At 55.8% G+C, this 56,725-nt stretch carries 54 protein-coding genes and 1 other RNA gene (1 of these 55 running past the window's edge); 30 read left to right on the plus strand and 25 right to left on the minus strand.

Translation table 11 applies throughout. The annotated features are described in order from the left end of the window. Nucleotides 1–62: 62 nt before the first annotated feature. Nucleotides 63–917, plus strand: coding sequence for a nickel/cobalt efflux protein RcnA (locus ABLV30_RS16805; RefSeq protein WP_224322419.1), 855 nt, complete (start codon nt 63–65; stop codon nt 915–917). 46 nt (nt 918–963) lie between these two features. Here the strand turns inward: ABLV30_RS16805 and ABLV30_RS16810 are convergent, their stop codons facing one another. Together ABLV30_RS16810 and ABLV30_RS16815 are read right to left on the minus strand one after the other, a co-directional pair. Then, the gene (locus tag ABLV30_RS16810) at nt 964–1,317 is read right to left on the minus strand and encodes a DUF1428 family protein (RefSeq protein WP_004848301.1); all 354 of its coding nucleotides are present in this window, start codon (nt 1,315–1,317) and stop codon (nt 964–966) included. 92 nt (nt 1,318–1,409) lie between these two features. Continuing rightward, the gene (locus ABLV30_RS16815; RefSeq protein ID WP_014228193.1) at nt 1,410–2,024 is read right to left on the minus strand and encodes a membrane protein; all 615 of its coding nucleotides are present in this window, start codon (nt 2,022–2,024) and stop codon (nt 1,410–1,412) included. Nucleotides 2,025–2,111: 87 nt separating this feature from the next. Here ABLV30_RS16815 and ABLV30_RS16820 point away from each other — a divergent pair, with 87 nt between their 5' ends. Beyond that, nucleotides 2,112–3,539 carry a PLP-dependent aminotransferase family protein gene (locus ABLV30_RS16820; RefSeq protein ID WP_265800618.1) on the plus strand — a complete coding sequence of 476 codons (1,428 nt, stop codon included), beginning with the start codon at nt 2,112–2,114 and terminating at the stop codon, nt 3,537–3,539. A gap of 133 nt (nt 3,540–3,672) precedes the next feature. Here the strand turns inward: ABLV30_RS16820 and ABLV30_RS16825 are convergent, their stop codons facing one another. The 3 genes from ABLV30_RS16825 to ffs all read right to left on the minus strand — a co-directional run bounded on the left by ABLV30_RS16825 (nt 3,673) and on the right by ffs (nt 4,553). Further along, on the minus strand, nt 3,673–3,888 hold the full coding sequence (locus ABLV30_RS16825; RefSeq protein ID WP_004129860.1) for a hypothetical protein: 216 nt from the start codon (nt 3,886–3,888) through the stop codon (nt 3,673–3,675). Continuing rightward, nucleotides 3,885–4,142 (minus strand): hypothetical protein, encoded by a 258-nt coding sequence (locus ABLV30_RS16830; protein WP_139541344.1) that lies wholly within the window; start codon nt 4,140–4,142, stop codon nt 3,885–3,887. The genes ABLV30_RS16825 and ABLV30_RS16830 overlap by 4 nt, the downstream gene beginning before the upstream one ends. Before the next feature lie 314 nt (nt 4,143–4,456). Further along, nucleotides 4,457–4,553: signal recognition particle sRNA small type (gene ffs, locus ABLV30_RS16835), an RNA gene on the minus strand. A gap of 254 nt (nt 4,554–4,807) precedes the next feature. On the opposite strand from ffs, the gene ABLV30_RS16840 reads away from it, so the two are divergent. Continuing rightward, the gene (locus tag ABLV30_RS16840) at nt 4,808–5,215 is read left to right on the plus strand and encodes a hypothetical protein (RefSeq protein WP_025107156.1); all 408 of its coding nucleotides are present in this window, start codon (nt 4,808–4,810) and stop codon (nt 5,213–5,215) included. Nucleotides 5,216–5,280: 65 nt separating this feature from the next. Next, nucleotides 5,281–5,592: an MGMT family protein gene (locus ABLV30_RS16845; protein ID WP_025107157.1), complete on the plus strand. Its 312-nt coding sequence runs from the start codon at nt 5,281–5,283 to the stop codon at nt 5,590–5,592. 39 nt (nt 5,593–5,631) lie between these two features. Here ABLV30_RS16845 and ABLV30_RS16850 read toward each other — a convergent pair whose 3' ends face one another. After that, entirely contained in the window at nt 5,632–6,141 is a 510-nt protein-coding gene (locus ABLV30_RS16850; protein ID WP_004848288.1) for a YbaY family lipoprotein, read from the minus strand. A 220-nt stretch (nt 6,142–6,361) separates the two neighbouring features. Between ABLV30_RS16850 and tesB the strand changes: the two genes are divergently transcribed. After that, entirely contained in the window at nt 6,362–7,225 is an 864-nt protein-coding gene (gene tesB / locus ABLV30_RS16855; RefSeq protein ID WP_004848287.1) for an acyl-CoA thioesterase II, read from the plus strand. 56 nt (nt 7,226–7,281) lie between these two features. Here tesB and amtB read toward each other — a convergent pair whose 3' ends face one another. The 6 genes from amtB to ABLV30_RS16885 are packed head-to-tail and all read right to left on the minus strand — an operon-like array spanning nt 7,282 to nt 13,228. Then, nucleotides 7,282–8,568 carry an ammonium transporter AmtB gene (gene amtB / locus ABLV30_RS16860; protein ID WP_004848284.1) on the minus strand — a complete coding sequence of 429 codons (1,287 nt, stop codon included), beginning with the start codon at nt 8,566–8,568 and terminating at the stop codon, nt 7,282–7,284. 33 nt (nt 8,569–8,601) lie between these two features. Continuing rightward, nucleotides 8,602–8,940, minus strand: coding sequence for a P-II family nitrogen regulator (gene glnK / locus ABLV30_RS16865; protein WP_004099573.1), 339 nt, complete (start codon nt 8,938–8,940; stop codon nt 8,602–8,604). Between the two features lie 13 nt (nt 8,941–8,953). Beyond that, the gene (locus ABLV30_RS16870; RefSeq protein WP_025107158.1) at nt 8,954–9,184 is read right to left on the minus strand and encodes a hypothetical protein; all 231 of its coding nucleotides are present in this window, start codon (nt 9,182–9,184) and stop codon (nt 8,954–8,956) included. Then, nucleotides 9,184–10,962, minus strand: coding sequence for a SmdB family multidrug efflux ABC transporter permease/ATP-binding protein (locus ABLV30_RS16875; protein WP_025107159.1), 1,779 nt, complete (start codon nt 10,960–10,962; stop codon nt 9,184–9,186). Before ABLV30_RS16875 ends, ABLV30_RS16870 begins: the two co-directional genes overlap by 1 nt. Next, the gene (locus tag ABLV30_RS16880) at nt 10,955–12,727 is read right to left on the minus strand and encodes a SmdA family multidrug ABC transporter permease/ATP-binding protein (protein ID WP_265800623.1); all 1,773 of its coding nucleotides are present in this window, start codon (nt 12,725–12,727) and stop codon (nt 10,955–10,957) included. The genes ABLV30_RS16875 and ABLV30_RS16880 overlap by 8 nt, the downstream gene beginning before the upstream one ends. Nucleotides 12,728–12,769: 42 nt before the next feature. After that, the gene (locus ABLV30_RS16885) at nt 12,770–13,228 is read right to left on the minus strand and encodes an Lrp/AsnC family transcriptional regulator (RefSeq protein ID WP_004135994.1); all 459 of its coding nucleotides are present in this window, start codon (nt 13,226–13,228) and stop codon (nt 12,770–12,772) included. A 115-nt stretch (nt 13,229–13,343) separates the two neighbouring features. On the opposite strand from ABLV30_RS16885, the gene ABLV30_RS16890 reads away from it, so the two are divergent. Continuing rightward, nucleotides 13,344–14,396 (plus strand): PLP-dependent cysteine synthase family protein, encoded by a 1,053-nt coding sequence (locus ABLV30_RS16890; RefSeq protein WP_025107161.1) that lies wholly within the window; start codon nt 13,344–13,346, stop codon nt 14,394–14,396. A 46-nt stretch (nt 14,397–14,442) separates the two neighbouring features. On the opposite strand, the gene cof is transcribed toward ABLV30_RS16890, so the two are convergent. Continuing rightward, nucleotides 14,443–15,261: an HMP-PP phosphatase gene (gene cof, locus ABLV30_RS16895; RefSeq protein ID WP_014228185.1), complete on the minus strand. Its 819-nt coding sequence runs from the start codon at nt 15,259–15,261 to the stop codon at nt 14,443–14,445. A 126-nt stretch (nt 15,262–15,387) separates the two neighbouring features. Between cof and ABLV30_RS16900 the strand changes: the two genes are divergently transcribed. Together ABLV30_RS16900 and queC are read left to right on the plus strand one after the other, a co-directional pair. Further along, nucleotides 15,388–17,088: an SgrR family transcriptional regulator gene (locus ABLV30_RS16900; RefSeq protein ID WP_032748262.1), complete on the plus strand. Its 1,701-nt coding sequence runs from the start codon at nt 15,388–15,390 to the stop codon at nt 17,086–17,088. Between the two features lie 66 nt (nt 17,089–17,154). Next, nucleotides 17,155–17,850, plus strand: a complete 696-nt coding sequence (gene queC / locus ABLV30_RS16905; protein WP_014228183.1) for a 7-cyano-7-deazaguanine synthase QueC — start codon at nt 17,155–17,157, stop codon at nt 17,848–17,850. 237 nt (nt 17,851–18,087) lie between these two features. Here the strand turns inward: queC and ABLV30_RS16910 are convergent, their stop codons facing one another. The 9 genes from ABLV30_RS16910 to bolA all read right to left on the minus strand — a co-directional run bounded on the left by ABLV30_RS16910 (nt 18,088) and on the right by bolA (nt 28,530). Further along, on the minus strand, nt 18,088–18,489 hold the full coding sequence (locus ABLV30_RS16910; protein WP_004848264.1) for a YbgC/FadM family acyl-CoA thioesterase: 402 nt from the start codon (nt 18,487–18,489) through the stop codon (nt 18,088–18,090). A 110-nt stretch (nt 18,490–18,599) separates the two neighbouring features. Beyond that, the gene (locus tag ABLV30_RS16915; protein WP_025107165.1) at nt 18,600–18,965 is read right to left on the minus strand and encodes a helix-hairpin-helix domain-containing protein; all 366 of its coding nucleotides are present in this window, start codon (nt 18,963–18,965) and stop codon (nt 18,600–18,602) included. Between the two features lie 148 nt (nt 18,966–19,113). Beyond that, nucleotides 19,114–20,988, minus strand: coding sequence for a peptidylprolyl isomerase (ppiD, locus tag ABLV30_RS16920; protein WP_348865631.1), 1,875 nt, complete (start codon nt 20,986–20,988; stop codon nt 19,114–19,116). Between the two features lie 213 nt (nt 20,989–21,201). After that, nucleotides 21,202–21,474 (minus strand): nucleoid-associated protein HU-beta, encoded by a 273-nt coding sequence (hupB, locus tag ABLV30_RS16925; RefSeq protein ID WP_002444653.1) that lies wholly within the window; start codon nt 21,472–21,474, stop codon nt 21,202–21,204. Between the two features lie 208 nt (nt 21,475–21,682). Then, the gene (lon, locus tag ABLV30_RS16930) at nt 21,683–24,037 is read right to left on the minus strand and encodes an endopeptidase La (protein WP_004099539.1); all 2,355 of its coding nucleotides are present in this window, start codon (nt 24,035–24,037) and stop codon (nt 21,683–21,685) included. A 183-nt stretch (nt 24,038–24,220) separates the two neighbouring features. Further along, the gene (clpX, locus tag ABLV30_RS16935; RefSeq protein ID WP_004099538.1) at nt 24,221–25,495 is read right to left on the minus strand and encodes an ATP-dependent protease ATP-binding subunit ClpX; all 1,275 of its coding nucleotides are present in this window, start codon (nt 25,493–25,495) and stop codon (nt 24,221–24,223) included. Between the two features lie 132 nt (nt 25,496–25,627). Then, nucleotides 25,628–26,251, minus strand: coding sequence for an ATP-dependent Clp endopeptidase proteolytic subunit ClpP (clpP, locus tag ABLV30_RS16940; RefSeq protein ID WP_003021624.1), 624 nt, complete (start codon nt 26,249–26,251; stop codon nt 25,628–25,630). 315 nt (nt 26,252–26,566) lie between these two features. Next, on the minus strand, nt 26,567–27,865 hold the full coding sequence (gene tig, locus ABLV30_RS16945; protein ID WP_004848255.1) for a trigger factor: 1,299 nt from the start codon (nt 27,863–27,865) through the stop codon (nt 26,567–26,569). 347 nt (nt 27,866–28,212) lie between these two features. Then, nucleotides 28,213–28,530 (minus strand): transcriptional regulator BolA, encoded by a 318-nt coding sequence (gene bolA / locus ABLV30_RS16950; protein WP_004133447.1) that lies wholly within the window; start codon nt 28,528–28,530, stop codon nt 28,213–28,215. A 305-nt stretch (nt 28,531–28,835) separates the two neighbouring features. On the opposite strand from bolA, the gene ABLV30_RS16955 reads away from it, so the two are divergent. The 8 genes from ABLV30_RS16955 (at nt 28,836) to ABLV30_RS16990 (ending at nt 37,623) form a co-directional block, all read left to right on the plus strand. After that, nucleotides 28,836–29,414: a lipoprotein gene (locus ABLV30_RS16955; RefSeq protein ID WP_004848253.1), complete on the plus strand. Its 579-nt coding sequence runs from the start codon at nt 28,836–28,838 to the stop codon at nt 29,412–29,414. Nucleotides 29,415–29,459: 45 nt separating this feature from the next. Beyond that, a complete protein-coding gene (gene ampG, locus ABLV30_RS16960; RefSeq protein ID WP_025107167.1) occupies nt 29,460–30,935 on the plus strand; it encodes a muropeptide MFS transporter AmpG in 1,476 nt (491 codons plus the stop codon). Between the two features lie 480 nt (nt 30,936–31,415). Further along, complete coding sequence (gene cyoA / locus ABLV30_RS16965; RefSeq protein ID WP_004848249.1) at nt 31,416–32,363, plus strand: cytochrome o ubiquinol oxidase subunit II; 948 nt, start codon at nt 31,416–31,418, stop codon at nt 32,361–32,363. A 19-nt stretch (nt 32,364–32,382) separates the two neighbouring features. After that, nucleotides 32,383–34,374 (plus strand): cytochrome o ubiquinol oxidase subunit I, encoded by a 1,992-nt coding sequence (gene cyoB, locus ABLV30_RS16970; protein ID WP_004848247.1) that lies wholly within the window; start codon nt 32,383–32,385, stop codon nt 34,372–34,374. Further along, complete coding sequence (locus tag ABLV30_RS16975; RefSeq protein ID WP_004099525.1) at nt 34,364–34,975, plus strand: cytochrome o ubiquinol oxidase subunit III; 612 nt, start codon at nt 34,364–34,366, stop codon at nt 34,973–34,975. The genes cyoB and ABLV30_RS16975 overlap by 11 nt, the downstream gene beginning before the upstream one ends. Next, nucleotides 34,975–35,304, plus strand: a complete 330-nt coding sequence (locus ABLV30_RS16980) for a cytochrome o ubiquinol oxidase subunit IV (protein WP_004099523.1) — start codon at nt 34,975–34,977, stop codon at nt 35,302–35,304. The genes ABLV30_RS16975 and ABLV30_RS16980 overlap by 1 nt, the downstream gene beginning before the upstream one ends. Before the next feature lie 11 nt (nt 35,305–35,315). Next, nucleotides 35,316–36,203 (plus strand): heme o synthase, encoded by an 888-nt coding sequence (gene cyoE, locus ABLV30_RS16985; RefSeq protein WP_004129778.1) that lies wholly within the window; start codon nt 35,316–35,318, stop codon nt 36,201–36,203. 1,117 nt (nt 36,204–37,320) lie between these two features. Further along, nucleotides 37,321–37,623 (plus strand): hypothetical protein, encoded by a 303-nt coding sequence (locus ABLV30_RS16990; protein WP_025107169.1) that lies wholly within the window; start codon nt 37,321–37,323, stop codon nt 37,621–37,623. Nucleotides 37,624–37,725: 102 nt separating this feature from the next. Here the strand turns inward: ABLV30_RS16990 and ABLV30_RS16995 are convergent, their stop codons facing one another. Next, the gene (locus tag ABLV30_RS16995) at nt 37,726–38,484 is read right to left on the minus strand and encodes an IclR family transcriptional regulator C-terminal domain-containing protein (RefSeq protein ID WP_032748248.1); all 759 of its coding nucleotides are present in this window, start codon (nt 38,482–38,484) and stop codon (nt 37,726–37,728) included. A 153-nt stretch (nt 38,485–38,637) separates the two neighbouring features. On the opposite strand from ABLV30_RS16995, the gene ABLV30_RS17000 reads away from it, so the two are divergent. From ABLV30_RS17000 to ABLV30_RS17040, 9 genes are all read left to right on the plus strand, one after another. Further along, a complete protein-coding gene (locus ABLV30_RS17000; protein ID WP_032748247.1) occupies nt 38,638–39,459 on the plus strand; it encodes a hypothetical protein in 822 nt (273 codons plus the stop codon). Continuing rightward, complete coding sequence (locus ABLV30_RS17005; protein ID WP_057173901.1) at nt 39,456–41,132, plus strand: FAD-dependent oxidoreductase; 1,677 nt, start codon at nt 39,456–39,458, stop codon at nt 41,130–41,132. The genes ABLV30_RS17000 and ABLV30_RS17005 overlap by 4 nt, the downstream gene beginning before the upstream one ends. Before the next feature lie 13 nt (nt 41,133–41,145). Beyond that, entirely contained in the window at nt 41,146–41,466 is a 321-nt protein-coding gene (locus tag ABLV30_RS17010; RefSeq protein WP_064374538.1) for an NIPSNAP family protein, read from the plus strand. Between the two features lie 10 nt (nt 41,467–41,476). Then, nucleotides 41,477–43,180: an FAD-dependent oxidoreductase gene (locus ABLV30_RS17015; protein WP_025107173.1), complete on the plus strand. Its 1,704-nt coding sequence runs from the start codon at nt 41,477–41,479 to the stop codon at nt 43,178–43,180. 65 nt (nt 43,181–43,245) lie between these two features. Continuing rightward, nucleotides 43,246–44,064 carry a TIM barrel protein gene (locus ABLV30_RS17020; protein WP_025107174.1) on the plus strand — a complete coding sequence of 273 codons (819 nt, stop codon included), beginning with the start codon at nt 43,246–43,248 and terminating at the stop codon, nt 44,062–44,064. 10 nt (nt 44,065–44,074) lie between these two features. After that, entirely contained in the window at nt 44,075–45,439 is a 1,365-nt protein-coding gene (locus ABLV30_RS17025; protein ID WP_009653612.1) for an aromatic acid/H+ symport family MFS transporter, read from the plus strand. Nucleotides 45,440–45,845: 406 nt separating this feature from the next. Next, nucleotides 45,846–47,246 (plus strand): MFS transporter, encoded by a 1,401-nt coding sequence (locus ABLV30_RS17030; RefSeq protein ID WP_004129763.1) that lies wholly within the window; start codon nt 45,846–45,848, stop codon nt 47,244–47,246. Nucleotides 47,247–47,338: 92 nt separating this feature from the next. After that, nucleotides 47,339–48,517 (plus strand): Gfo/Idh/MocA family oxidoreductase, encoded by a 1,179-nt coding sequence (locus tag ABLV30_RS17035; RefSeq protein ID WP_122117570.1) that lies wholly within the window; start codon nt 47,339–47,341, stop codon nt 48,515–48,517. Between the two features lie 155 nt (nt 48,518–48,672). Then, entirely contained in the window at nt 48,673–50,037 is a 1,365-nt protein-coding gene (locus ABLV30_RS17040; RefSeq protein ID WP_004848226.1) for an MFS transporter, read from the plus strand. Nucleotides 50,038–50,140: 103 nt separating this feature from the next. Here ABLV30_RS17040 and ABLV30_RS17045 read toward each other — a convergent pair whose 3' ends face one another. Continuing rightward, the gene (locus ABLV30_RS17045) at nt 50,141–50,632 is read right to left on the minus strand and encodes a YajQ family cyclic di-GMP-binding protein (protein ID WP_004129715.1); all 492 of its coding nucleotides are present in this window, start codon (nt 50,630–50,632) and stop codon (nt 50,141–50,143) included. A gap of 142 nt (nt 50,633–50,774) precedes the next feature. Here ABLV30_RS17045 and panE point away from each other — a divergent pair, with 142 nt between their 5' ends. Next, the gene (gene panE, locus ABLV30_RS17050; protein WP_004848223.1) at nt 50,775–51,686 is read left to right on the plus strand and encodes a 2-dehydropantoate 2-reductase; all 912 of its coding nucleotides are present in this window, start codon (nt 50,775–50,777) and stop codon (nt 51,684–51,686) included. Continuing rightward, nucleotides 51,649–52,239: a protein deglycase YajL gene (gene yajL, locus ABLV30_RS17055; RefSeq protein WP_154970914.1), complete on the plus strand. Its 591-nt coding sequence runs from the start codon at nt 51,649–51,651 to the stop codon at nt 52,237–52,239. Before panE ends, yajL begins: the two co-directional genes overlap by 38 nt. Before the next feature lie 57 nt (nt 52,240–52,296). On the opposite strand, the gene thiI is transcribed toward yajL, so the two are convergent. Beyond that, on the minus strand, nt 52,297–53,745 hold the full coding sequence (gene thiI, locus ABLV30_RS17060) for a tRNA uracil 4-sulfurtransferase ThiI (RefSeq protein ID WP_014228166.1): 1,449 nt from the start codon (nt 53,743–53,745) through the stop codon (nt 52,297–52,299). Between the two features lie 198 nt (nt 53,746–53,943). Between thiI and xseB the strand changes: the two genes are divergently transcribed. The 3 genes in view from xseB to dxs are tightly spaced (at most 18 nt apart) and all read left to right on the plus strand, a layout consistent with a single transcriptional unit that may run on beyond the window. Beyond that, nucleotides 53,944–54,186 (plus strand): exodeoxyribonuclease VII small subunit, encoded by a 243-nt coding sequence (gene xseB, locus ABLV30_RS17065; protein WP_048261409.1) that lies wholly within the window; start codon nt 53,944–53,946, stop codon nt 54,184–54,186. Next, on the plus strand, nt 54,187–55,086 hold the full coding sequence (gene ispA, locus ABLV30_RS17070; protein WP_004848218.1) for a (2E,6E)-farnesyl diphosphate synthase: 900 nt from the start codon (nt 54,187–54,189) through the stop codon (nt 55,084–55,086). An 18-nt stretch (nt 55,087–55,104) separates the two neighbouring features. Then, nucleotides 55,105–56,725 carry the 5' portion of a 1-deoxy-D-xylulose-5-phosphate synthase gene (dxs, locus tag ABLV30_RS17075; RefSeq protein WP_025107179.1) on the plus strand. The gene runs 242 nt beyond the window's last position, so 1,621 of the gene's 1,863 nt are visible here — the first part of the coding sequence; its start codon is at nt 55,105–55,107; its stop codon lies beyond the right edge, outside the window.

Consider the following 56,725-nt stretch of genomic DNA (forward strand, 5'->3'; position numbering starts at 1 on the left):
GGGTAGTATTAATGTACTGGGGGGGAGTAGCATACAAGCACTTTTTAGTTAGGGATCACGTTATGAACGATTTCGCTTCACTCCTGCAGCAGGGCAACGCCTGGCTATTTATTCCCAGCGCGATTCTGCTGGGCGCGCTGCACGGCCTTGAGCCCGGGCACTCAAAAACCATGATGGCGGCATTTATCGTGGCGGTGCGGGGAACATTAAAGCAGGCGGTGCTGCTGGGGCTGGCGGCGACGGTATCGCATACCGCGGTGGTCTGGCTGGTGGCCATGGCAGGCCTGTGGTTCGGCCGCGGCTGGAATGCACAAACGTCGGAACCCTTGTTTCAGCTAATCTCAGGGGGCCTTATCGTACTGATTGCCTGCTGGATGCTGGCGCGTACCTGGCGCGAATCGCGTTCACATACCCATACCCATGACCATGAACATGAACATGAACATGAACATGAACATAAACATGAACATCATCACGATCGCCACCTTGCGTATCAACATCATCCTCACGCTCACCAACCTTCGCGGGTTGCCGCCGATGACTGGCAGGACGCCCATCAGCGCGCGCATGCGCAAGCGATCAATCGCCGCTTTAACGGCCAGCGGGTCACCACCGGGCAGATCGTCTTGTTCGGACTGACCGGGGGACTCATTCCCTGCCCGGCATCCATTACCGTGCTGCTCATTTGCCTGCAGTTGAAAAAGTTCTCGCTGGGGGCAACCCTGGTACTGGGGTTTAGCGTTGGGCTGGCGATCACCCTGGTGGCTTCCGGCGCAATTGCCGCCCTCAGCCTGAAGCACGTGGCAAACCGCTGGCCCGGGCTGAACGATCTCTCGCGCAAAGCGCCGTGGATTTCCGGCACCCTGATTATGGTGGTGGGTTTTTATATGCTGCTGCATGGCTGGAGTCATCTGTAGCGCGTCTATCGCCATCCCCAAAAGCTATGGGGATGGCAAAGATGAATTACTCATCCAGAAGCGGGGCAAAGCCGCCGTATATCATTCGTTTTCCATCAAAGGGCATCGATTCGCCAAACTCTTTCATCCGCGGGTCGGCCATCATTTTGGCATTCGCGGCATCGCGAACCTCTTTAGAGGGATACTCAATCCAGCTGAACACCACCTCTTCACTCTCTTCCGCTTTCACCGCCAGGCGAAAATCGGTCAGCTTGCCATCCGGGACATCATCCGCCCAGCACTCGACCACACGGAGTGCGCCAAACTCTTTAAATAATGGCGCGGCCTTTGCTGCCATCTCGCGGTATGCCTCCTTATTTTCCGCCGGTACGGCAACGACAAAACCATCAACGTACTTCATGAGTCTGCTCTCCGAAGTGAACAGTACGGCCGGAGAATCCGGCCGTATCTGAATTGATAAGTTTAGTCTCCAGGTCTGATGGCAGCGTAAAATCAGGAGATAGCCTCACCGGGTTTCGCCAGAGCCTTCCGCGCGGCTGGCTGATGAAACCACGGCAGACACAGCTGGATTAGCGGGCCGATAGTTAACGCATAGAGTACGGTTCCCACGCCAAACTTGCCGCCCATCATCCAGCCAATCAGCAGGACCGAAACTTCAATCGCGGTGCGGATACCGCGCAGCGACCACCCCGTACGAGCATGCAGACCGGTCATCAGCCCATCGCGCGGCCCGGGACCAAAGCCCGCGCCAATATACATCCCCGTCGCCAGCGCGTTCAGTACGATAGCGCCCGCCAGCAGCAGGCTACGCGCCACCAGCGAATCCAACGGCGGCAGCACGGCTAAGGTCGCGTTTGCCGCCAGCCCCAGCACAATCACGTTGCTCACCGTACCTAGCCCCGGCATTTGCCGTAGCGGGATCCACAGCAGCAGCACTGCCGCTCCCGTCAGGATCATGACCGTACCAAAATCCAGATTAAACTGCTTACCGATCCCCAGATGAAAAACATCCCACGGATCGGCCCCCAGATTGGCATGCACAAATAACGCGGTCGACACGCCGTACAGGACCAGACCAATGTAAAGTTGCAGCAAGCGACGTACCATTTTTCACCTCAGGACAATTGCGATTTCCCTTATCATCAGTAAAAATGGATTGATAATTAATGGCCAGTTTTTAAAAAGTGGATTGCTATGTTATCTCGTCGCTTTGGTGCACAATCTCTGGTACGGCTGCTCGGTCACTGGCAGGAGTCCACTTCTCGCACGCCTATCTGGCGTCAGCTTGCAGAAGCGCTGCGCCTGCTCATTCTCGATGGCCGCCTGGCGCTGGAAACGCGACTGCCCGGGGAACGTGAACTGGCGGCTGCCCTGAATATCAGCCGCACCACGGTTGCCAGCGCGCTGGGTCAGCTTCGGGAAGAAGGCTATCTCTACAGCCGTCAGGGAAGCGGTTCGCGGATCGCCTTGCCGGAGCGTCCGGTAGAGGCGGCGGCCAAACAAACGGACCCGCTATCGGTGAATCTGGCCGTTGCCGCCCTTAGCGCCGGCCCCGAGATCCATCAGGCCTACAGCCAGGCCTTAAAGATCATGCCTGAACATTTATCCAACACCGGTTACGATCAACAAGGGCTCCCGCTTCTGCGCGAAGCCATCGCCCGCCGCTATAGCGAACGCGGGCTGCCAACCCGCAGCGATGAAGTAATGATCGTCAACGGGGCCCTGAGCGGCTTTGGGCTGGTACTGCGTTTATTCACCGGGCCCGGCGATCGGGTGGTGGTGGATGCGCCAACTTACCCCATGGCGCTTAGCGCGATACAGGGCGCATCATGTCGTCCGGTTAGCGTGGCGTTACCGCAACAGGGATGGGATTGCGATGGTCTGGCGGCAACGATTGCCCAAACGGCTCCGCGTCTGGCCTGGCTGATGCCGGATTTTCATAATCCCACCGGCCGCTGTATGGATAGCGCAACGCGCCAGCGGGTAGCGGACATCGCCGCACAAACCCGCACCACGCTGGTGGCAGACGAAACGATGGTGGATTTATGGTATGACGCCCCGCCGCCGCCGCCTCTAGCGGCATTTAATCCTGATGCCCCGGTAATAACCATCGGTTCAGCGGGAAAAAGCTTCTGGGGCGGCCTGCGCATAGGTTGGATCCGCGCCTCTTCGCGAACCATTGCTTCGCTGGTTCAGGCGCGCGACTCTCTCGATCTCGGCTCCCCGCTGCTGGAACAGCTGGCCTGCTGCTGGTTGCTTGAGAATGAGCACAGGCTGCTACCGTCACGGCGCGCCATGCTGGCGACTCGCCGGGATATGTGCGGCGCGCTGATGGCGGAATATTTTCCCCACTGGCGCTTCACGCCGCCGGAGGGAGGACTCTCTTTTTGGGTGGAATTACCGGGAATGCTGGCGACGCTCTTTTCCGTTCGCGCTGAAAGCCGGGGAATTCACATCGGGACGGGAACTCGCTTTGGCCTGGCCGGCGCGTTTGATCGCTATTTGCGTTTACCCTTTACCCTTTCGGATGACGAACTGCGCAGCGCGTTTACGACATTGCAGCCGTTGTGGCATAGTCTGACTGAGCAGAAAGAGAGTTTCCGCCTGAGGAAAATCATTTAAGAAAATATCGACGGGCTGGAGCCAGCCCGTCAAAAACCATCATCCATGACGCATATGAGATGTTTTTATAAAATTGCGCTTCAATTTTGTCTTTCTGACGTGTCAGCCCGATGACAAAATTGCAATAGTTTCATTAATGCTGACGCGGGATCGGAAACCCTTTCAGAGAAATAATAAAGCCGTCTTCATCTTTTTTTATTTTTGCCCCTGTGTCACACCAGTCGGAGGCAATGCGAAAGAACTCATCGCTACCGATATTCCAGTTCAGGCGTACGTGCTTAACGTATCCGGAACGCAGCATATCGCAGGCTTCGCTATAGTTGCTGGCTGTAGAGAGTTGTTGTTTCATTTTTTCTTCTTCAGAATTTTACGTAATGCTTTGATTTCTTTAGGGGTTAATGGAGACGTTTCCTCTTCGGTATGCTGGCTATCGATATCTTCTTCCGAAACCCCCGCCTCGTCTGCTGATTCCGCTACCTGAAAGGCCAGCAGCAGCAGTTTCTCCGTAGCTGTTCCTAAATTTTCGTTATTTTCTTCCGCATACTGACGCAGCTTTTCTTTTAACTCGCCATCAATTTTTACGTTCAGAACCACAGTGGTCATAGTCACGCTTCCCGTGAAATAAAATCATCATATAATTAATACACGAAGTTAACATGCTGATCCAGAGATATATTTTTAGCTTATATCAAACAACATTTTCCCATGAATAATCTGCACGTTATATATGACATAAAGATGACAATAATATTTCAGTTAAATTTCAAATTTATGACGTAGTAAATTTTTGGCATAAGAAATAGAGGGTTTAGAAACCAAAAATACACACAATCTATTTGTGGATATTAAATATGAAGGCTGAGAGAAACGATGGAATGAATGCGTATAGCGAGAGGGCACCCTGAAATGGGTGGGGGCCCTGCCAGCTACATCCCGGCACACACGTCGTCTGCTCTGGCTGCTTCCTTCCGGACCTGACCTGGTAAACAGAGTAGCGTTGCGGGAGAACCAACAGAGCCCCCATTGAGAGCGCTAGTTACCTAACGCGCTGGCGCATTATCCCTGCTGAACCCCTGAATTGCAAGCCGCCGGCGATTGGGTGCTGGTTTATTGCGCAAAGTCTCGTCTGCAGCGGCTTTTCACCGTAAAATGGCCCCGATCCCCTTATGAGATTGCGAGCACACTCTCAGCGGAAATCCTCGCCAGCGGCCATAATGAGGCTTATCTACCGTCTTTTTTAATCAACGCACTATCTCAATGGTATATGCATGAGCGAATCACCGCGTTTAATCACTACCCTGGCGATGCCGGCCATCGCCGAAGTGACCGTTTCCTTCCGCGGTTTAAACTTTCTGCGTCCGGAGGTCATCCTCGATTTTGTGACGATTAGCAATAATCAGCTGCTCGCCGTCACCCCGGTCGCGCTGCTCTACTCTACCGTCGGCGTCCTTCAGCACATTGAATTACGTAAACTCCCTATCGACGTCAGCGGTCGCGTGGTGTATCCGATATCAACGCTTAAGCTTCCGGCAATGCGCGCAAAGCTGGTGATTAACGCCCAGTCAAAACGCCTGAAGTTTCTTGAAACACTGCTGAGCAATACGGCGAATGAAAATGTTCATGGCATGCAGGTGCTGGGTCTGGCGCTGGAATTTACCATCGTTAAATCGGCCTGACCCGCTATCTGTACAGCCCGTCATACAACGCTTATCCTGAGCCTTTTCCGGCAACAGGACGTACTATGGATTCTCACGATACTTTTCCGCAGCGGGTCTGGCAGATAGTCGCCTCGATTCCAGAGGGATACGTTGCCACCTACGGCGACATTGCTCATCTGGCGGGTTCACCGCGAGCGGCTCGCCAGGTGGGCGGAGTATTAAAGCGCCTGCCGGAAGGATCGACTCTCCCCTGGCATCGGGTCGTCAACCGCCACGGCGATATCTCCCTTACCGGACCAGATCTGCAGCGCCAACGCCAGGCGCTACTGGCGGAGGGCGTCCAGGTTTCAGGCAGCGGACATATTGATCTCCAGCACTACCGCTGGATTTATTGAAGGCAAAAAAATGCCCCTGTAAAGGGGCATGGTGGGGAGTTACTGGGCAGCAGGAGCGCTGTTGTTCGCCACCGGCACCGCCGTTTGCTGAACCGGCACCAGCACCAGATCGGCCCGGTTACCGCCCTGGTTAATCACCGTCTGCACGGTATCGGTAATAAACATCAGCTGACCGTTAACGGTAATCGCCGCGCTGAGAAGAATGCGGGCATTAGGCTGAATTTGCGCCTGGTTATAGGGCAGGACAAAGTTAAACGGCGCCTGCTTCCCTTCGGTCCTTACCGCTTTTTGCGACAGCACGTGCGCTGGCGCATCGGCCAGAGACGCATCCGACAGGGTTACGGTCAATACCGCGTCCGGCGGTAACGCCACGCGCTGTCGAATATTGATGGTCCCGGATACGTTAGGCTGCTGCTGCGAGGAGCTTAGTGAGGCAATGCCATAAGGATCGGGCGCCGCCTGGTTCGCTGCATTGCTGTTGTGGTTGTTCGCACAGGCAGACAGCGTAGCCGCTACGGCTAAAGCACTTAACATATAGGCAAATTTCATTCTTTTCTCCTTTTCATCCCTTCTTTAACAGGAGTACATCCAGCCACAATCGGGGACAGGACATTAGTATCGTGAATAAGTGTGGCACAGATCTCAGATCTCTTCCTGGAAAAGAGCCCATATTCAGATTATTGAACCCATCGGACCACTTGCGATTCCAGGTTATACTTTGCCTCAATAACGCGCTGCGCCAGGCAGTCATCATTGATTGAGGATAACTATGAGTCAGGCACTAACCCATTTGCTGGCATTGTTAAATCTGGAAAAAATTGAAGAGGGATTGTTCCGCGGACAGAGCGAAGATCTGGGATTGCGACAGGTCTTTGGCGGCCAGGTAGTGGGTCAGGCGCTGTATGCGGCAAAAGAGACGGTGCCCTCAGAACGCCTGATTCACTCGTTTCACAGCTACTTCCTGCGTCCCGGCGATAGCCTGAAACCTATCATCTATGATGTTGAAGTCCTGCGCGATGGCAATAGCTTCAGCGCCCGCCGGGTGGCGGCGATTCAAAACGGGAAGCCCATTTTCTATATGACCGCCTCTTTCCAGGCGCCAGAACCCGGCTATGAACATCAGAAAACTATGCCAGCGGCACCCGCTCCGGACGCGCTTCCCTCCGAAACGGATATTGCCCGCAAGCTGGCCCACCTGCTGCCGCCGCAGGTCAAAGAGAAATTTCTCTGCGATAAACCGCTGGAGATTCGCCCGGTCGAATTCCATAACCCTCTGAAAGGACACGTTGCAGAACCAACGCGTCAGGTCTGGATCCGCGCCAACGGCGCAGTGCCGGAAGATCTCCGCACCCATCAGTCTCTGTTGGGCTACGCTTCGGATTTTAACTTCCTGCCCGTTGCCCTGCAGCCTCACGGCGTCGGTTTTCTGGAGCCGGGCATGCAGGTTGCCACCATCGATCACTCAATGTGGTTCCACCGCCCGTTCAACATCAACGACTGGCTGCTGTACAGCGTTGAGAGCACCTCCGCCTCCAGCGCGCGCGGTTTTGTCCGCGGCGAGTTCTACACTCAGGACGGTACGCTGGTGGCTTCCACGGTGCAGGAAGGCGTCATGCGTAATCGCAACGCATAAAAAAGCAGAGCCTCCCCGAGGGGAGGCTCTGCAGCTTCAGGAGATAACTCGTTTTATCAGGCGTTGTAGGCGTTTTCGCCGTGGCTGTTTACGTCCAGCCCTTCACGCTCTTGATCTTCCGGTACGCGCAGGCCAACGGTCATATCGGCAACCTTGTAACCGATAAAGGCGACGACGCCTGACCAGACGATGGTGATACCGATGCTTTCCAGCTGTACCAGAACCTGATGGCCCATGGTGACGCCTTCCGCGTAGCCCACACCGCCCAGAGAAGTCGCGGCGAAGATACCGGTCAGGATGCAACCTACGATACCGCAGACGCCGTGGACGCCAAACACATCGCACGGGTCATCAACGCGCAGCCAGCGTTTCAGAACGGTGACGCCCCACAGACCCGCAAGGCCCGCAGCGATACCCACAATCAGCGAGCCGCCGACGCCAATGTAGCCACAGGCCGGAGTGATGCCGACCAGACCGGCAATCGCCCCTGAACAGGCGCCCAGCAGTGACGGCTTGCCGCGGGTTGCCCACTCGCCGAAGGTCCATGCCAGGATAGCCGCCGCCGTTGCAACCACGGTGTTAACGAACGCCAGACCGGCAATTTCGTTCGCCGCGCTTGCTGAACCGGCGTTAAAGCCGAACCAGCCAACGTAGAGGATGGCGGTGCCGGTGAAAACCATCGGCAGGTTATGCGGTTTGAACGCTTCTTTACCAAAGCCGACGCGTTTGCCCATCATGTAGGCGCCCACCAGCCCCGCGACCGCGGCGTTGATGTGAACAACCGTACCGCCGGCGAAATCAAGCGCGCCGTGCGTAGCCAACAGACCGCCGCCCCATACCATGTGCGCAATCGGCACATAAGAGAGCGTCATCCATACCACAACGAATATCAGTACCGCCGAGAAGCGAATACGTTCCGCCAGCGCACCGACGATCAGGCCAACGGTAATACAGGCAAAGGAGCCCTGGAAAGCAACGTGGATGTACTGATAGAAGCTCCCCATCAGCGCTTTCAGTTCAATATTTTTCAGCAGTACCCAGTCGAAGTTGCCGAAGAAGCTGCCGCCAGCGCCGAAGGCCAGCGTGTAGCCATAAACCACCCACAGTACGCAGACCAGCGCAAACGTCACGATGACCTGCGTCAGCATGGAGAGAACGTTTTTACCGCGGATCAGCCCGCCGTAGAACAGCGCGATGCCCGGAATCGTCATAAACAGCACCAGCGCGGTGCAAATCATCATAAAAGCGTTGTCGGCTTTGTCCGCGACCGCCGGTGCGGCCATCGCCAGCCCCGGAAGAAGAGCCAACGCTCCCAGACCTGTTTTCATTGTTGCTATCTTCATTGTTTCGTTCCCCATCACTGTGTGGTCTGAAAGTTACAGTGCCGCTTCGTCTGATTCGCCGGTACGGATGCGAATCACGCGCTGCAGCTCGGCGACAAAGATTTTGCCGTCGCCAATCTTTCCGGTGTAAGCCGCTTTACTGATGACATCGACGACTTCGTCCAGCTGATCGTCGGCAATCGCGACGTCAATCTTCACTTTCGGCAGAAAATTGACGCTATATTCCGCGCCGCGATAGAGCTCCGCGTGGCCTTTCTGACGGCCGAACCCTTTAACTTCAGTGACCGTCAGGCCCTGAATACCCATTGAAGATAATGCTTCACGCACGTCTTCCAGTTTGAATGGTTTGATTACCACGGTAACCAGCTTCATAAGTCCCCTCCAGTCAGAATTCGGTAATGGCCGCAGCTAACACGTTTCTAATAAAGCAAGGGCTATGCCAGAAATGAAAAAGGACCGCCAGGCGGCCCTTTTTGAGGAGGAAGGAGAATAATTCGGCGGAAACGAAGCGGCAAAATGCCTCTTTTGCCTGAAACTGCACCATTTCAGTGCGCAGCTTGTGACGATTTTGCACCACCTCAGGCCGCGGCGGCGCCGCTGCCTGTTTATGGTGCATCAGGCGATAAGCGACTCTTCCTGCGCGCTGGCCGCCAGCTCTTCGCCAGCCAGCTGCAGCTGATACATCTGCCAGTAGCGGCCTCTGGCCGCCAGCAGCTGCTGGTGACTTCCGCGCTCAACGGCCTGACCGCGGTGCAGTACCAGGATCGTATCGGCCTCGACGATGGTCGATAAGCGGTGCGCAATCACCACCAGCGTGGTGTGCTCGCGGACCCGAGCCAGAGCCTGCTGAATCGCCTGCTCGGTACCGGAATCGATATTGGCCGTCGCCTCATCAAGAATCAGCACCTGCGGCGTATCGACCAGCACCCGCGCCAGCGCCAGCAGCTGTTTCTGGCCAACGGAGAGATTATTCCCCTGCTCGCCCAGCAGCGTATAAATACCGTTTTCCATTTCACGGGCCAGCGCCGCCAGCTGTACCGCTTCCAGCGCTTCCCACACCTGCTCTTCGCTGATGTCGCGACCGAGGGTGACGTTGGCATAGAAGGTGTCAGCCAGCACCACCGGATCCTGCTGCACCATTGCAATCCCCTGCCGCAGCGCGCTGTGGCTTAAGGAAGAAAGCGGACGACCGTCGATGCGAATCTCTCCCTGGGTTAACGGGTAGTAGCCCATCATCAGGCTGGCCAGGGTGCTTTTACCGCTCCCGGTATGACCAACCAGCGCCACAAAGCTGCGGGACGGGATATCGAGATTAATATCCTGCAACACCAGGCTATCGTCGCGGTAGGCAAAAGAGACATGATCGATACTCATCGCCCCGCTGCGCAGCGGCTCGCTATCTTCACCCCACGCCTGACGCGGTTTGTCCATGAGCTCGAAGACGCGCTCGCCCGCCACGACCGCCTGCTGCAGCATTGACTGCTGGGTGGTCAGCTCGATCAGCGGCTCGTTCAGTCGCCCAAGATAGCTAATAAAGGCGTATAGCACCCCGACTTCGATCGTTCCGCTGCTGCTGAAACCAAACAGCATCAGCAGGCCGCAGAGAATTAATGAAGAGAAGAGGCTCAGCAGTGGGCGCAGCAGGAAGCCATCAAGACGCAGGGTTTGCATACGCGCCAGATAGTGGGCGTAGCTGGCCTCGCGCATCCGCTCGCCGAACCGCGCCTGCTGGCGGAACTGCTGGATGACGCCCATGCCGTTAATCACTTCATTAAAACCGTCGTTGATGTCCGCCAGCCAGGCGCGCACCCGCCTGACGATGGGCGTGCTGTAGCGCTGATAAATCATCATCACGATCAGCACCGCCGGGAAAATAGCGATAGCTACCAGCGCCATCCGCCAGTCAAGGCTGAACATCGCCACCAGCATCGCGCCAATCAAAGCGGCGCTACGTAGCACGGTCGCCACCACGGTCACATAGAGATCGCGAATCACTTCGGTATCGTTGGTAACCCGCGAGATGAGCTGCCCGACCGGCTGCGTATCAAACTCGCTGAGCGGCTGACGCAGCGCGGCGTCCATCACATCGCTGCGCAGCTGCTGCACCACGCCGACCGCCGCGCGATTAAACAGCAGCGCCTGGCAGTAATGCAGGCCAGCGGCAAGAAGTTGCAGGCCGATATAGGCCACAGCGAGACCGCAGACCAGCTTCAACGGCAGCGAGTGCTTCGCCACCATATTGTCGATAAAGTAGCTGATCAGCAGCGGGCCGCTGACTTCCGCCACCGCCGCAACCCACATCATGGCAACCGCTATCATCAGCGGTTTACGCCACGGGGAGCCGTAGGCCAGCAGGCGCTTTAAGGTCGGCCAGAGTTCAGTGAAACTACGCACCGGCGACCTCCTTATCTTCCTGCGGGACATCATCCAGCGCCGCTTCCAGCTGCTGATAACGGTACATATCCCGATACCAGCCCGGCTGCGCCGCCAGCGCCTCATGGCGACCGCGCTGGGAAATATGCCCGTGCTGCATCACCAGAATTTCGCTGGCCTCGGTCAACGCCGACAGGCGATGGGCGCTAATGATCACCGTCCGCCCCTCTCCCCACTGCCGCAGGTTATGCAAAATCTGGTGCTCCGTTCTGCCATCCACCGCCGACAGCGCATCATCAAGGATCAGGATCTCCGCCTCCAGCAGCAGCGCGCGGGCGATGGAAATACGCTGTTTTTGCCCACCGGAAAGCATCACGCCGCGCTCGCCGACTTCGGTGTTATACCCCTGCGGCAGGCGCAGGATATCCTCATGCACGCTGGCAAGCCGCGCAACGTGCTCGATTTGCTCCTGCGTGGCGTCCGGTTTACCGAGTGCGATGTTGCTGGCGACGGTATCGGAAAACAGGAACGGTGTCTGATTAACCACCGCCAGCCGGGCGCGCCAGCTATCCAGCTGTAGCCGGGTCAGGGGAACGTCGTGGAAGCGGATATCGCCCTCGGTGACGTCAAAATGACGCTGAATCAGCGCCAGAATGGTGCTCTTGCCGGACCCGGTCGGCCCGCAAATCCCCAGCATCTGCCCGGGCTGGAGCGTAAAGTTGACCTTTTCCAGCGAGGCCTTGTTCGCCTGCGGGTAGATAAACTCGCGCACGGCGACGCTAAGCGTACCGCGCCCTTCCGGCGTCGGCTCGCTGCCGTCGTTCACCACCGGCGCCTCCTCCAGCATAGTGCGAATGCGCGCATAGGCCGCGCTACCGCGCTCAACGATGTTAAACATCCACGCCAGCGCCAGCATTGGCCAGATCATCAAGCCGAGGTACATCACAAAGCTGGTGAGCTGACCCAGGGTCAGGCTGCCCTGAATCACCATCCAGCTGCCGCCGCCGATGGCCAGCAGGTTAGCGGTCCCGATAGCGATATAAATCGTCGGGTCAAAGCGGGCGTCGATACGCGCCACGCGCATGTTTTTCGACCCGGTATCCGCGGCGTCGGCGGCAAACAGCGCCGACTGTCGGTCTTCGAGGCCAAAGGCTTTGATCATGCGGATGCTGGTCAGGCTCTCCTGGGTGCGGTCGTTGAGGCTGGAGAAGGCCGCCTGCGCGACGCGAAAGCGTTCGTGTAATGCATCGCCGTTACGCTTAATCGTCAGCGCCATCAGCGGCATGGGCAGCAGCGCCAGCAGAGTTAACTGCCAGCTGATTTGCGTCGACATGACAATCAGCACCGCGCAGCCCATGACCAGCGAGTCAACCAGGGTTAATACCCCCTCGCCGGCGGCGAACACCACCCGATCCACATCGTTGGTGGCGCGAGCGATCAGATCGCCGGTACGATGGCGCAGGTAAAAGGCCGGATGCTGGCGGCTGAGCTGGCGATAGAAATCCTCGCGCAGTTCGACGGCCAGCTGATAAGAGGCGCCGAAAAGCAATACGCGCCAGACGTAGCGCAGCAGATAGACCATCACCGCAATAACGACCAGCAGGCCGATCCACATCCACACCTTTTCCGCGGTGTAATGTTGTTTTGTTACGCCGTCAACCACGATACCCACCACCTTTGGCGGCACCAGTTGCAGAATGGCAATCACGATCAGCAGAGCAATAGCGCCGAGGTAACGACGCCACTCCCGGCGGAAATACCAGCTAAGTTGGGCAAATAATCGCAAGCAGTTAAATCCTGAGTGTGTAATTCGTAGCGGCTGATGCCGTTAATCAATCGGCAAGGCAGTGGTGTATTTTATCTGTTCCATGGCAAAACTCGAAGTGACATCCGAGAGCCCCGGCACGCTGTTAACCAGGCGTTTATAAAAATCATCGTAGTTCTTCATATCCGCCACCTGGACCCGCAGCAGATAATCATACTCCCCCGCCATACGCCAGAAACCGAGAACCTCCGCCATCTGCGTGACTTCGCTGACGAAGCGGCAATACCAGTCGCTACTGTGGTGCTGAGTCTTAATCAGCACAAACGCCGTCAGCCCAAGCCCGACCTTTTCCGCATCCAGCAGCGCGACGCGCCCACGCAGAATACCTTCGTCTTCCAGCCGCTTCAGGCGCTTCCAGCAGGGCGTGGTGGTCAGATTAACGGCATCGGCCAGCGCCTGCAAAGAGAGGGTGCAGTCGGTTTGCAGTAAAGAAAGCAGCTTACGGTCAATTTTATCTAACATAGGGCACCTTGGGAGAAAAATTTACTCCATTCATTGTAATTGAAAGGCTAAATGGCAACAATTTTTCCTTCGATTTCCGCTAAGCTGGGCACAAAATGACAAACAGGAATTTAAGATGAACAGCGCCTGGGTTAAACACGCGATTAGTGAAATTAATGCCGATTATCAGCGTTCCGCCGACACGCACCTTATTCGTCTGGCGCTTCCGGGGTTCCCGGGGATCCAGCTCTACCTGAAGGATGAAAGCACCCATCCAACCGGTAGCCTGAAGCACCGCCTGGCCCGCTCGCTGTTTCTCTATGGTCTGTGCAACGGCTGGATTAAAGAAGGGACAACGATTATCGAATCCTCTTCCGGTTCGACCGCCGTCTCTGAAGCCTACTTCGCCCGTCTCTTAGGCCTGCCGTTTATCGCCGTGATGCCTTCCTGTACGGCAAAACGTAAAATTGAACAAATTGAGTTCTACGGCGGCCGCTGCCACTTCGTCGATAGCGCCTGCGAAATCTATGCCGCCTCCGAAACCCTGGCCCGCGAGCTGAACGGCCATTATATGGATCAGTTTACCTATGCCGAACGGGCGACCGACTGGCGGGGAAACAATAATATCGCCGACAGTATCTTCCGTCAGATGAACCACGAGCCGCATCCGCAGCCGTCGTATATCGTGATGAGCGCGGGCACCGGAGGCACCTCTGCCACCATCGGACGCTACATTCGTAGTCAGGGCTACGATACGCAGCTGCTGGTGGTTGACCCACAAAACTCGGTGTTTATGGACTACTGGCAGAGCCGCGACGCCAGCCTGCGCAGCCCGGTCGGCAGTAAAATTGAGGGCATCGGCCGCCCGCGCGTCGAACCGTCGTTTATTCCCGACGTGGTCGATGAGATGCTGCGGGTACCGGATGCCGCCAGCGTCGCCACCGCGCTATGGCTGGAAACGCTGCTCGGACGTAAGGTCGGCGCCTCCACCGGCACCAACATGTGGGGCGTACTGCAGCTGGCCGTGCGGATGCGCGAAGAGGGGCGCACCGGCTCTCTCGTCACGCTGCTGTGCGACAGCGGTGAACGTTATCTGGAAACCTACTACAACCCGCAGTGGGTAGCGGCCAATATTGGCGATATCTCCTCATGGCAGGCACAAATCGCCGACATGCTGCAGGCAAAATAAAAGAAGCCAGATATCACAGGATATCTGGCTTGCTGGCAGGGTCTCTTTATTCGGGGGAATAAGGAAGATCGGGATTATCCAGCCAATGAGTCAAAAAGTGGGAGACGGCCTGATGACGGCAGTCGCCAATAACCGGTAGATGTGGGAGTTCCGCTTTCAGCTGATTCATCGCATTGCCCATAATCACGCCGCGCCCGACGCTGCCGAGCATTTCCAGGTCGTTCATGGCGTCACCGAACGCCATACAATCCTGCATCGTCAGCCCCAGATGCTGGCTTAATACCGCCAGCGCCGCGCCTTTGTTACAGCCGCCAGGCAACACTTCAAGGCAATCCATCGCCGAAAAACAGAGATCCGCTCTGCCGCCCAGCGCTTCACTCAGTTGAAGCCTTAGCCGCCGCAAATCGTCATGATCGCCGCAGAAGCAGATTTTAGTGACCTGATGCGCCGGCATTCGCTTTGGATCGTACAGCTGATAACGAAAACCGCTAAAGACGTGCGCTTTCAGTAATTCCGGGATCGCCTGCCCGGTGTACCAGCCGCCGTCGTTAAAGAAATGCATACTGGCCGTGGTTTCCCAGGCGCTGTGCAGCACCTCTTCCGCCACATCGGGAGCCAGATCGCGGCGATACAGCTCCTCACCTTCCAGAGAGTGAATGCGCGTCCCGTTGCCGGTGATTAAAAACGCATCCAGAGAGAACTCGCCGATAACGTGGCGCATTTCCAGAGCATGACGACCGGTGGCGAAAGTCAGGGTGATATCGCGATCACGCAGACGTTTGAGCGTCGAAAGCGTTTTTTCTCCCAGACGATGGTCCGGCATCAGTAGCGTACCGTCCATATCGAATGCAGCCAGTCTTGCCATCTTCTGCTCCCCAAATCGTGGTGGATTTTGCTTGTGTTGCAGTATTGCCTGAGATATACGGAAGTAATAGTGAATAGATAAATTTTATTGTTCCGGGTTTACCAATCTACGCAGGATTACACAGCGATGAGGCTATTAAACCGTCTGCATCAGTACCAGCGACTCTGGCAGCCCTCCGCCGGAGAGCCGCAGCAGGTAACCGTCGGCGAGCTGGCCGAACGCTGCTTTTGCAGCGAACGCCACATTCGAACCCTGCTACGTCAGGCGCAAGAGTCCGGCTGGCTAAGCTGGCAGGCCAGCTCCGGTCGCGGAAAGCGCGGGCTACTCCAGTTTTATAAAGCGCCGGAAGCGCTGCGCAATGAGATGATGGAGCAGGCGCTGAATAAAGGGCAGCAGCAAAATGCCCTCGAACTGGCCCAGCTGGCGCCGGTGGAGCTTAAAGCGCTGCTTTCCCCCTTTCTCGGCGGCCAATGGCAGAACAATACGCCGACCCTGCGTATTCCTTACTACCGTCCGCTGGAGCCGCTGCGCCCGGGTTTTATGCCGGGACGCGCGGAGCAGCACCTGGCCGGGGAGATATTTTCCGGTCTGACCCGATTTGATGCGCAGAGTACCTGTCCGATAGGCGATTTAGCCCATCACTGGGAGGTGTCGCCTGACGGCCTGCGCTGGCACTTTTATATTCGTTCTACCCTGTTCTGGCACAACGGCGATCCGATTAAAACCTCACAGCTGCAGCAGCGGCTCCTGATGCTGCTGCAGCTGCCTGCGCTGCGCACGCTGTTCGCCAGTATCAGCGAAATTAGCGTCACCCACTCCCAGTGTCTGACTATCACCCTGCATCGCGCCGATTACTGGCTGCCGTTCCGCCTTGCCAGCTACTGCAGCGTGCTGGCGCATCCTGACGATCCGGCGATCGGCAGTGGACCGTTTCGCCTGAAGCGATTTACTCCGGACCTGGTGCGGCTGGAAAACCATCAGCGCTATCATCTCACTCACCCGCTGCTGCAGGCCGTGGAATACTGGATCACGCCGCAGCTGTTCGAGCAGGATCTGGGCACCAGCTGTCGTCATCCGGTACAGATAACCATTGGCGATCCTGACGAGCTGACCAGACTACGTCAGGTCAGCAACAGTATTAGCCTCGGCTTTTGCTATCTGACGCTGCGCCAGAGCCCTCGTCTTAACAAAGCGCAGGCGCAAAGGCTGGTCTCGCTGATTCATCGCTCCACCCTGTTAGAAACCCTGCCGCTGGATGAGGATCTGATCGCGCCCAGCAACGAAGTATTGCCGGGTTGGTCTATTCCGCAGTGGCCTGAAAATCATAGTACCCCTCTGCCCGAACGGCTTACGCTGCTCTATCACCTCCCCGTAGAGCTACACGCTATGGCGGATCGGCTTCGTCAACGGCTGGCGGAACTGGGCTGTGAGCTGACGATTATTTTCCATGATGCGAAAAACTGGGATGGCTGCCAGCAGTTTGCACAGGCGGACCTGATGATGGGCGACCGCCTGATTGGCGAAGCGCCGGTCTATGCGCTGGAGCAGTGGCTACGCTGCGACGTGCTGTGGCCTAATTTGCTGACCGGGGCGCAATATGCGCATCTCCAGGCGACGCTGGATGCCGTTCAGGCCTTACCGGACGAACGCAGCCGTAGCGAAGCGTTGCGCAACGTCTTTAACAGTCTGATGGACGATGCCATCATGACGCCGCTGTTCAATTATAATTATCGCATCAGCGCGCCGCCGGGGGTCAACGGACTACGGCTAAACGCGCGCGGCTGGTTTGATTTCGCCAGCGCCTGGCTACCGGCCTCTGCGCCGTGACGGGGCTGGTGGTCACGTTCATCAGGCGCTACCATATGCGCCTCACTTCGATTGTCAGGAATTACCATGAAACGCGCCGTAGTTGTCTTCAGCGGAGGACAAGATTCGACGACCTGCCTGGTGCAGGCTCTGCAACAATATGATGAAGTGCATTGCGTCACTTTTGATTATGGCCAACGTCATCGCGCGGAGATTGACGTTGCTCGCGAACTGGCGCTAAAGCTGGGGGCCGTGGCCCATAAAGTCCTTGATGTCACCCTGCTTAACGAACTGGCGGTCAGCAGCCTGACCCGCGATAGCATTCCGGTTCCGGATTATGAACCGGACGCCAGCGGCATTCCGAATACCTTCGTACCCGGGCGCAACATTCTGTTTTTAACCCTGACGGCCATTTACGCGTATCAGGTGAAGGCGGAAGCTATTATCACCGGCGTTTGCGAGACCGACTTTTCGGGCTACCCGGACTGCCGCGACGAGTTCGTGAAAGCGCTGCACCATGCCGTCAGCCTCGGTATGGCGAAAGATATTCGCTTTGAGACGCCGCTAATGTGGCTTAATAAAGCCGAAACATGGGCCCTGGCCGATTACTGGGGCCAGCTTGACCTGGTGCGCCATGAAACCCTTACCTGCTATAACGGCATTAAAGGCGACGGCTGCGGGCAGTGCGCCGCCTGTAATCTTCGCGCCAACGGGCTGAGCCAGTATCTGGGCGATAAAGTTGGGGTGATGACGGTGATGAAGCAGAAAACCGGGCTCCAGTAACCGGTTACTTCCCGACGGCGTGGCGGGATCGCAGGCGGCTCACGATGCATAGCCCGGTCAGATACGCAGAAGCGCTTTCGGGGAAGTTCTGCCACTTTCTGTGCGCCTGCCCGGGCTACCGGATCGCAGGCTGCTGAGAACGCGTAGCCCGCGCTACCGGATCGCAGACAGCTGAGGAAAAGTAGCCCGGACAGGTGCGCAGCACCGCCTCCGGGACATCCCCCTCCGGCTGGCCTGTTAGCGAGGCTCAAGCTGCTCCAGCTTCTCCCGCAGTTCGCCCTCAAGCGGCAGCGCTTTCTGCGTTTTTAGATCGATACAGACAAAAGTGATAAGCGCATCGGCGACCACTTCGCCATTAGGGTTGAGGGTGACCACCTGGCTTAACGTCCCGCTTTTTCCGTTCAGCTGTTCGAGCTTGCTGGTGACGGTTAATACATCGCCTAGTACCGCCGGTCGGCGGTAGTTGATATTGATATTGACCACCACAAAGGCGATGTTGCGAGCGGTCATCCAGTGGAAGGCCGGGCTGCTTTCCAGGCCATCCCAACGCGCTTCTTCGAGAAACTCCAGATAACGCGCATTGTTAACGTGCTGATAGACATCCAGATGATAGCCGCGAACTTTGATTTGTGTCTGCATAGCGCAAATGCCTTATCTTTAATTGTTGTTTTGAGGTCAGAGGTCACACCACTGGCATGACCTCTTCAGTCTGGCAAATAATGACGACTGTGCAAACTTTCGCTGAAAATTTACAGCTTCAGATGTGACAGATTTCTCTCTACCAGCGAGTTGCCCATTCCGGGCACCTGCTTAAGATCGTCAACGGTTTTAAATGGCCCGTACTCTTCGCGATAGCTCACTATAGCCTGCGCTTTCTTCAGGCCGACGCCATTCAGCGCCTTAGCCAGCTCTTCCGCGCTGGCGTTATTGATACTCACCCTGGTGCCTTCACTATCCGCCGCATTTAACGCATCCGGCGCTTTTGCCTGCGGCGACTGCACGCTTTCCTTTACCGGCGCCGACGCTTTGCCGGCAGAAGGCGCCGCCTGCGCTATCTGACTCCCCGCCGCGCAAACCAGTACGGCGGCAATAAGCGTTTTCATTCCTCGTTTCATGATGTTATCTCCTTGTTTGTAGACAGCAAGGTCACGATAGCGACGAAGGAAAAAGAGTACAAAAGGCAAAATGCAGAAATGGAAAAGGCCGCGAAAGCGGCCTTTGAGAATGACATTACGTTACTTGCTTTTGCGAAGCAGCACGTAATTATTGTTGCTGATCGATAATGTCGCCGAGCTTAATTTTCGCCGCTTTACGCAGGTTGCTCATCAGCGCTTCGAAAGCGATCTGGGCGTTATTCTGGGTGATCCCCTGAATCATCGCTTTTTTCTGCTCTTCCGGCATCGTACCCGCTTTCACTTCGTCCAGCGCCAGCAGCACCACGTTGCCCTGCAGATCGGAGCCCACGCCGTAGCTTGGCTTACCCGCCTGCGGCAGCGGAAGTGCAAAGACAGACTGGCTCAGCGCTTCCTGACCGGTGCGTGACAGCGTCTGCGGCGCACCAAAGCTCAGGCCTGCGGCTTTCATCGCTTCATCGCCTTTGCCCTCTTTCAGGGCCGTCAGCAGCTTGTCGGCATCCAGCTTCGCCTGCTGTTCCGCTTTCGTGTGCTTAACAATATCGCTCACCTGCGCTTTAACATCCGCCAGCGGTTTCACCGCTTCCGGTTTATGCTCGCTGATGCGCAGAACAAACGCGCGATCGCCGTCGACGGTGATGATATCGGAGTTGCTTCCCGGCGTGCCGTTTTCGCCCACCAGGCCGCCGTTGAAGATAGCTTCAGAGACCGGCTTGAAATTCAGCTCTTGCGGCAGGCTGTCGCGGCCAAACCAGCCGGTTTCAACCACTTTGAGGCCGGCAACCTGGGCTGCGCCCGCCAGCGACTCGTTATCGTTGCTCGCCGCGTCGCTCACTTTCTGCTGCAGGGCATAGTACGCATCCAGGGCTTTTTCCTGCTTCACTTTCGCCGCAATATCGTCGCGAACCTCAGCCAGTGGTTTAACCTGTGCTGCCTGAACATCGTCCAGGCGGGCAACCAGGAACCCAACGGAGGATTTAATTACGCCAGAAAGCTGGCCTTTTTCTTTCAGACCGGCCTCTTTCAGCTCTGGCACAGTCGCCGCATCTTCCAGCCACCCCATATCACCGCCGTTGCGGGCAGAGATAATGTCGGTTGATTTTTCTTTGGCCAGCGTGGCGAAGTCAGCGCCTTTCTTCAGCTCATCAAGCACCGCCTGCGCATCCGCTTCGGTTTTGGTCTGGATGATGCTGTAGCGGTTACGCTGCGGCTGAGTGAACTGATCCTGATGCTGGTCGTACCATGACTGAATTTCTTCGTCAGAGACGTTTTCCTGCATGCTGGCAGCGTCCATCTTGATGTAGCTGACGCGGAACTGCTCAGGCGCCATAAAACGCGCCTGGTTCTGCTGGTAGAACGCGTTGATTTCATCGTCGGTAGCGGTTTGCTTCGCCGCCAGCGCGTTCACGTCGAGAGTGGCTTCACGGACGACGCGCTGTTGAGAAACCAGCGCCGCCAGCTGGTCGGATTCGCCCGGCAGCATAAAGTCGGTACCGGCTACGGCGTTGATCAGCTGCTGAGTCGTCAGCTGATTACGAAGCGCCTGCGCGTACTGATCCGTCGTCATCCCCATCTGATTAACAATACGGCTGAAGCGCTCGTTATCAAATTTGCCATCCGCCTGGAAAGCCTGGGTCTGGAAGATAGCCTGCTTCACCTGGTCGTCGCTGATGTTGAGACCCAGCTCACGGGCATACTGATCGAGCAGCACCTCGTCAATCAGACGGTTCAGCACCTGCTGACGCATGGTCTTCATGTAATTTTCATTGGCCGCCAGTTCTGAGAACTGGTCGCCAAGCTGCTGCTGCATGCGATTACGCTCGCTGGCAACGGCATTTTCAAACTGTGCGCGACCAATCTCCTGGTCATTAACTTTTGCGGCATAGTTGTTACCACCGCCAATCAGGTAACCACTCACCCCGGTCAAAATGAACGAGACGATAATGATACCGAAAATAATCTTGAGCACGACGCTGTTGGCGGCCGTGCGTAGGTTGTCCATCATGGTGTAACAACGCTCCGCTGTAGATGACTTTAGCTCGCGCAGCATAGCATGTGATGGCCGCCGCGCGTGAGGACGTATTTTGACAAGAAAACGGGGTAATTGTCAGCCCACAAGTGCGTATAAAGTCACATTAAGTCTCATTCTGGCAAATAAAAAAGGCACATCTTACGATGCGCCCTTGTACTTCGTCACAGACCCCAGTGGGGAAGTCGATCAGTTTACCGCGTCTTTCAGCGCTTTACCTGCACGGAAACCCGGTACTTTAGCAGCAGCAATGGTGATTTCTTTGCCTGTTTGCGGATTGCGACCGGTACGGGCAGCGCGCTCTTTAACAGCAAAAGTACCAAACCCTACCAGCGCAACGTCATCCCCAGCCTGCAGAGATTCAGTAACAGAAGCGATTAAAGCATCTAACGCACGTCCAGCTGCGGCTTTAGAAATGTCCGCACCGGCAGCAATTTTGTCAATCAGTTGAGATTTATTCACTGTTCTCTTCCTCTCTTTATAATTTATATCGCACCAGAATCCTTCGTGGCGCGACCGCGCAGCAGTTATATCAGGACTGTCATGCCCTTACAACAGAGTTGTAATTGACCCCCCTGCCAGCGATCTAAGTTAGCTACACAAAAAAAGGCTGGCAAGTACGAATTTACTTACCAGCCCTATTTTTCTTAGCGCAATTTGCGCGAAATCACTATTTTGCCGTGACGACTTCCATACCAAACGGCTCGTTCTGCAGTGCAAGTGCCAGAACTTCCTCGATTCGTTTCACCGGATGGATATCTAAATCGGCGATAACGTTATCTGGAATTTCTTCAAGGTCACGTTTGTTTTCATCAGGAATCAGAACAGTCTTAATGCCGCCGCGGTGCGCGGCCAGCAGTTTTTCCTTCAGACCACCGATTGGCAACACCTGGCCACGGAGGGTAATTTCCCCGGTCATCGCCACATCGGCGCGCACCGGATTGCCCGTCAGACAGGAAACCAGCGCGGTACACATCGCGATACCTGCGCTTGGGCCATCTTTCGGCGTAGCGCCTTCCGGTACGTGCACGTGAATATCGCGTTTTTCGTAAAAGTCTGAGTTGATACCCAGCTTATCCGCACGCGAACGCACCACGGTCAGCGCAGCCTGGATAGACTCCTGCATCACCTCACCCAGTGAACCGGTATAGGTCAGCTTACCTTTACCCGGAACGCAGGCGGTTTCAATGGTCAGCAGATCGCCGCCCACTTCCGTCCACGCCAGACCCGTCACCTGACCCACACGGTTTTCGCTATCCGCCCGGCCATAGTCATAGCGCTGCACGCCAAGGAAGTCATGCAGGTTGTCGCCGTTAATCTCGATGTGCTTCAGCGATTTATCCAGCAGCAGCTGTTTTACCGCCTTACGGCACAGTTTCGAGATTTCGCGCTCCAGACCACGCACGCCCGCTTCACGCGTGTAGTAGCGGATAATGCCGATAATCGCGCTGTCATCTACCGTCAGCTCGCCTTTTTTGAGCGCGTTACGCTCAATCTGTTTTGACAGCAGGTGGCGTTTGGCGATGTTCAGCTTCTCATCTTCGGTGTAGCCGGAGAGACGGATCACTTCCATACGATCCAGCAGCGGCGCCGGAATGTTCATGGAGTTGGAGGTCGCGACAAACATCACGTCGCTGAGATCGTAATCCACTTCCAGATAGTGATCGTTAAAGGCCACGTTCTGTTCCGGATCCAACACCTCCAGCAGCGCCGAGGCCGGATCGCCGCGCATGTCCGAAGACATCTTGTCGATCTCATCCAGTAAGAACAGCGGGTTTTTAACGCCCACTTTGGCCATTTTCTGGATCAGTTTGCCCGGCATTGAGCCAATATAGGTACGACGGTGACCGCGGATTTCCGCTTCATCGCGCACGCCGCCCAGTGCCATACGCACGTACTTACGTCCGGTGGCTTTGGCGATGGACTGGCCGAGAGAGGTTTTACCGACCCCCGGAGGCCCAACCAGGCACAGGATCGGCCCTTTGAGCTTGTTAACACGGCTCTGCACCGCGAGGTACTCAAGAATACGATCCTTCACGCGCTCGAGGCCGTAGTGGTCGGTGTCGAGGATCTCCTGAGCCTGACGCAGGTCTTTTTTGACCTTGCTGCGGGCGTTCCACGGTACCTGCACCATCCAGTCGATGTAGCCGCGAACGACGGTCGCTTCCGCCGACATCGGGGACATCATTTTCAGCTTCTGCAGTTCCGCTTCGGTTTTCTCTTTTGCCTCTTTCGGCATTTTCGCCGCGTCGATCTTACGCTTCAGCGCTTCGTTCTCGTCCGGGGCGTCGTCCATCTCGCCGAGCTCTTTTTGAATGGCTTTCATTTGCTCATTCAGATAGTACTCGCGCTGAGATTTCTCCATCTGTTTTTTCACGCGGTTGCGAATGCGCTTCTCAACCTGCAGCAGATCGATTTCCGACTCCATCATCGCCATCAGATATTCCAGACGTTCGTTAACGTCGGACATCTCCAGCACGGACTGTTTGTCCGCCAGCTTCAGCGGCATATGCGCAGCGATGGTATCCGCCAGGCGCGCCGGATCGTCAATGCTATTCAGCGACGTCAGCACTTCCGGTGGGATTTTCTTGTTCAGCTTGATGTAGCCTTCAAACTGGCTGATGGCCGTACGAACCAGCACTTCCTGCTCGCGTTCGTCAATGGCCGGCGATTCAAGATATTCAGCCTTCGCCGAAAAATGCTCACCGTTATCAGACAGCGCAGAGATGCGCGCGCGCTGCAAACCTTCGACCAGCACTTTGACAGTACCGTCCGGTAGCTTCAGCATTTGCAAAATAGACGCCACGGTCCCGACGGTGAAAAGATCGTTTACACCCGGCTCATCCGTCGAGGCTTCTTTCTGCGCAACCAGCATGATTTTTTTATCATGATCCATGGCTGCTTCGAGGCAACGGATAGATTTTTCCCGCCCTACAAACAGGGGTATGACCATGTGCGGATAAACCACCACATCGCGCAACGGCAATACGGGGATTTCAATGCGTTCAGAACGCTCAGGATTCATAGAGCTCTCTCTTAGTTTAAAGTCCGCCAGGTAGCCGACGACGCAACTCAACGACGCGTCGCCGTTAATATGTAAACCAGTATATGGGGATGTATTCCATACATTCAACGGCGGGAATGCAGGAAAAATAAAAGGGGAGATAAAATCCCCCCTTTTTGTTAACTGCTTGAGCAAAATGGTTAATTATTCACCAGATGCCTGCTGCGCTTCCGGTTTGCCGTAAATCAGCAGCGGCTTGCTCTGGCCATCGATAACCGAAGCGTCGATGACCACTTTTTCTACGTCTTCCATTGACGGAAGATCGTACATGGTATCAAGCAGCGCGGCTTCAACGATAGAACGCAGACCGCGAGCCCCGGTTTTACGCGCCATCGCTTTCTTAGCGATGGCGTCCAGCGCTTCGTCGCGGAATTCCAGCTCAGCGCCTTCCAGGCTGAACAGCGCCTGATACTGCTTGGTCAGGGCGTTTTTCGGCTCTTTGAGGATCTGAATCAGCGCTTCTTCGCTCAGCTCGCTCAGGGTCGCCACAACCGGCAGACGCCCGATGAACTCAGGAATCAGGCCAAACTTGATCAGATCTTCCGGCTCAACCTGCGACAGCAGCTCGCCTTCGCTGGCTTTGTCAGACTTCGCCTTGACCGTCGCGCCGAAACCAATACCTGAACCGGTTTCAACACGGTGGGAAATGACCTTATCCAGACCGGCAAAGGCGCCGCCGCAGATGAACAGGATCTTAGAGGTATCAACCTGCAGGAACTCCTGCTGCGGATGCTTACGCCCGCCCTGCGGCGGAACCGCGGCAACGGTACCTTCAATAAGCTTCAGCAGCGCCTGCTGCACGCCTTCGCCGGAAACATCGCGAGTGATCGACGGGTTATCCGATTTACGGGAAATTTTGTCGATTTCATCAATGTAGACGATACCGCGCTGGGCTTTCTGTACGTCGTAGTCGCACTTCTGCAGCAGCTTCTGGATGATGTTCTCAACGTCTTCACCCACGTAGCCGGCTTCGGTCAGGGTGGTGGCATCCGCCATGGTGAAAGGCACATCCAGCAGGCGCGCGAGCGTTTCCGCCAGCAGCGTTTTACCGGAACCGGTCGGCCCGATTAGCAGAATGTTACTTTTGCCCAGTTCAACGCCGTTGCTGGTGTCGCCATTGCGCAGACGTTTGTAGTGATTGTATACCGCCACCGCCAGCACTTTTTTCGCCGGCTCCTGGCCGATAACGTAATCGTCCAGATGGTGGCGAATTTCGTGCGGCGTCGGCAGCGCGCTGCGCTCGCGATGCGGCGCGACTTCTTTAATTTCTTCGCGAATGATGTCGTTACATAAATCAACGCATTCGTCGCAGATATACACGGATGGCCCGGCGATTAGCTTACGCACTTCATGCTGGCTTTTGCCGCAAAAAGAGCAGTACAACAGTTTGCCCGAACCATCTTTGCGTTTATCTGTCATGAGTCCAAACCTCTTATTAAGTTCTTTGTGCCGCACACGACGACGCAAATGCCATTCTCAGGCGCAAACCGCTGTGAAGCGTTGTGCCGCCCTCTTTCAAACAAGTATAGCGGCACCCTTGCGCCTGGGGCATCAATTACGATGAGTCAAAATAGAGTCAACGAGGCCGTATTCCACTGCTTCTGAGGCAGACAGGAAGCGATCGCGCTCGGTATCGCGCTCGATCTGCTCAAGGGATTGACCCGTATGATGTGCCATCAGTTCATTCATGCGACCTTTCACTTTCAGGATTTCGCGGGCGTGGATTTCGATATCCGTCGCCTGGCCCTGGTAGCCGCCCAGCGGCTGGTGAATCATCACGCGGGAGTTCGGCAGGCAGAAACGCTTGCCTTTCGCCCCGGCGGTCAGCAGGAACGCGCCCATTGAGGCCGCCTGGCCCATACAAATGGTGCTCACGTCAGGCTTGATGAACTGCATGGTGTCATAGATAGACATCCCGGCGGTAATCACCCCGCCCGGAGAGTTAATGTACAGATAGATATCTTTTTCCGGGTTTTCCGCTTCCAGAAACAGCATCTGCGCCACGATCAGGTTAGCCATGTGGTCTTCTACCTGGCCGGTCAGAAAAATGACGCGCTCCTTGAGCAGACGGGAGTAAATATCAAATGAACGTTCGCCGCGTGAGGTCTGTTCAATGACCATCGGCACCAGGGCCATATGGGGTGCAAAGTTGTCTCGTTCGCCACTGTATGACATTTCCGTCTCCTGGATTAATTTGAAAAAAACCGCTGCACTGATTGTAACCTTACGGACGGATTATCAGCCAGAATTTCTGCCATAGGGCAGAAGTGCATAGATGCACGCTTCATTACGGCGCATGATTATGCCAATGCAGTTACGTCTCCCGGTTATGGGGATGACGTTGCCATAATTCAAGCATAACAATCTTTTGTCGTAACGCTATCACTGAAATCGCCTTTTCGCACTCATCCTAAGGCTATCATTGCAATAAAAAAACCCGCAGCCTTTCGGCAACGGGTTTTTGCTCAAACCTTAAACCTTGGGGCGAAATTACGCCTGCTGGTTCATCAGTTCGCTGAAGGAAGTGGCTTTTTCAGACACTTTAGCTTTCGCCAGCACGGCTTCAACGGCCTGCTCTTCTAGCGCGACGTTGCGCATGTTGTCCATCAGCTCTTTGTTTTTGCTGTAGAACTCAACCACTTCTTTCGGATCTTCGTAAGCGGAAGCCATCTCTTCGATCAGGCCTTTAACGCGATCTTCGTCAGCTTTCAGCTCGTTGGTACGAATCACTTCGCCCAGCAGCAGGCCAACAACAACGCGGCGTTTAGCCTGCTCTTCGAACAGCTCGCGCGGCAGCTCCAGAGCCTGTTTCTCGTTACCGCCGAAACGCTGAGCAGCCTGACGACGCAGAACGTCGATTTCGCTGTCGATCAGCGCAGCCGGAACGTCGATATCGTTAGCTTTAACCAGACCTTCGATAGCCTGAGATTTAACGCGGTTACGCACGGCGCCTTTCAGCTCGCGCTCCATGTTTTTACGCACTTCAGCGCGCAGCCCGGCTACGGAACCATCTTCAACGCCGAAACGTTTGATGAACTCTTCAGTCAGCTCTGGCAGTTCACGTTCTTCAACTTTCTTCAGGTTGATAACGAACTTGGCCGCTTTACCTTTCAGGTTTTCAGCGTGGTACTCTTCCGGGAAGGTCACGTCGATGGTGAACTCTTCGCCAGCCTTGTGACCTTTGATACCGTCTTCAAAGCCCGGGATCATACGACCCTGGCCCATCGCCAGTACGAAGTCAGAGGCTTTGCCGCCTTCGAACTCTTCGCCGTCAACGGAACCGGTGAAATCAACGGTAACGCGATCTTCTGCATCAACAGCGCCGTCTTTGTCTTTCCAGTTCGCCTGCTGCTTGCGCAGAGTATCCAGCATGGTGTCAACGTCAGCATCGGTCACTTCAACAACCGGTTTTTCAACTTCGATCGCTTCCAGACCCTGCAGTTCAACTTCCGGATAAACTTCGAACTCTACCGCGTAGGTGAAGTCTTCACCCAGCTTGTATTCGCCCGGAACGTAGTTCGGCGCGCCGGCCGGATTAATTTTTTCTTTGATGATCGCGTCAACGAAGTTACGGCTCATCAGGTCACCCAGCACGTCCTGGCGAACAGATGCGCCATAACGCTGAGCAACAACATTCATCGGCACTTTGCCTTTACGGAAGCCGTCAATGCGAACTTTTTTCGCTACGTTGACCAGCTCGCTTTTGACAGCATTCTCGATGCTGTCAGCGGCGATAGTAATCGTTACACGGCGCCCAAGGCCCTGAGTGGTTTCAACTGAAACTTGCATCTTGTTACCTCAAAAAAATCACAGTGCTCGGTCAACTCTGGAAGCGCGAACAGGTTGCTTCGCAGAACCGGGATGCCCTCTTCAAATCAGAAACACATTCCCTGTCGTCAGAATCATCCCGAAGACATTCATAATAAAAGACGCGGCATTATAGCGGCATCACTTTTGTGAGTCGAGAACGGTTGTCGCCCACTGCTGCGGCTTTTTTCACATTTCCCGAGCAAATTTGCCTGTAAATATGCGTGAATTGCACATTTTTCAGGCAAAACAAAACGGCCCGCAGGCCGTTTTCTCATAAATCTTCACGCAACATACTGGAAAAGCTCCAGCGGTTGCAAATGCGATTTCTACGCGATACTTCCAGCCCCGCGACAAGGAGGAGAAGCAAAGACGGTATCCTGTAGCCCTTCCCACTCTTTGATTGTATAGGTATGCAACGCCAGAGCGTGCACGGTGCTTGATAGTTCCTCAGTCAACGTTCCGTAAATCATACGGTGACGATTAAGAAAACGCTCGCCAAGGAAGCGATCGCTCACCAACACCACTTTAAAATGACTTTCAGAGCCCGCAGGAACGTTGTGGCGATAGCTTTCATCCACGACTTCAAGATACACCGGGTCGAACGCTGCCCTAAGTTTTGCTTCGATCTGTTCACGTATCATCATGAATTTTCTCCTCCGACAACGCTGTATTGCCGCCATTCCCTTTAAATGTTAGCCGCTTTTACCGCTTCCATTGGGCGAAAACAACAAAAAATTAGCATTCCTCTGATATTTTCATGCAAAAGTATCGGCTTTAGTGGTTCGGTGTCCTGAAAGCCCTGCCTGCGTTGCGATAAGAGATGCAGTCAGGACAGAAAACGCACAAGGCGATGAATTTACATGCGTTGCCACTTCCCCTTGCCGTTGGCGATGTTATGATGGCGGGAATTTTCCTCATTACCACTCCACCATGCGTTGAGACCCTGAACATGTTTAAGAAAATTCTTTTTCCTTTGGTCGCGCTGTTTATGCTGGCCGGATGCGCCACTCCGCCGACCACCATTGATGTTTCACCGAAAATCACCCTGCCACAGCAGGATCCCAGCCTGATGGGCGTGACCGTCAGCATTAACGGCGCCGATCAGCGTCCGGATCAGGCGCTGGCGAAAGTCACCCGCGATAACCAACAGGTTACGCTCACCGCCTCCCGCGACCTGCGCTTCCTGTTGCAGGAAGTGCTCGAGAAACAGATGACCTCGCGTGGCTATATGATTGGCCCGAACGGCGCCGTGGATCTGCAAATCATTGTGAATAAACTGTACGCCGACGTTTCTCAGGGCAACGTGCGTTACAACATTGCGACCAAAGCCGATATTGCGATCGTTGCCACTGCCGCCAACGGCAATAAGATGACGAAAAACTATCGTGCCAGCTACTCTGTTGAAGGCGCCTTCCAGGCCTCGAATAAAAATATCGCCGATGCGGTTAATAGCGTCATGACCGATACCATTAGCGATATGGCGCAGGACACCAGCATTCACGATTTCATCAAGCAAAACGCGCGTTAATTTAAGTCGCAGACCCGGCTTCGCGCCGGGTCTGCACGACATGCCATGTCTAATCATTACTTACGCATTTTCACGCAGCCAAAATCAGCTATCCTGCTGATCCTCGGTTTTGCCTCGGGATTACCGCTCGCCCTCACCTCCGGCACGCTGCAGGCGTGGATGACCGTTGAAAACATCGATCTGAAAACTATCGGTTTTTTCTCGCTCGTCGGCCAGGCCTACGTCTTTAAGTTCCTCTGGTCGCCGGTGATGGACCGCTATACGCCGCCGTTTCTCGGCCGTCGTCGCGGCTGGCTGCTGGCGACCCAGTTTCTGCTCCTTATCGCCATTGCGGCGATGGGTTTCCTTGAACCGTCCACGCAGCTGCGCTGGATGGCGGCGCTGGCGGTGGTCATCGCCTTTTGTTCCGCCTCTCAGGATATCGTATTTGACGCGTGGAAAACTGACGTGCTGGCCGCGGAAGAGCGAGGCACCGGAGCGGCAATCAGCGTGCTGGGCTATCGTCTGGGGATGCTGGTCTCCGGCGGGCTGGCGCTCTGGCTGGCCGATCGCTGGCTGGGTTGGCAGGGGATGTACTGGCTGATGGCCGCGCTGCTGATCCCCTGCATTATCGCCACGCTGCTGGCGCCGGAACCCAGCGACGTTATTCCGGTGCCGAAGACGCTGGAGCAGGCCGTCGCCGCACCGCTGCGCGACTTCTTCGGCCGCAATAATGCCTGGCTTATTCTGCTGCTGATCGTCCTTTATAAGCTTGGCGACGCGTTTGCCATGAGCCTGACCACCACGTTCCTGATTCGCGGCGTCGGTTTCGATGCGGGTGAAGTGGGAATGGTGAATAAAACGCTCGGCCTGTTCGCCACGATTATCGGCGCGCTTTACGGCGGCGTGCTCATGCAGCGCCTGACGTTGTTCCGCGCGCTGCTGATTTTCGGCCTGCTGCAGGGGGTATCCAACGCCGGATATTGGCTGCTCTCAATTACCGATAAACACCTTTTCTCCATGGCGACGGCGGTGTTTTTCGAAAATCTGTGCGGCGGGATGGGCACCGCGGCGTTCGTCGCGCTGCTGATGACGCTGTGCAATAAATCGTTTTCAGCCACCCAGTTTGCCCTGCTCTCAGCGCTCTCTGCCGTTGGGCGCGTGTACGTTGGGCCTATCGCCGGCTGGTTTGTTGAAGCCCACGGCTGGCCTACCTTCTATCTCTTTTCCGTCGTCGCCGCGGTGCCGGGGATTTTGCTGCTGTTAATTTGCCGGCGTACGCTGGAACACACTCAGCGCTCAGAAAGCTTTATGCCGCGCACGCGCTTTCCGCAGACCTACGGGCTGGCATTAATTATTCTGGCTGCTGGCTGCCTGATGCTGGCGATTTGGCTGCTGCTGCTGGCGCTCAACGCGCTGGATTACACCAACTTCTCCTTCCTTGCCGGCCTGCTTGAGATCGCCGTACTCACCGCCGTCGCGGGTATTTTACTCGGCGCCTTCCTTGACTATCTGGCATTACGTAAAACCGAGCTGATTTAAATCAGCGCAGAAACGTACGTGGACGTTGTAATTACTAAACGTAATTATAACGTCTTATTAACGATTTTATATTCATCGTAGCCGATTTGTTGTTTTGTGCGTTTTAGATTTCTGGAAATTATTGACAATTTTCATGCGAATCTTTAAATAATTTAACCGATTCAGCTCTGCAGGTTTTATTTTCCGCTTTTACGATGTCTTTTATTTGATAATTAATTGTTAATTATTTGTGTTGTTTTGCGGGTAGTTATGCTCATTCTCTTATAAAGCCTTTCGTTCTTATCCCTTTCGTTATCAATCCCGCCTAAATCAAGGTTTGCAAGCGATAATGTCACACTCCGTAACATATGTGACAGGGCAAGCAGAAGCCGCTAACATAGAGCAGACACAGCTCCAACTATGTTTACAGTAATGCAACCTTCCCGTAAAATGCCCATACACTTTAAGCGCCACCAGATTCCGTGGAATTGAGGTCGTTCAATGAGACTTAGGAAATACAATAAAAGTTTGGGATGGATGTCATTAATCGCAGGCACTGTATTACTCAGTGGTTGTGATTCTGCACTCCTCGACCCAAAAGGACAGATTGGACTGGAGCAACGCTCTCTGATTCTGACGGCCTTCGGCCTGATGATGATCGTCGTTATTCCAGCCGTCTTGATGGCAGTAGGATTTGCCTGGAAGTATCGTGCGAGCAATAAAGATGCGAAGTATAGCCCGAACTGGTCACACTCCAACAAAGTGGAAGCTGTGGTCTGGACGGTTCCTATCCTGATCATCCTGTTCCTGGCCGTTCTGACCTGGAAAACCACTCACGCATTAGAGCCGAGCAAACCGCTTGCTCACGATGAAAAACCTATCACTATCGAAGTCGTTTCGATGGACTGGAAATGGTTCTTCATCTATCCGGAACAAGGCATTGCTACCGTCAACGAAATCGCCTTCCCGGCGAACGTACCGGTACACTTCAAAGTGACCTCCAACTCCGTGATGAACTCGTTCTTTATCCCACGTTTAGGTAGCCAGATTTACGCAATGGCCGGGATGCAGACTCAGCTGCACCTCATCGCGAACGAAGCTGGTACTTACGACGGTATCTCCGCCAGCTATAGCGGCCCGGGCTTCTCAGGAATGAAGTTCAAAGCTATCGCCACGCCGGATCGTGCAACCTTCGATCAGTGGGTAGCGAAAGCCAAACAGTCTGCGAACGCCATGGACTCCATGGAAACGTTCGACAAACTGGCTGCGCCTAGCGAATACAACAAAGTGGAATACTTCTCTAACGTGAAACCAGATTTGTTTAAAGATGTTGTTAACAAATTTATGTCTCACGGTAAGAGCATGGATATGACCCAACCTGAGGGCGAGCACGCAGCGCACGAAGGAATGGAAGGCATGGACATGAGCCACGCGGAAACCGCTCACTAAGGGGCCGAGGAAGAAAACGATGTTCGGAAAACTTACACTGGATGCAGTGCCCTACCATGAACCCATTATTGTGGTTACGGTGGCTGCAATTATCATTGGGGGACTGGCGCTTCTGGCGGCCATCACTTACTTCGGTAAGTGGTCCTACCTTTGGAATGAGTGGCTGACTTCGGTTGACCACAAACGTCTCGGTATCATGTACGTTATCGTAGCAATCGTCATGTTGCTGCGTGGCTTCGCTGACGCCGTTATGATGCGTAGCCAGCAGGTGCTGGCCTCGGCCGGGGAAGCAGGCTTCCTGCCGCCTCACCACTACGATCAGATCTTTACCGCCCACGGCGTTATCATGATCTTCTTCGTAGCGATGCCGTTTGTTATCGGTCTGATGAACCTGGTGGTTCCGCTGCAGATCGGCGCGCGCGACGTTGCCTTCCCATTCCTTAACAACCTGAGCTTCTGGTTCACCGTTGTGGGCGTGATTCTGGTTAACCTCTCTCTGGGCGTCGGTGAATTCGCGCAGACCGGTTGGCTGGCCTATCCGCCGCTCTCGGGAATTGAGTACAGTCCGGGCGTCGGGGTCGATTACTGGATCTGGGCTCTCCAGCTATCCGGTATTGGTACAACGCTCACCGGTATTAACTTCTTCGTAACGATTATCAAGATGCGTGCCCCTGGCATGACCATGTTCAAGATGCCGGTGTTTAGCTGGGCATCTCTGTGCGCCAACATCCTGATTATCGCCTCCTTCCCAATTCTGACCGTCACCGTCGCGCTGCTGACCCTGGACCGCTACCTGGGCACCCATTTCTTTACCAACGATATGGGTGGCAACATGATGATGTACATCAACCTGATTTGGGCCTGGGGTCACCCGGAAGTGTACATTCTGGTTCTGCCGGTATTCGGTGTCTTCTCCGAAATCGCCGCAACCTTCTCACGTAAGCGTCTGTTTGGCTACACCTCGCTGGTATGGGCAACAGTGTGTATTACCGTTCTGTCGTTCATCGTTTGGCTGCACCACTTCTTTACTATGGGTGCGGGCGCGAACGTAAACGCCTTCTTCGGTATTACGACCATGATCATCGCTATCCCGACCGGGGTTAAGATCTTCAACTGGCTGTTTACCATGTACCAGGGCCGTATCGTCTTCAACTCAGCAATGCTGTGGACGATTGGCTTTATCGTAACCTTCTCCGTAGGGGGTATGACCGGCGTACTGCTGGCGGTACCGGGCGCAGACTTCGTGCTGCACAACAGCCTGTTCCTGATCGCGCACTTCCATAACGTCATCATCGGCGGCGTGGTGTTCGGTTGCTTCGCAGGTCTGACCTACTGGTGGCCGAAAGCCTTTGGCTTCACCCTGAACGAAACCTGGGGCAAACGCGCTTTCTGGTTCTGGATCATCGGCTTCTTCGTCGCGTTTATGCCGCTGTACGTACTGGGCTTCATGGGCATGACCCGTCGCCTGAGCCAGCAGATTGACCCGCAGTTCCACCCGATGCTGGTTGTTGCAGCCTGCGGTGCGGCGCTGATCGCTTGCGGTATTCTCTGCCAGCTGATTCAGTTCTACGTGTCTATCCGCGATCGCGAGCAGAACCGTGACCTGACCGGCGACCCGTGGGGCGGCCGTACGCTGGAGTGGGCAACCTCTTCTCCTCCGCCGTTCTACAACTTTGCTATCGTTCCTGTCGTTCACGAGCGTGACGCGTTCTGGGAAATGAAAGAAAAAGGCGACGCGTATAAGAAACCGGCTGGCTATGAAGAGATTCATATGCCGAAAAACAGCGGCGCGGGCATCGTGATTGCTGCTTTCGCAACGGTGTTTGGTTTCGCAATGATCTGGCATATCTGGTGGATGGCGATTGCAAGCTTCGTCGGTATCCTGGTGACCTGGATTATTAAGAGCTTTGACGAGGACGTGGATTACTACGTGCCGGTTGCAGTAGTCGAAAAACTGGAAAATCAGCATTTCGATGAGATTAACAAAGCAGGGCTGAAAAATGGCAACTGATACTCTTGCGCATAACGCCCACGCGCACGAACACGGGCACCATGATACAGGACCGATGAAGGTATTCGGTTTCTGGATCTACCTGATGAGCGACTGCATTATCTTCGCCACTCTGTTCGCTACCTATGCCGTTCTGGTGAACGGCACGGCGGGCGGTCCGACCGGTAAAGATATTTTTGAACTGCCGTTCGTTCTGGTTGAAACCGCGCTGCTGCTGTTCAGCTCCATCACCTACGGCATGGCGGCTATCGCCATGTACAAAAACAACAAGAGCCAGGTGGTTTCCTGGCTGGCGCTGACCTTCCTCTTCGGGGCTGGGTTCATCGCGATGGAACTCTATGAATTCCATCACCTGATTGTTGAAGGTATGGGCCCGGATCGCAGCGGCTTCCTGTCAGCGTTCTTCGCGCTGGTCGGCACCCACGGTCTACACGTGACCTCTGGTCTGATCTGGATGGCGGTGCTGATGGTTCAGGTTTCTCGTCGCGGCCTGACCAGCACGAACCGCACCCGTATCATGTGCCTGAGCCTGTTCTGGCACTTCCTGGACGTCGTGTGGATCTGCGTGTTCTCTGTTGTTTATCTGATGGGGGCGATGTAATGAGTCATTCTACCGATCATAGCGGCGCTTCTCACGGCAGCGTGAAGAGCTACATGACAGGTTTCATCCTGTCGATCATTCTGACGGTTATCCCGTTTGCAATGGTGATGAGTGGATCTGCATCGCATGCGGCTATTCTGGGAACCATCCTGGTCACTGCGGTTGTGCAGATTGTGGTACACCTCGTGTACTTCCTGCACATGAACAGTAAATCGGACGAAGGTTGGAACCTGACCGCATTTATCTTCACCGTAATCATCATTGCTATCGTAGTTGTCGGCTCCATCTGGATTATGTGGAACCTGAACTACAACATGATGATGCACTAAGAGCGGCGAGTATGTTTAAGCAATACCTGCAAGTAACGAAACCAGGCATTATTTTTGGCAACCTGATCTCCGTGATTGGCGGTTTCCTGCTGGCCTCCAAGGGCCACATCGACTATCCGCTTTTTATCTGGACGCTCCTCGGAGTATCCCTGGTGGTCGCCTCGGGTTGTGTTTTCAACAACTATATCGACCGTGATATCGATCGTAAGATGGAACGGACGAAAAACCGGGTGCTGGTCAAAGGGCTGATCTCGCCAGAAGCTTCGCTGGTATACGCCACCCTGCTGGGTATTGCTGGCTTCATGCTCCTGTGGTTTGGCGCGAATCCCCTGGCCTGCTGGCTGGGGGTGATGGGGTTCGTGGTTTATGTCGGCGTTTACAGCCTGTACATGAAGCGCCACTCCGTCTACGGCACGCTGATTGGTTCTCTCTCCGGCGCTGCGCCGCCGGTGATTGGCTACTGCGCGGTTACCGGTGATTTTGACAGCGGTGCCGCGATTCTGCTGGCGATTTTCAGCCTGTGGCAGATGCCTCACTCTTACGCTATCGCGATTTTCCGCTTCAAGGATTATCAGGCAGCGAACATTCCGGTACTGCCGGTAGTGAAAGGCATTTCGGTAGCGAAAAACCATATCACCGTTTACATCATCGCTTTCGCCGTTGCCACGCTGATGCTCTCCCTGGGCGGCTACGCTGGATATAAATATCTGGTTGTCGCTGCGGCGGTGAGCGTCTGGTGGCTCGGAATGGCGCTGCGCGGTTATAAAGTGGCGGATGATAAAGTCTGGGCGCGTAAGCTGTTCGTCTTTTCCATCGTAGCCATTACCGCGCTGTCGGTGATGATGTCCGTCGACTTTATGGTGCCGGATTCACACAACCTGCTGACCATGGTCAGATAGTGTCTCTCAATGGCGTATCGCACGATACGCCATTACTTATTTCCCCCTGTTAATCTCGCATCGCCGATGGTTGTAAATCATTCTCCCCACCCTATTATTCTGAGATTGTGCCCTCAACCCTCTCAACGCTTTCTCTGCCCCTGGCTAAATTCCGCTTCAGCGTCCTCGATCAAAGACGCCCCCCGTACATGCCTTTCTCCGCTTACTGCCGGAACGCGTTTAGCCATACTGATGCGATAATAGTCACGCAGTACTGCCAATTCGTTTCGACAAATAGCCGCATCAGATTCATCAGCAGCAATTCATTATCCTGCAGCCATCGTTTATTTAGATGAATTAAAATTGGTTTTAACGCTGGTACTGTCAATAAAATGAGCACTATATACCGGCTAATGATTCCGTTGTTTAACGAATCATCGCTAAGCACGGTTTTCCCACTGCGGTCGGCAATGGTATCTTTGAGATATGAATCCCGCCGCCGCGCTACCCCGTACGGCGCCGAGTGGTTTAGCTGCATATATACGGTAAATAAATTTATTGTGCGCAAAATAGTATAAGAGATATATCGCGAAATTTTTGTTTCGTCGAACGCTGACGTCATTCGGGTTAGCAAACCATAGACAGGCTCTCGTTCATTCAGCGGGCTGCGCTTCCTTCATTCCCGGTGGGCGAATGTGAAATCGAAAATTAACATATTAACGTGAGGTATGGTGCCAGGGTGATGTTCTCATGCCCTCCCCTCCTCCGCACGAACAGGCGGTCTTTTGCCATGAATATTTTTCTCTCCGGTTCATATAGCATCTCTATTGAACAATAGTAAAGTTTTCAATGAAAAAAAAGCTGTCCGTCTTATTTCCGCCTGCAACCACTTTCAGCGCGTTTTTCTTTATAAGGCCCTCATGCAATTTCACATTAAAGCCAGATGTGCCGAATAAAAAATTCATACTCATGGCTTACGCCGTTATCTCTGAAGAAAACTTCATTTTATTAAATTTGTATGAAATTGAATATTTCACATATTAATACTCTGGATTAACATAATTTAAGAGTGTTAGTATTTCTTCCGTGGGTAAGAGACCCACTAATAAAAATTAATCAAACTTAACAAGGAATACCAATGAAAGAATTAACTATTGGCGAAATGGAATCTATTTCTGGTGGTTTTAATGTGTTCGGCAGCATTGCTAACAGCATTTCCAGCATTATTAATAATACAGCAAGCCATCTGAGCGATTTTATTACCTCCGCAGGTGCTACCATCGCCAATGCCATCGTTAACGATACCATTGCGTTCGGTGATTACCTGAGCGGCACATCTACGTGGCAGGATTTCGTTGCCTCAAGCAACGAAAACTGGAGCAATTCTGTGCACGACCTGTCGGGCGAGTGGAACACTTTCACTAACAGCGTCACCGCCTAATATCGGTTCGTCATTCTCAGGGCAGGATTCTTCCTGCCCTTTTTTTTGCCTACCGTAAGCTCTCTCGGCACAAGGATGAGTGAATCGTCTGCGCCTTTGGTTTTAACCCACCAGCATCGCCTGAGCGCTATAGAGCAAATCCAGATGATCGCGGCATAGTGCCTCAATCGAGGTTCTTGACTGATGGCTGGTTAAACTCAGCGCTCCCCAGTAGAGCCCTTCCCGATCTGACAGCGGCACGGCCAGGACCAGCATGCCAATTTCAAACTCCTGCTCAATCGCGGCGTATCCCTGGCGACGAACCTGAGCGATCTTTTCCATTAACGCCGCCACGTCCGTCACCGTATAGGGCGTACGCTGCTCGCGGCGGATCCGCTGCAAAACGGTTTCACACTCGGTTTCCGCTAAGGAAGCCAGCCATAGTCGCCCTCCGGCGGTACAGTAAATCGGCACTCTCTCCCCCAGACGCACTGAAGTCGAGTTAAACGGCGTGTGTTTACTGCGGGCGATATACACCAGCTCGTCATCATCTATCACGCCGACCGAAGCGTGCTCTTCCGTCCGACTGGCGATGTACTCCACGATCGGTCGTACCATGCGTGGGAACTGCGCCGAATCGACATACGCCTGCCCCAACCTTAACGCTTTAGGCGTTAGCCAGTAATGACGTCCGTCGGTTTGCAGATAGCGCTCGTGCAGCAGGGTAAGGAAAAAGCGCCGCGCGGCGCTTTGCGTCAGGCCGCTCATTTTCGCCGCCTGCGGCACGGTGAGCCGGGGGAACTCTTTTGAAAATAGCTGGATCAGCGCCAGCCCTTTTTGCAGGCCGACGATCAGATCGCGGGTATGAATCTGGTTTTGCATACTTGTTCACACTTTCGCAACAATACAATCACTTTAGCGCGATTATCGCAGTGGTAGTGCGATTAACAACCAGTATGGCCGAATTCTGCGTTGTCGCTCTCAGCTTCCGCTGAAATACTTTCACAACATTCATTTAACAAAATGAGGTTTGAAATGGTCAGTGGATTCACTCAGGTCGTCGCCGTCATCGGCCACCCGATTACCCAGGTTAAGTCGCCGGAGAATTTCAACCGCTTCTTTGCTGACCAGCAGTTGGACAGCGTGATGATCCCGGTTGATATCGCCCCCGAAGCCGTTGCTGACTTTCTGCAGGCCCTGCGCGGCTGGCACAACATGAGCGGCGTCCTGGTCACCGTTCCGCACAAACAGCGGGCCGCCGCCCTGGTCGACGAGTTAACCCCGCGAGCTCAGCACCTCAATGCCATTAACGTCATCCGTAAGCTGGCCGATGGCCGTTTACAGGGCGATATGCTAGACGGCGTCGGTTTTCAGCTTGCCGCAGAGGCGCACGGCTTTAGCGCCGCCGGTAAAAAGGGGCTGCTCTCCGGCTGCGGCGGTGTGGGCAGCGCTATCGCGTGGGGGCTTTGCGAAGCGGGTATCCGCCAGCTGGCCCTTTATGATCAGAATCCCGCCACCCTTCAGCTGCTGCATAACCGGCTGGCCACCCATTTTCCGCACGTTCATCTCGTCGACCTGCCCGCTACGCTTGCCGGCCTGGATTTGCTGGTGAATGGTTCCCCGGCGGGAATGGCCGGTTTCGAGCCGTTGCCGCTGCCGCAGACGCTGCTGGAAACCCTTCCGCTATCCACGCATGTCGCCGACGTCGTGACCGCCCCGATCATCACCCCGCTCCTCGCCTTCGCCCGGGATCGCGGCTGCGCGATCCAGACCGGGCCGGAGATGGCGCTGGCGCAGATGAAACTGATGGGGCAATTCATCGGCGCCATCGCGCAGGAACAAGGAGCGGCGGCATGAAAAGCTGGGATGTCATCGTTATCGGCAGCGGCGCCGCAGGTTTTGCCGCGGCGGTGACCGCCAGCTGTAAGGGACTGTCGGTGCTGATGCTGGAAAAAGCCCCGCTGTTTGGCGGCACCTCCGCCATTTCCGGCGGCGCGGTGTGGATCCACGATAGCGATCAGGCGCGGAAAATGGCCGTGGGCGGCAGCCCGCAGGCCATCGAAACCTATCTGCGGACGATTATCGGTGAGCCTCATTATCGTCAGGATCTGGTGGATGCCTTTATCGCTTCAGGGCGCGAGGCGCTGGCGTTTCTTGAAAAAGAGGGCGCGGTGAAATATAGCCTGCGCCCGCTCTCTCCGGATTATTACCCGGATGAGCCCGGCGCCGTCGATGTCGGGCGGGCGCTCGAGGTGGTGGAGTTTGACGGACGGGAACTGGGTGCGCATTTTCGCGACCTCCGCTCTCCCCCACCGGGAATGCTGCTGTTTGGCGGGATGATGGTTAACCGGGTTGATATCCAGCACTTTCTCGATATGCGCCGCTCCCCGCGCTCGTTCGCGCACTGCGGCAGACTGTTGCTGCGCTTCGGTCGCGATCGCCTGCGGTACCCTCGCGGTACCCGCCTGGCGATGGGCAACGCGCTGATCGCCCGCATGGCGACGCTCGCCTTTCGCAAAGGTATGCAGCTCAGGCTCAACGTCAACGTGCTTTCGCTGAGCGAACGCAATGGCGAGGTGACCGGCGTAGAAATTGAGCACGAGGGACAAAAGCAGGCCCTTGAAGCCCGCTGCGGGGTGGTACTGGCGGCGGGTGGTTTTGCCGCAGGCAGGCTGGCTGAACGCTATCGCCCCCAGACCCGCGAGCACTACACCATGTCCCCCGCCGCCAACGACGGCGCCGCGCTGCGCCTTGCCGCCGCGGTCAATGCCCGGGAAGGGGCTGACCTGCCGTCTAACTTTTTCTGGGCGCCGGTCTCGGTTTTACAGCATCCCGACGGCACGCAAGAGCGCTTCCCTCATCTGGTCACCGATCGCGCCAAACCTGGAGTGATTGCCGTCAACCAGCGCGCGGTGCGCTTCGTGAACGAATCTAACTCTTATCACCACTTCGCCAGCGCCATGCAAAGCCGGGCAGAAAATGCGCCCTGCTTTCTGATTTGCGACGCCCTGGCCATGAAGCGCTACGGCCTCGGCCTGGCGCGCCCTGCCCCGGTCAATAATGACGCGCTGGTGAAAGCGGGCTATCTGCATAAGGCCGATACGCTGCCTGAACTGGCGCAGCGGCTCGGCCTGGATCCGCAGACGCTCGCTGACACGGTGGCTCGCTACAACCGCGACGCCGCTCAGGGCCTCGACCCGGCGTTCACCAAAGGCGGCAACAGCTATAACCGCGCGATGGGCGACCCCGGCCACCGGCCAAACGCCTGTAACGCTCCGCTGACCCGCGCGCCGTTTTATGCCGTCACCCTCTATACCGGCGATCTCGGTACCTCGCGCGGCCTGGTCACTACCGCCGATGCTCAGGTCATTAACCAGCACGGTGAACCGATTAAAGGCCTCTATGCCGTGGGTAATGATATGGATTCGATGATGGCCGGAACCTACCCCGGCCCAGGTATTACGCTCGGCCCGGCGCTCACCTTCGGCTATCTCTCAGCCAGCCATATGGCGCAACAACACGCACTATAAACAGGAGAAAATCATGATCTATGAAAAACGCACCTACACCATCAATCCGCTGAAAATGGCCGACTGGCTGGCGCTGTACAAAAGCGATGCTTACGCCGTGCAAACCGAGCACCTCGGTAAGCTCATCGGCTTCTTTTTTACCGAAATTGGCGTGGTCAATCAGGTGGTGCATATCTGGGCCTATGAAAGTCTGGACGATCGCCTGGCGCGTCGGACGCGCATGGCGCAGGACGAACGCTGGCTGACGTTCTCGCGCAAAAACCGCGAGCTGGCCGCCGTCGAGCGTCTGGAGTCGGTGCTTCTGCGCCCCACTGATTTTTCACCACTGCAATAAGGAGAGGGTCATGAGCGGGCAGATGAACGTGGATGTTCTGGTCGTCGGCTCCGGCGCGGCGGGGCTCTCTGCCGCCGTCACCGCCGCGCTCGGCGGCGCCAGCGTACTGGTTGCGGAGAAAGAGTCGGTCATTGGCGGCACCAGCGCCTGGTCCGGCGGCTGGCTGTGGATCCCGCGTAACCCGCTGGCTCGTGAAGAAGGGATTGAAGAAGAACCGGGCGCGCCGCTCGCTTATTTACGCCATGAAATGGACGGTGAGCCTGCCGATGCGCGTCTGCTTGCCTTCTTACAGTACGGACCGGAGATGATCGACTTTTTCCGCCGCCGTACCGCCGTGCAGTTTCTTTCCGGCAGCAAAATGCCCGATTTTCACGCTTCACCGGGCGCTGCGCTGGGCGGCCGCTCGGTCACGGCGCAGCCTTTTGACGGACGGCTGCTGGGCGACTGGCTGCATCGCCTGCGGCCTCCGTTGGAGACCATCAGCCTTGCGGGTATGGGCATTGCCGGCGGCACGGACATGGCGCACTTTTTCAACGCGACCCGCTCACCGGGCTCGGCGCTGTATGCGACCCGCCGCCTGCTGCGTCACGGCTGGCAGCGGCTACGCGCCGGTCGCGGACAGCATCTGGTTAACGGCAACGCGCTGGTCGCCCGCCTGCTGCGTTCGGCGCTGGATGCGGGGGTTAATTTTCAGCTTAACGCGCCGGTAGAACGTCTGCTTGCCGACAACAACGGCGTTGCAGGCGCGATATTACGCAGCGACGGCGGCGCGCTGAAGGTTCGCGCCGGCGCGGTGCTCCTCGCCTGCGGAGGCTTTCCTCACGATAGGCAGCGTCTGGCCGAAAATGTGCCGCACGCCGCCAGCGGCTACGGCCACTTCTCCGCCGCGCCCCCGGGCAATCAGGGGGATGGCATTCGGCTCGGCGAAGCGGTCGGCGGCCAGTTTGATACCTCACTCAGGCACGCCATGGCCTGGGCGCCGGTGTCGCGCGTTACCCTCGCCAGCGGACTGCAGTTGCCGTTCCCGCATCTGGTTGAGCGCGCTAAGCCCGGCTTTATTGCCGTGTTGCCTAACGGTAAACGCTTCACCAATGAAGCCGACTCTTATCATGATTTTATTGCCGCGCTGCTGGACGCGACGCCGTCGGGCGAAACGCCGCAGGCGTGGCTAATTGCCGACGGCCGTGCGCTGCGGCGCTACGGATTGGGCCATGCTCGCCCCTTCCCGTTTACCCCCGAGGCCTGGCGACGGACCGGCTATCTGTACGTCGGTGAGACGCCGGAAGCGCTGGCGAAAACATGCGCCATCAATCCGCAGCAGCTAACGGAAACGATCGCCCGGTTTAACGGCTTTGTAGACCAGGGAGAGGATAAGGATTTTCAGCGCGGCGCCTCGGCCTATAACCGCGCGCAGGGTGACGCCAGCCGCTCGCCCCACCCCACGCTCGGGAAACTCAGCCATGGGCCTTTTTATGCGGTACGTATATTGCCCGGCTCGCTGGGTTCCTTCAGTGGACTAATCACCGATGAAAATGCCCGTGTTCTCAACGCGCAGCGGCAGCCGATCCAGGGGCTTTTCGCCATCGGCAACGATATGTCGAGCGTGATGCGGGGATTCTATCCCAGCGGCGGTATCACGCTGGGTCCGGCCATGACTTTTGGCTATCTGGTCGGAAAAAACCTGGCAGAAAATCTCAATAAAACAACGCAGTAAAAGCATTCCACCAGGGACGGCAATACGCATAACAACAATCACCTGCAACTGTACTGGAGTCCTTTATGAACATGCGAACCCTCTCACTCGCCGCGCTTACCCTCCTCGACGTTCCGCCGCCGGAACAGGTACGCATTGCGGCCCAGACCGGATTCACCCACGTTGGTCTGCGCCTGCTTCCCGCAACCCCGTCAGATCCGGATTACGACATGCTCGGCGACACCGCCGCCGTACGCGATACCCTGGCGGCGCTGATGGAAACCGGCGTTCGCGTTTCGGACGTTGAGATCGTCCGCCTGACGCCCGATTTTTCAGTGGACGCTCGTTTGCAGCTTTTTCTTACTACCGCCGCGCGCCTTGGCGCAAAGCAGGTTTTAGTGGCAGGAAACGATGATAACCGCGCGCGCAGCGCGGGAAATCTCGCCCGGCTTGCCGAAGCCGGCCAGGAGCATGGATTAACCATGAACCTGGAGCCCATGCCCTGGACCCACCTGCGCACCATTGCCGAAGCCCGGGCGCTCATCACCGCCAGCGGCCGCAGCGATATCGGTATTTTGATTGACGCTATTCACTTCTGGCGGGCCGGCGAATCCCTGTCCACGATCGCGGCGCTACCGCAAAATTGCCTCAACTATATGCAGCTTTGCGATGCCTCACCGCAACCCCCCGCTGACGAGCAGGAGCTGATTTACCAGGCCCGCGCCGCGCGCCAGGTCCCCGGCGAAGGCGGACTCGACCTGCACGGTCTGATGGCGGCGCTTCCGGCCACGCTGCCGGTATCCATCGAGGTCCCGCTAAGCGGCGATCGGGGTGCGCTGCCGCCGCTCGCTCGCGCTCAGCTGCTGTTTAACGCCGCGCAGTCCTACCTGCGCCCTTGCGCATAAGGAGAGTCCCATGACACAGACTCAACGCCTGGACGTCAGGGAGTTAATCAACGCCAATCCGCTAAGCCGCTTTCAGAAGCTGGTGGTGTTTTTAGGCTTCTGCGTTATCGCGCTGGACGGCTTTGATATCGCCATCATGGGATTTATCGCCCCGACGCTGAAGCAGGAATGGGGAGTAAGCAATCACCAACTCGGTTTTGTCATCAGCGCCGCGCTGATAGGCCTGGCGCTGGGGGCCATTTTCTCCGGGCCGCTCGCCGACTGGCTGGGACGGAAAAAAATTATCATTAATAGCGTCTTCTTCTTCGGCTTCTGGACCATCGCCACCGCCCTTTCACAAAATATTGAGCAGATGATGGTTTTCCGCTTCCTGACCGGGCTGGGATTAGGCGCCGCCATGCCGAATATCGGCACCCTGGTGTCAGAGTATGCGCCGGAGCGCCAGCGCTCGTTCCTGATTACGATTATTTTTTGCGGCTTCACCTTTGGCGCGGCGGCGGGCGGTTTCTCCGCATCCTGGCTAATCCCGCAGTTTGGCTGGCACTCGCTGATGCTGCTTGGCGGGATCCTCCCGCTGCTGTTCGCTCCGGTCCTGATCTGGCTGTTACCGGAATCGGTGCGTTTTCTGGTCGTTAAGCGCGCGCCTGCCGAACGTATTCGGCGGATTATGCAACGCCTCTATCCGGGACAAATCCCCGATGAGGCCGAGTTCAGCCTCCCGGCCCAGCCCGTCCAGGCAAATGCCATGCGCATCGTTCTCTCCCGCCAGTATCGCTTCGGTTCGATGATGCTCTGGCTGGTTTACTTTATGGGGCTTTTTTTGGTTTACCTCCTCGGCAGCTGGCTACCGACGCTGGTAAAAGAGGTGGGCTTAACGGTCGGCCAGGCGGCGGTAATGACCGCAATGTACCAGGCTGGGGGAACCCTTGGCTCGCTGTTTGCGGGCTGGCTAATGGACCGGATCAACCCACATCGGGCGCTCGGGCTGATTTACGCGGTTGGCGGCCTGTTTACGATGGCGATGGGCTATGCCGCGGCAAGCTTTGCGCTCATCTGCCTGCTGGCGTTTATCAGCGGAGCCTGCTTAAACGGCGCCAATACCGGCATGAACGCGCTCTCCGCCCGCTACTATCCTACCGAAGCACGGGCTACCGGCTCCAGCTGGATGCACGGCGTTGGCCGCATGGGCGCGATCCTGAGCGCCTTTGCCGGGGCGGAGATGCTGGCGCTGAATATCAGCTTCGAAAGCGTTTTCCTGATCCTTGGCATTCCCGCCGCGATAACCGTCGCCGGGCTGGCGGCCAAAGGTATTTTCGCGGCTGGCCCGACGACAAGAGCCACCGCGTCAACCGCGCCCGTCAGAAGTACCTTTTAAACGTTGACGCTAAGGCAGGCGTGTTTCAAAAACACGCCTGCCAAAAAAGAAAAATTAATTTCATTTAAATGAGCAATGAAAAATAAAAATGCCATGCAGTATCGATTCACTTCACAAAATCACAGCGCAAAATCATTAAATCCATACAATAAACAAATCAAATATCGTTCAGAAAAACACTTAATAACCTTATCAATCAGAATGGCTTGATAGCTGTAGCCAAAAAATTTACGGCTCAATTTTTACGGTTTTTCGATCCGCCTCGCATATACAGAAATTAAATTCCAAACAAACATTGAAATGAAATAAATATTTCCTTATGTTCTGGCTGATATTCAGGATAAGGTCGTGCCGGTGGAACTGGCGCAGAGGTCCTGACTTGTCCTTCCAGACAAAGGAATTGACCATGAGTGAACAGCAGATTCTTCTCTCTCCCGCGGCAGCACGCGGCGATAAGCTAAGCTGGGCTACCCGAATCGCTTACGGCGGCGGCGATACCGCCTGTAACGTCGTTTTCGGCATGATCGGCACGGTTTTAACCCTGTTTTATACCGACTATGTCGGCATCAGCATCGCCACCGTTGGCCTGGTGATGCTGATCTCACGTCTGTTTGACGGCGTTTCCGATGTCATCATGGGCCTGATGGTGGAACGCACGAACTCTCGCTGGGGTAAATCACGCCCCTGGCTGCTGTGGATGAGCGTACCCTACGCCGTATCGGCAATTTTACTGTTCACCGTCCCGCAGACCACCGGCACGCTGCAGTTTCTCTATCTGCTGGTCGCCTATAACTTCTGCACCACCGTGTGCTATACCGCCATCAACCTCCCCTACGGCAGCCTCTCTGCGATGATGACCCGCGCCTCATGGGAAAGGGATATGCTTAGCATCACCCGAATGTCGATGTCGCCTTTTGGTCGTATTCTCGCCGTTGCCTGCACTTTGCCGCTGGTGAAGTACTTTGGCGACGATCAGGCCGCGTGGATCAAAACCATGTCTATTTGGGCTTTTCTGGCGCTGCTGTTGCTGCTGTTTTGCTTTTATAAATGCGAAGAGAAGGTGGTCATCAAAGCGCGAGAAAAACAGGGAAACGTACCGGTAAAAACCCAGCTTTCCGCGCTTTTTCGTAACCAGTACTTCTGGGCCAGCGCCATCCTGTGGACCGCGCAAAGCGTGTACTACACCGTGGTAGGGATCGCGCTGCCTTACTACTGCCGCTACGTGCTCGGCGACGATACCTTCTATAGCTCCATTTTCGTTGCCGAAACCGCCTGCATTATTATTTTCACCTTCCTGAGCTCCGTGCCCATCCGCAAATACGGTAAACGCAACGTTGCCCTCTGCGGCATCGTGCTGGCGACCATCGGCCAGGTGCTGTTTATGTTTAACTCTGATGATTACCACTGGGCGCTGGCAAACGCGATTATTCGCGGTATTGGCTTCGCCCCGCTGAACGCCGTGCTGTTCGGATTCTGCGGCGATGCCGTCGAATTCGGCCAGTGGAAAACGCGCGTCAGACAGGAAGGGATGATCTTCTCCGCCGGTTCCGTTGGGACGAAACTCGGCGCAGGTATTGCCGCCGCGGTTATCTCCGGCCTGCTGAGCATGGCGGGTTACGTCAGCTCCAGCAGCGGCTCCGGCGTTCAGCCGCAAAGCGCTATCGACATGATTAACCACGTTTATCTCTACGGCTCTTTCTTCCTGTGGATCGTGGTCATTATCACCCTGCTGTTTTATCGCCTGGATAAGCAATACCCGCAGATCATGCATGACCTGAAAGAACGCGAAGCCCGTGGCGAGATGTAAAACCTTAGAACCAGGCCCGCGCTCGGCGAGCGCGGGTACACAGAAGAACATCTGAAATCCGTAGGATCTCTATCATTGAGGAGTGCACCATCATGTTAAACGGCATGAAACCCTTATCCCGCTCCCTGCGCTGGGGCATGGTCGGCGGCGGCGGCACCAGCCAGATTGGCTACAGCCACCGCTGTGCGGCGCTTCGCGACAACGTCTTTACTCTGCTCGCCGGCGCGCTTGATATCGATGCCGAGCGCGGTCGTCAATTCGGCGAGCAGCTCGGCATCGCTCCTGAACGCTGCTACGCCGATTACCAAACGCTGTTCGCGGAGGAGGCCAAACGCCCTGACGGCATTGAAGCCGTATCGGTCACTACGCCGAACAATACTCACTTCGCTATCACTAAAGCGGCGCTTGAAGCCGGGCTGCACGTTATTTGCGAAAAACCGCTGTGCTTTACCGCCGACGAAGCGCGCGAGCTGCTGGCGCTAAGCAAAAAGCAGAATAAAATTATCGGCGTCACGTACGGCTATGCCGGGCACCAGATGATCCAGCAGGCGCGACAGATGATAGCGGAAGGGATGCTCGGCGAGATCCGCATTATTAATATGCAGTTCGCCCACGGTTTTCATAATGAAGCCGTTGAGCTACAGGCTGAATCCACCCGCTGGCGGGTAACGCCCAAATATGCCGGCCCTAGCTATGTGCTGGGGGATCTGGCGACCCATCCGCTATTTATTGCCGAGACGATGGTGCCGAACCTGAACATCACCCGCCTGATGTGCGCGCGTCAAAGCTTCGTCAAATCTCGCGCGCCGCTGGAAGATAACGCCTTTGTGCTGATGGAATATAACAACGGCGCCGTTGGCTCACTGTGGACCAGCGCGGTCAACAGCGGCGCGATGCACTCGCAAAAAGTCCGCGTCATTGGCGAAAAAGCCAGCATCGAATGGTGGGATGAGCGTCCAAATCAGCTCAGCTATGAGGTACAGGGCGAACCGGCCCGCGTCCTCGAGCGCGGGATGCCCTATCTCAGCCAGCAGGCGCTGGCGGACGACCGCATTGGCGGCGGTCACCCTGAAGGGCTGTTCGAGGCGTGGGCCAACCTCTATCGCCGCTACGCTATCGCCATCGACGCGATAGATCGCGGGGACCAGGCGTTCCTGGAGACCTTCTGGTATCCGGACGTCGAAGCCGGTCTTCACGGCGTTTACTGGGTTGAGCAGTGCGTCAAATCCGCCGACGCAGGCGGCCAGTGGGTTGACTTTAACTGCCAATAACCGCTGAACACCAGTGGAGGCCCCTCCACTGGTTTTTTCTTTCTACCGTACTCACCTCATCATGCAACACAGTCGTAATATCTGTTAAACAAACATTTATTTACGCTTCTGTTTCCCCCCACTACACTATGCGCAGTTTTTATATTGAGGTGGTAATGAACGATAATAAAATGACGCCAGGCGAACTGCGTGCGACCTGGGGTTTGGGGACCGTATTCTCTTTGCGCATGCTCGGCATGTTTATGGTCCTGCCGGTTCTGACCACTTACGGCATGGCGTTACAGGGCGCAAGCGAAGCCCTTATCGGACTGGCAATTGGTATTTACGGGCTGGCCCAGGCGCTATTCCAGATACCTTTCGGGCTGCTTTCTGACCGCATTGGCCGTAAGCCGCTGATCGTCGGCGGCCTGTTAATCTTCGTTGTCGGCAGCGTTATCGCCGCGCTTTCTGACTCTATCTGGGGCATTATTCTTGGCCGCGCGCTGCAGGGCTCCGGGGCGATTGCCGCCGCGGTCATGGCGCTGCTTTCCGATTTAACCCGCGAGCAAAACCGCACTAAAGCCATGGCGTTTATCGGCGTCAGCTTTGGCGTCACCTTTGCTATCGCCATGGTTCTCGGGCCTGTCGTTACCCACCAGCTCGGCCTGCACGCCCTGTTCTGGATGATTGCTGTTCTGGCGACGCTCGGCATCCTGCTGACGCTATGGGTGGTGCCGAACAGCCAGAATCACGTGCTGAACCGCGAGTCCGGTATGGTGAAAGGCTGCTTCAGCAAAGTTCTTGCTGAGCCAAAACTCCTGAAGCTCAATTTCGGCATTATGTGCCTGCATATCATGCTGATGTCCACGTTTGTCGCTCTGCCGGGCCAGCTTGAGGCCGCCGGTTTCCCCGCCGCCGAGCACTGGAAAATCTATCTGGTCACCATGCTGGTCTCATTTGTCGCGGTGGTGCCGTTTATTATCTACGCCGAAGTGAAGCGCAAAATGAAGCGCGTCTTTCTGCTGTGCGTCGCCATCCTGCTGATTGCTGAAATCGTACTCTGGGGTGCCGGAGGCTATTTCTGGGAGCTGGTCGCCGGCGTTCAGCTATTTTTCCTCGCGTTTAACCTGCTGGAAGCGCTGCTGCCGTCGTTAATCAGTAAAGAATCACCGGCCGGATATAAAGGCACCGCGATGGGCATTTACTCCACCAGCCAGTTCCTTGGCGTGGCCATCGGCGGAGCGCTCGGCGGCTGGGTGGATGGCTTTTTTGATTCGCAAACCGTCTTCCTGCTCGGCGCCCTGCTGGCGATGCTGTGGCTGCTGGTGGCCAGCACCATGAGCGAGCCGCCGTACGTTAGCAGCCTGCGGGTCGAGATCCCGGAGGATATCGCCGCGGACAAAATGCTCGAGGCGCGCTTACGGGCTAAAGAGGGCGTCAAAGAGGTGCTGGTGATTAGCGAAGAGCGTTCGGTGTATATCAAAATCGACAGCAAGATCACCAACCGCTTTGAAATTGAGCAGGCAATCAAAGGGATATAAAAGCGAGCACCTTTGTTCAGGCAGGCAAAAACGATTCTGAGCGGTGCTTTGTGTCCTGCCGGGCGGCGGCTAACGCCGTGCCCGGCCGACAGACGGGACTCTTTTAATCGCGGAAGTTTTTGAACTGGAACGGCTGGCCCAAATCACCGCCGCGCACCAGCGCCATAACCGCCTGCAGGTCGTCACGAGATTTACCGGTAACGCGAATCTCTTCGCCCTGGATCTGCGCCTGTACTTTCAGCTTGCTGTCTTTAATCAGCTTGACGATTTTTTTCTGCGTCGCGCTCTCAATGCCCTGCTTCAGCTTCGCATCGACAAACCAGGTTTTACCGCTGTGCACGAACTCGTCCGGCACTTCGATAGAACTGCCCTCAATTCCGCGTTTCAGCAGCTTGGCGCGCAGAATATCCAACAGCTGGTTAATCTGGAAATCAGACTCGCTGAGGACCTTGATGGTCTCGTTTTTTTCGTTCAGCTCAAAGCTCGCTTCGACGTTACGGAAATCAAAACGCGATTCAACTTCGCGGGTCGCGTTCTCTACGGCGTTTCGAACTTCCTGAAGATCGACTTCAGAGACAATATCGAAAGATGGCATCTTTTCCTCTCCTTCAGTTTCTTTTGCGTTGCATAATACCCGCAACGCGACATAACTCAACTTGTTATCCCGAAAGGATAACTGATAACGCTATACTTTAGCCATGAGCACCTGATGCAGCACTCACAGGTGAGGAGGAATAATGAAAGTAACCGTACTCGGATGCGGTGCACTGGGACAGTTATGGCTAACTGCGCTGTACAAACACGGACATGAAGTCCAGGGCTGGTTACGCGTCCCACAGCCATTCTGTAGCGTCAATGTGATTGAAACCGACGGCAGCGTGTTTAATGAATCGTTTACCGCTAACGATCCTGATTTTCTCGCCAGCAGCGACCTGCTGCTGGTCACCCTCAAAGCCTGGCAGGTCTCTAACGCGGTAAAAAACCTGAGCGCCATCCTGCCGTCGTCAGTACCTGTTCTGCTCATGCACAACGGTATGGGTACCGTTGACGAGCTTAAGAGCCTCAAACAGCCGCTGCTTCTGGCTTCGACAACGCAGGCGGCCCGCCGCGACGGCAACGTAATCGTCCACGTCGCCAACGGCACCAGCCATATTGGCCCAGCGAAAGCCTACCCTGAGGATTATAGCTATCTCGCTGATGTACTGCAGAGCGTGCTGCCCGACGTCGCCTGGCATAACAATATCTACCCCGCGACCTGGAGCAAGCTGGCGGTAAACTGTGTGATTAACCCGCTGACGGCGTTAAAAAACTGTCAGAACGGCGATTTACGCGAATACCCGCAAGAGGTCGCCGCGATTTGTTATGAAGTTGCGGCGGTGATGGATCGCGAGGGGATGCATACCTCGCCGGAAAACCTGTTATTCTATGTACATCAGGTTATTGAAAGTACGGCAGAAAATACCTCCTCCATGCTGCAGGATATTCTCGCCCAGCGCCATACGGAAATCGACTATATCACCGGTTATCTGTTAAAACGCGCCCGAGCCCACGGTATCGCCGTACCTGAGAATACCCGCCTGTTTGAACTGGTAAAGCGTAAGGAGAATGAATATGAGCGCGTCGGCACTGATTTGCCTCGCCCCTGGTAGCGAAGAGACCGAAGCGGTCACCACCATTGATTTACTCGTTCGCGGCGGCGTAAAGGTCACGACCGCCAGCGTTGCCAGCGATGGCAGCCTGACCATTGTCTGCTCGCGCGGCGTTAAGCTGCTGGCCGATGCGCCGCTGGTCGAAGTGGCCGATGGCGACTTCGATATCCTTGTTCTGCCCGGCGGCATTAAGGGTGCGGAGTGCTTTCGCGACAGCCCGCTGCTGGTTGAAACAGTACGTCAATTCCATCTTTCCGGGCGCATCGTTGCGGCGATTTGCGCCGCGGCGCCGACCGTGCTGGTGCCGCACAACCTTTTCCCCATCGGCAATATGACCGGCTTTCCGGCGCTGAAAGAACGTATCCCCGCCGAGCAGTGGCAGGATAAGCGCGTCGTCTGGGACGCTCGCGTTAAGCTGCTCACCAGCCAGGGGCCGGGAACCTCAATTGATTTCGCCTTGAAGATGATCGACCTGCTGGCTGGACGCGAAAAAGCGCACGAAGTCGCTTCACAGCTGGTGATGGCGGCAGGAATTTATAACTACTACGAATAAATGCAAAACGGCAACCCAGGGTTGCCGTTTTCATGATTGCGCCTTGCTCCTGAAGAACTAGGGGCGATATACCTTCACGTTTTCAAAGCCCTGCTCGCGCAGATACAGCGCCTGCAGGCGGCTCATGACCCCACGCTCGCACCACAGCAGCCAGGTTTTACTCTGGTCGAGATCGCCAAATTTGGTGCTCAGCTTATAGAACGGCAGAGAAACCACGTCCACGCCTTCCACCTTCAGCGGCTTATCGTCCTGCTCGTCGATAGAGCGGATATCGAGGATCGCGTCGTCAGGGCCAAAACCGCTGACGGTTTCCACTTCCACTACGTCCTGCTCGGTCTGCTGAGCGATATCGCGGATATCAATGTTGCTCGCTTCCGCCACCACTTTCTCGAGGATGCTGAAATCGAAGTGCTCTTCTTCCGCCTCGATCTTCGCCTTCACCGCTTTCACGGTGGGGCTCTTCGAGATAACGCCGCAGTATTCCGGCATGGTGCGGGCAAAATCTTCAGTGCCGATTTCACGCGCGAGGTCAATAATGTGCTCTTTATCGTGCGAAATCAGCGGACGCAGAATCAGCGTATCCGAGACGTTGTCGATCAGGCGCAGGTTGGTCAGCGTCTGGCTGGAAACCTGGCCTAACGCCTCGCCGGTGACCAGCGCCTGGACGCCGTAGCGCTCGGCGACTTTTGACGCCGCGCGCACCATCATCCGCTTGAGCACCACGCCCATCTGACCGTCGTCGACTTTCTCCAGGATCTCACCCACCACCGGCTCGAAGTTAATCGCCACGAAGCGCACGCGGTGTGAGCTGCCGAAGCGGTTCCACAGATAGTGCGCGACCTGACGCACGCCGATTTCATGGGCCGCGCCGCCGAGGTTAAAGAAGCAGTAATGCACGCGGCAGCCGCGGCGCATCAGCATATAGCTGGAAACGCCGGAGTCGAAACCGCCGGAAATGAGCGACAGCACGTCTTCCTGGGTGCCGATCGGGAAACCGCCGATACCTTCGTAGCGCCCTTTAACCAGCAGCAGGCGATCGTTTTCGATCTCGAGGTTAACCGTCACATCGGGGTCGGTCAGCTTCACTCGCGCCGTTTCAATATGCTGGTTCAAACCGCCGCCGACGTAGCGCTCCACTTCGATTGAGGTAAACTCATGCTTACCGCGACGCTTAACGCGCACGCAGAACGTTTTACCTTCCAGCGCGTCACGCCACAGCGGCAGCGTCTGCTCGAAAATATCGTGCAGGGAGGTATAAGGAACGTCTTCGACTTCCAGAATATGGTGGATACCGGGGATACGGGTCAGGGCATCGCGAATAGCCGGACGCTGGTTTTCATCCTTCGCCCGGACCTCGATATGATCCCAGTGACGAACGACGGCAAGCGTCTCATCATAGTTTTTGAGAACGTTACGAATGTTCCCGGTTAAAATTTTAATGAAGCGCAATCGCACAGATTGGCTTTTGATGGTGATTTCCGGGAACAATTTAATGATAAACTTCATGGCGACACTATTCGTTGGCAAGCCCCACGGGGCTTTAAGCATAAAAAGTTGTACAGGCGCGACTGGCGTCTGCATCCAGGGCGCGGAGTATACCACTATTGGACGCTTTTCACCTGGCATTGCGCGTTATTTGATTAACCGCGCGACTTCGTTACCATATTGATAGCCATCGAGACATTACAAGAGTCTATATTCACTATGCCAAAGAAAAATGAGGCCCCGGCCAGCTTTGAAACCGCCCTGGGCGAGCTGGAGCAAATTGTTAATCGTCTGGAAAGCGGCTCGCTGCCGTTAGAAGAAGCGCTCGGCGAATTCGAGCGCGGGATCCAGCTGGCGCGCCAGGGGCAGGCAAAGCTGCAGCAGGCCGAACAGCGCGTACAAATTCTGCTGGCGGATAGCGAAGACGCGCCGCTTATCCCTTTTACGCCGGACGCTGAATAAATGGACTTCCCGCAACAGCTACAGGCGTGCGTCGAGCAGGCTAACGAAGCGCTGCGCCGTTTTATCGCTCCGCAGCCCTTTCAGAACACTCCGCTGGTCGAAGCCATGCAGTATGGCGCACTATTAGGCGGCAAACGCCTGCGCCCGTTCCTGGTTTACGCGACCGGCGATATGTTTGGCGTTAGCCGCGCTACGCTGGATGCCCCTGCCGCCGCCGTCGAATGCATCCATGCCTATTCGCTGATGCACGATGACCTCCCGGCGATGGACGATGACGATTTACGCCGCGGCCAGCCGACCTGCCATATAAAATTCGGCGAAGCGAACGCAATTCTTGCCGGAGACGCCCTACAAACGCTGGCGTTTTCTATACTGAGTGATGCGCCGATGCCGGAAGTGCCGGATCGCGATCGCCTGGCGATGATTTCTGAGCTGGCCCAGGCCAGCGGCATCGCGGGTATGTGCGGCGGTCAGGCGCTGGATCTGGAAGCGGAAGGCCATCAGGTTGATCTGACGTCGCTGGAGCGAATTCACCGCCATAAGACCGGCGCGTTGATTCGCGCCGCGGTACGAATGGGCGCGCTGAGCGCAGGTGAAGCCGGACGCAGGGCGCTACCCGCTCTCGATCGCTACGCCGAGAACATCGGTCTCGCCTTCCAGGTCCAGGATGACATTCTCGACGTGGTAGGGGATACTGCCACGCTTGGCAAACGTCAGGGAGCCGACCAGCAGCTGGGCAAAAGTACCTACCCCGCCCTTTTGGGACTCGAGCAAGCCCGGAAAAAGGCCTTTGACCTGATTACCGACGCCCGCCGGTCGTTAACTGAGCTGGCCGCGCAATCTCTGGATACCACGGCACTGGAAGCGCTCGCGAATTACATAATTCAGCGTGATAAATAAACAATAAATGAGTCTCTGATGAGTTTTGATATTGCCAAATACCCGACCCTGGCGCTGGTGGATTCCACCCAGGAGTTGCGTTTGTTGCCGAAAGATAGCCTGCCGAAACTGTGCGACGAACTGCGGCGTTATCTGCTGGACAGCGTCAGCCGCTCCAGCGGACACTTTGCCTCCGGGCTCGGTACGGTAGAACTAACCGTGGCGCTGCATTACGTCTACAACACGCCTTTCGATCGCCTGATCTGGGACGTCGGCCACCAGGCTTACCCGCATAAAATTCTGACCGGACGCCGCGATCGGATTGGCACCATCCGCCAGAAAGGTGGGCTGCACCCCTTCCCGTGGCGCGGAGAAAGCGAGTATGACGTCCTGAGCGTCGGCCACTCGTCGACCTCCATCTCTGCCGGAATCGGCATAGCTATCGCCGCAGCCAAAGAGGATAAGCAGCGCCGCGCGGTTTGCGTAATCGGCGACGGGGCGATAACCGCCGGGATGGCGTTTGAAGCGATGAACCACGCTGGCGATATCAAACCCGATCTGCTGGTGGTGCTCAACGACAACGAAATGTCGATCTCCGAGAACGTCGGTGCGCTAAACAATCATCTGGCGCAGCTGCTCTCCGGCAAACTCTACTCCACGCTGCGCGAAGGCGGCAAAAAGGTCTTCTCTGGCGTGCCGCCGATTAAAGAGCTGCTCAAACGCACCGAGGAACATATCAAAGGGATGGTGGTTCCGGGGACCCTGTTTGAAGAGCTGGGCTTTAACTACATTGGGCCGGTGGACGGTCATGATGTTATCGGTCTGGTAAATACGCTGAAGAATATGCGCGACCTGAAAGGGCCGCAGTTCCTGCATATTATGACCAAAAAAGGCCGCGGCTATGAGCCCGCCGAAAAAGACCCGATCACCTTCCACGCGGTGCCAAAATTCGATCACACCAGCGGCGTGCTGCCGAAAAGCAGCGGCGGCCTGCCCTCTTACTCGAAAATCTTTGGCGACTGGCTGTGCGAAACCGCCGCGAAAGATGACAAGCTGATGGCCGTCACGCCAGCGATGCGCGAAGGTTCCGGGATGGTCGAGTTCTCGAAAAAATACCCCGACCAGTATTTCGACGTGGCCATTGCCGAGCAGCACGCGGTGACCTTTGCCGCCGGCCTGGCGATCGGCGGCTATAAGCCGGTGGTGGCGATCTACTCCACCTTCCTGCAGCGCGCCTACGATCAGGTGATTCACGATGTCGCCATCCAGAAGCTGCCGGTGCTGTTCGCTATCGACCGTGCGGGTATCGTCGGCGCCGATGGGCAAACCCATCAGGGCGCGTTTGATATCTCCTTCCTGCGCTGCATTCCTGACATGGTCATCATGACCCCCAGCGATGAGAACGAGTGCCGCCAGATGCTGTATACCGGTTATCACTACAACGACGGCCCGAGCGCGGTGCGCTATCCGCGCGGCTCCGGTACCGGCGCGGCCTTTGAACCGCTGGCCTCGCTGCCTATCGGTAAAGGCGTAGTGAAACGCGAAGGTGAAAAAATCGCGATTCTGAACTTCGGCACGCTGCTGCCGCAGGCGGCAAAAGTCGCGGAAAAGCTTAACGCCACCCTGGTGGATATGCGCTTTGCCAAACCGCTGGATGAAG

It is taken from the genome of Klebsiella sp. CN_Kp113, from assembly GCF_040064585.1.
GTDB lineage: Bacteria > Pseudomonadota > Gammaproteobacteria > Enterobacterales > Enterobacteriaceae > Klebsiella > Klebsiella michiganensis.

What these genes read in the sequence shown, in the direction of transcription:
- ABLV30_RS16990 (WP_025107169.1), top strand. Translation starts at nt 37,321, where the DNA reads ATGAAAGAATTAACTATTGGCGAAATGGAATCTATTTCTGGTGGTTTT.
- ABLV30_RS16955 (WP_004848253.1), top strand. Translation starts at nt 28,836, where the DNA reads ATGTTTAAGAAAATTCTTTTTCCTTTGGTCGCGCTGTTTATGCTGGCC.
- ABLV30_RS16890 (WP_025107161.1), top strand. Translation starts at nt 13,344, where the DNA reads ATGAACAGCGCCTGGGTTAAACACGCGATTAGTGAAATTAATGCCGAT.
- cyoA (WP_004848249.1), top strand. Translation starts at nt 31,416, where the DNA reads ATGAGACTTAGGAAATACAATAAAAGTTTGGGATGGATGTCATTAATC.
- ppiD (WP_348865631.1), bottom strand. Translation starts at nt 20,988, where the DNA reads ATGATGGACAACCTACGCACGGCCGCCAACAGCGTCGTGCTCAAGATT.
- ABLV30_RS16995 (WP_032748248.1), bottom strand. Translation starts at nt 38,484, where the DNA reads ATGCAAAACCAGATTCATACCCGCGATCTGATCGTCGGCCTGCAAAAA.
- ABLV30_RS16980 (WP_004099523.1), top strand. Translation starts at nt 34,975, where the DNA reads ATGAGTCATTCTACCGATCATAGCGGCGCTTCTCACGGCAGCGTGAAG.
- ABLV30_RS17015 (WP_025107173.1), top strand. Translation starts at nt 41,477, where the DNA reads ATGAGCGGGCAGATGAACGTGGATGTTCTGGTCGTCGGCTCCGGCGCG.
- ABLV30_RS17035 (WP_122117570.1), top strand. Translation starts at nt 47,339, where the DNA reads ATGTTAAACGGCATGAAACCCTTATCCCGCTCCCTGCGCTGGGGCATG.
- panE (WP_004848223.1), top strand. Translation starts at nt 50,775, where the DNA reads ATGAAAGTAACCGTACTCGGATGCGGTGCACTGGGACAGTTATGGCTA.
- ABLV30_RS16975 (WP_004099525.1), top strand. Translation starts at nt 34,364, where the DNA reads ATGGCAACTGATACTCTTGCGCATAACGCCCACGCGCACGAACACGGG.
- ABLV30_RS16845 (WP_025107157.1), top strand. Translation starts at nt 5,281, where the DNA reads ATGGATTCTCACGATACTTTTCCGCAGCGGGTCTGGCAGATAGTCGCC.
- ABLV30_RS16815 (WP_014228193.1), bottom strand. Translation starts at nt 2,024, where the DNA reads ATGGTACGTCGCTTGCTGCAACTTTACATTGGTCTGGTCCTGTACGGC.
- ABLV30_RS16830 (WP_139541344.1), bottom strand. Translation starts at nt 4,142, where the DNA reads ATGACCACTGTGGTTCTGAACGTAAAAATTGATGGCGAGTTAAAAGAA.
- cof (WP_014228185.1), bottom strand. Translation starts at nt 15,261, where the DNA reads ATGGCAAGACTGGCTGCATTCGATATGGACGGTACGCTACTGATGCCG.
- xseB (WP_048261409.1), top strand. Translation starts at nt 53,944, where the DNA reads ATGCCAAAGAAAAATGAGGCCCCGGCCAGCTTTGAAACCGCCCTGGGC.
- clpX (WP_004099538.1), bottom strand. Translation starts at nt 25,495, where the DNA reads ATGACAGATAAACGCAAAGATGGTTCGGGCAAACTGTTGTACTGCTCT.
- thiI (WP_014228166.1), bottom strand. Translation starts at nt 53,745, where the DNA reads ATGAAGTTTATCATTAAATTGTTCCCGGAAATCACCATCAAAAGCCAA.
- amtB (WP_004848284.1), bottom strand. Translation starts at nt 8,568, where the DNA reads ATGAAGATAGCAACAATGAAAACAGGTCTGGGAGCGTTGGCTCTTCTT.
- yajL (WP_154970914.1), top strand. Translation starts at nt 51,649, where the DNA reads ATGAGCGCGTCGGCACTGATTTGCCTCGCCCCTGGTAGCGAAGAGACC.
- cyoE (WP_004129778.1), top strand. Translation starts at nt 35,316, where the DNA reads ATGTTTAAGCAATACCTGCAAGTAACGAAACCAGGCATTATTTTTGGC.
- glnK (WP_004099573.1), bottom strand. Translation starts at nt 8,940, where the DNA reads ATGAAGCTGGTTACCGTGGTAATCAAACCATTCAAACTGGAAGACGTG.
- ABLV30_RS17020 (WP_025107174.1), top strand. Translation starts at nt 43,246, where the DNA reads ATGAACATGCGAACCCTCTCACTCGCCGCGCTTACCCTCCTCGACGTT.
- ABLV30_RS17005 (WP_057173901.1), top strand. Translation starts at nt 39,456, where the DNA reads ATGAAAAGCTGGGATGTCATCGTTATCGGCAGCGGCGCCGCAGGTTTT.
- ABLV30_RS16805 (WP_224322419.1), top strand. Translation starts at nt 63, where the DNA reads ATGAACGATTTCGCTTCACTCCTGCAGCAGGGCAACGCCTGGCTATTT.
- ABLV30_RS17000 (WP_032748247.1), top strand. Translation starts at nt 38,638, where the DNA reads ATGGTCAGTGGATTCACTCAGGTCGTCGCCGTCATCGGCCACCCGATT.
- queC (WP_014228183.1), top strand. Translation starts at nt 17,155, where the DNA reads ATGAAACGCGCCGTAGTTGTCTTCAGCGGAGGACAAGATTCGACGACC.
- clpP (WP_003021624.1), bottom strand. Translation starts at nt 26,251, where the DNA reads ATGTCATACAGTGGCGAACGAGACAACTTTGCACCCCATATGGCCCTG.
- bolA (WP_004133447.1), bottom strand. Translation starts at nt 28,530, where the DNA reads ATGATGATACGTGAACAGATCGAAGCAAAACTTAGGGCAGCGTTCGAC.
- ABLV30_RS16900 (WP_032748262.1), top strand. Translation starts at nt 15,388, where the DNA reads ATGAGGCTATTAAACCGTCTGCATCAGTACCAGCGACTCTGGCAGCCC.
- ABLV30_RS16885 (WP_004135994.1), bottom strand. Translation starts at nt 13,228, where the DNA reads ATGTTAGATAAAATTGACCGTAAGCTGCTTTCTTTACTGCAAACCGAC.
- ABLV30_RS16810 (WP_004848301.1), bottom strand. Translation starts at nt 1,317, where the DNA reads ATGAAGTACGTTGATGGTTTTGTCGTTGCCGTACCGGCGGAAAATAAG.
- ABLV30_RS16820 (WP_265800618.1), top strand. Translation starts at nt 2,112, where the DNA reads ATGTTATCTCGTCGCTTTGGTGCACAATCTCTGGTACGGCTGCTCGGT.
- ABLV30_RS16825 (WP_004129860.1), bottom strand. Translation starts at nt 3,888, where the DNA reads ATGAAACAACAACTCTCTACAGCCAGCAACTATAGCGAAGCCTGCGAT.
- ABLV30_RS17040 (WP_004848226.1), top strand. Translation starts at nt 48,673, where the DNA reads ATGAACGATAATAAAATGACGCCAGGCGAACTGCGTGCGACCTGGGGT.
- ABLV30_RS17010 (WP_064374538.1), top strand. Translation starts at nt 41,146, where the DNA reads ATGATCTATGAAAAACGCACCTACACCATCAATCCGCTGAAAATGGCC.
- ampG (WP_025107167.1), top strand. Translation starts at nt 29,460, where the DNA reads ATGTCTAATCATTACTTACGCATTTTCACGCAGCCAAAATCAGCTATC.
- ABLV30_RS16840 (WP_025107156.1), top strand. Translation starts at nt 4,808, where the DNA reads ATGAGCGAATCACCGCGTTTAATCACTACCCTGGCGATGCCGGCCATC.
- tig (WP_004848255.1), bottom strand. Translation starts at nt 27,865, where the DNA reads ATGCAAGTTTCAGTTGAAACCACTCAGGGCCTTGGGCGCCGTGTAACG.
- ABLV30_RS16850 (WP_004848288.1), bottom strand. Translation starts at nt 6,141, where the DNA reads ATGAAATTTGCCTATATGTTAAGTGCTTTAGCCGTAGCGGCTACGCTG.
- ABLV30_RS16870 (WP_025107158.1), bottom strand. Translation starts at nt 9,184, where the DNA reads ATGCACCATAAACAGGCAGCGGCGCCGCCGCGGCCTGAGGTGGTGCAA.
- ABLV30_RS17045 (WP_004129715.1), bottom strand. Translation starts at nt 50,632, where the DNA reads ATGCCATCTTTCGATATTGTCTCTGAAGTCGATCTTCAGGAAGTTCGA.
- ispA (WP_004848218.1), top strand. Translation starts at nt 54,187, where the DNA reads ATGGACTTCCCGCAACAGCTACAGGCGTGCGTCGAGCAGGCTAACGAA.
- tesB (WP_004848287.1), top strand. Translation starts at nt 6,362, where the DNA reads ATGAGTCAGGCACTAACCCATTTGCTGGCATTGTTAAATCTGGAAAAA.
- ABLV30_RS16915 (WP_025107165.1), bottom strand. Translation starts at nt 18,965, where the DNA reads ATGAAACGAGGAATGAAAACGCTTATTGCCGCCGTACTGGTTTGCGCG.
- ABLV30_RS16910 (WP_004848264.1), bottom strand. Translation starts at nt 18,489, where the DNA reads ATGCAGACACAAATCAAAGTTCGCGGCTATCATCTGGATGTCTATCAG.
- lon (WP_004099539.1), bottom strand. Translation starts at nt 24,037, where the DNA reads ATGAATCCTGAGCGTTCTGAACGCATTGAAATCCCCGTATTGCCGTTG.
- cyoB (WP_004848247.1), top strand. Translation starts at nt 32,383, where the DNA reads ATGTTCGGAAAACTTACACTGGATGCAGTGCCCTACCATGAACCCATT.
- ABLV30_RS17025 (WP_009653612.1), top strand. Translation starts at nt 44,075, where the DNA reads ATGACACAGACTCAACGCCTGGACGTCAGGGAGTTAATCAACGCCAAT.
- ABLV30_RS17030 (WP_004129763.1), top strand. Translation starts at nt 45,846, where the DNA reads ATGAGTGAACAGCAGATTCTTCTCTCTCCCGCGGCAGCACGCGGCGAT.